We start from the raw sequence: 57,671 nt of genomic DNA on the forward strand, positions 1-57,671 counted from the left end.
TCATTCGAAGGGAATGATTCACCGTGACATCAAACCCGACAACGTACTGATCAGCGACGACCACCGCGTGAAGCTAGCGGATTTTGGGTTGGTGCGTGCAATCAACACCGCCATGGGTGAGCAGTCGGAAACGACCACTGCCGTCAATGGGCAGGTCATCGGCACCGTCGGCTACCTCTCCCCTGAACAGGTCCGCGGTGAAAACCTGACGCAGGCCAGCGACGTGTACTCCGCGGGCATCCTACTTTTTGAGCTTCTGACCGGCCGCACCCCGTTTAAGGGCGGCACCGCCGTGGAAACGGCAATGGCTCGCATCAATCGACCTGTACCGGCACCAAGCACCCTAATGCCTGATGTGCCGCCGGAGATCGACGAACTGGTGCTTCGAGCCTGCCACCGCGACCCCCGCCAGCGCTTCCAGGACGGCACCGAGTTCCTGGACGCTGTCGAGCGCACCGCCGAGGAGCTGGATATCCCGGAGTTCCAGGTTCCTGCGCCCACCGACTCTGCCGTTCGCAGCGCGCTGGCGGGTACGGACTTTGGCGAGCGCACGCCATGGAACGACGAATCCATGGCGACCCGCGCCGTTACGCTGCCAGAGCAGGATCATGCGCAACCCGGTTCTCGCTACAGCGCCCGTCTAGACTCCCGTCACACGACCGAGACTCGCTACGACCAGCCCGGTCGTCCGGGCTACGCCGAGCGCCCGGACGCCATGTCTCCGCGCCCGGGACCCCCGGGACCCCCGGGACCCCCAGCACACCCGGCACATCCACCGCGCGCGGCGCGGCCCGTTCGCAAGCTCACCAACAAATCCCCCCTGGCAACGGTCATCTGGATCCTGGTGCTCCTCGCACTGGTCGTCGGGATTGCACTAGGCGGATGGTGGTTTACCTCTGGCCGCTACGGCGAGATTCCCACCGTCCTGGGCATGGATAAAGCAACCGCCCAGGCGACGATTGAGGAAGCCGGGTTCAGCTCCACGTTGGACGAGCGCTACGACAACGACGCGGAGAAGAACACGGTGATGGGTACCGATCCCGCGAAGGGGCACCGCGCCGTCCGGGGCTCCGAGGTCGCCGTGCTGCTGTCGCTAGGCAAGCCGACGGTGCCTGATCCAGGGAAGAATTCGAGCCTGCAGTACTACACCAAAAAATTGTCCGACCGCACCCTCAAGGTGAAGAAGGGCGACGACGTCTATTCCGAGGACGTAGCAAAAGGGCACGTCGCGGAGGTAAAGCCCGCCGCTGGATCCGAGGTGCAGACCGGATCGACCATCGTGGTGCACATGAGCAAGGGCAAGCCGCCAGTCACCGTGCCGGACGTGCAGGGGCTTTCTATGGATGACGCCCGTAAGGCTCTGCGCGATGCAGGGTTGAACCCGGTCGATGGCGATCCCGTGGAGGACTCCTCCGAGAAATCCGGGCACGTAGCGGAACAGTCGCCCAAGGCGGGCGAGCAGGTGGATCCGGAAAAGAACAAGGACGTGGAAATTCGCGAGTCCACGTCCCAGCGCGTGCCGTGGGTATTCGGCCTGACTGCTGAAAGGGCGAAGGAAAAGCTGGAGGATTCCGGCTTTGAGGTCAAGATCAAGGGGAACCCCCAGGGCTTCGTTATCAGCCAGTCCCCCGGGCCCGGTTCCCGCAGCCACCGAGGGGCCACGGTCACCCTGACCACAATCTAGTTGCGCAGCATCTCCGCCACGAGGAACGCCAGCTCCAGCGACTGCTGGGTGTTCAGGCGCGGGTCGACGGTGGTGGCGTAGCGCTCCGGCAAGTCCAGATCCGAGATGGACTGGCCGCCGCCGACGACCTCGGTGACGTCCTCACCGGTCAGCTCCACATGGATACCGCCCGGGTGCGAGCCGATCTTGCGGTGCACCTCGAAGAAGCCCTGCACCTCGTCGATGATGCGATCGAAGTCGCGGGTCTTGTAGCCGTTGCTGGAGGTGTAGGTGTTGCCGTGCATCGGGTCGCACTGCCAGATGACCTTGTGCCCGGTCGCCTCCACGGCCTCCACGATGGGAGGCAGAACCGTCCGGATCTTGTCGTAACCCATGCGGGTGATCAGAGTCAGTCGGCCCGGCTTGTTATCCGGATCCAGCTGGCGGACGTAAGCGACGGCCTCCTCCGGCGTGGTGGTCGGGCCGATCTTCACGCCCACCGGGTTGGCGATCAGGGAGGCGAAGCGGATGTGCGCGTCATCGATCCCGCGGGTGCGCTCACCGATCCACACCTGGTGTGCGGACAGGTTGTACAGTGCGTCGTTACCCTCTTCGTCATGAGCCAGGCGCAGCATTGCGCGCTCGTAGTCCATGACCAGGGCCTCGTGGGAGGCAAAAATGTCGGCAGAACGCAGGGTTTCCGAAGTCACGCCGCAGGCGGACATGAACTCCAGGCCGCGGTCGATCTCCGTCGCCAGGGCCTCGTAGCGGGCACCTGCTGGGGAGGTTGCGACGAACTCGCGATTCCACTCGTGCAGCTTGTAAAGGTCCGCCGTGCCGGAGTTCGTCAGGGCACGCACCAGGTTCATCGCCGCCGAGGAGTTAGCGTAGGCGCGCACCATGCGGGATGGGTCGTGGGCGCGGGCCTCCTCCGTGGCCTCTACGCCGTTAACCAGGTCACCGCGGTAGTTCAGCAAACCATTAGAGTCGCGGTCCGCGGAGCGTGGCTTGGCGTACTGGCCGGCGATACGGCCCATCTTCACCACGGGAGTGGAGGCACCGTAGGTCAGCACAACCGCCATCTGCAGCAGGGTCTTAACGTTGCCCCGCAGGTGCGGTTCGGTGTTGGTCTCAAAGGTCTCGGCACAATCGCCACCCTGCAGCAGGAATGCCTTACCCAAGGCGACGTCTGCCAGCTGCTTCTTCAGCTTCTTAATCTCGGGCGCCACCACAATCGGCGGTACGGATTCCAGGATCTTCCGCACCCGCCCGGCGTGCTCCGGATCCCAGCTGGGCTGTTGCTTCGCGTCGCGGGACAGCGCATCTTCTAATTTCTCCGCAATCTTCGCAGGAAGCGGAGGCAGATCGGGCAGTTCGTCTAGCGGTGCATCAATTGTCCAAGCCATAGAGAAAGCATACTGTACCGGGACAGCGCTGTCGGCATTCAGGCCTTTTTCAGGCTGTGCGGTAGCCGACCCCCGCAGATGGGGGTGACGCTGCGGTTAACGGCGGTTAACGTTGGCGGTCAACGTAGCCCGCGCAGCGCTTCCATGGAAAGGCGATACTTCACGGCGTTGAAACGGGCGTCCGCAAGAGCATCGTGAGCGTTGCTCGGGCTTTCGGGCAACCGCGGTCGACCGGCCATCTCCCACAGCTGCTTCAGCTCGTGGGTGAAGCGTGGCAAGTCGGCGGGCAAGCCCGTCATGTCGCCCCACAGTTGCGCCAGAGCCACATGATCGTACGCCCCGACCCAGGCCCACAGTTCGGGGCGCTCCACGGGCTTTCCGCGGGCCTTCGTTGCCCGCTCGGGCACTAGGAACTCATGCAGTTTGGTGCGGATCGTCGCCCTATCCATCCACGCTTTATCGGAACGCGGCGGCAGTTGCGGTAGCACGTTCTTCTGCACCCACTGCCCCGCCCGGTGCGCGTTGAATTCTGTGGAGACCGCGTAGAACTCCCGGCCGTCTTCGGCCACCACGCCGATGGAGATCAGATCGATCGTGGTGCCGTCCTCGATGAATTCAGTGTCGTAGAAGTAGCGCACGGTAATCCAGTCTAGAGCCCCTCACCCACGGCTAGGCCGACAGGGTTCGTTCGCCCCCGGACTTAACGCTGTAGCGGGATTGTTGCTCTTTTTCTTTGGGACGCCGCAGTGGCGGCGGGAACAGCACCCACCGCAAGTAAGGCGTTTTCCCGATGGCATAGCCCACGGCAGAGGCGACCACGCACGCACCAATGGCCCACCACAGCTGGCCGGCCAGGGTGCCAAGGAAGGACAGCGACTCCGGGTGCGCTTCCGCCAAGGAGACTGCGGCTCCGTCCAGCAGGAACAGACCCAGCGGGTGGAAGACGTAGACCTGCAGCGTGTTGCGACCGACGAAGAGGAATACGCGGCGCACGTAGGGAATGGCGCAGATCCAGACAGCCACAACGATGGCGAAAGGCAGCGCGGCCAGCGAGCGCAGCAGATCCGTGCCCAGGGTGATGGCGGCAACGGTAGGCGTCCAATCGCTAAAGACGGTCTTCGACAGGCCACGCATCAGGTATTCAGAGCCGAAGAACATCGCGGCACTGCCCACCACGACCCATGGGCGGAAGGCCACGCTGGCCAGTCGGAAGAAGATGTCCCGGTAGTGCAGCCCAATAAAATACATCGGCACGAATGCCAGTACGTGGCGGAAGAAGATGTCCTCGCCGCCGCCCAGGAAGGCACCGATGATCAGTGGGAGGCAGGAAATCAGGGTTGCCAGCCACGGCGGCTGCTTGCGCAGAAGCCAGGCGAAGATGTTGTAGAGCATCAACGCGTACAGGAACCACAGGCCCACGTTGCCGAACAGCATGGCCTTGATAAGGGCGCGCATCGAGTATTCCCCGTCGATGCTCATGCGGGTCAGCGCGTGGAAGGGGTTAAACACCAGGTATGGCACCAGCAGGAACCACAGGCGACGGTAGAACAGGTCGCCGAAGGAGCGTTCCAAAATGCGGTGGGAAAACAAGCCGGAGACCAGGAAGAACAGCGGCATACGCAGCGGGTCGAGGAAGCTGGAGAGCTCACCCAGGGTCGTATCCTCTCCCCCTGGGATTCCAGTGACCACGTGCATAATGCACACGCCGATAATGGACAGCCCCTTGGCGGCGTCTGCCCAGTCAACTCTTTGCTTCACAGCTAGCGACTGCGCCCGGCGCGGATCCTTCCGCTCGGCCGCCCTGGCTAGGGAAGGCTCCTCATCTGTTTTCGCCATAATTCTTACTAGAAGATCAGTTTTCTACCCGCTACGTCAACCTTCGAAGCGATCGGGGCGTGTCGGAAAAGGCCTGGGTAAAACCCGGGTAGTGCTCGGGTAGCGCCCGGGTAGCATTCAAGTAGCGACTGATCAGCCCTAGTTACGGGGCTCCGATCCCGGCGGGTAGCCCTTGCCTTCCTCCAGGGATTTCTTCACATCCGCGGCATAGAAATCCTTCACATACTCCTGGCCGGAAAGCTCGTGCAGGGCTTCCATGATCGCGTCGGTCAGCGCCCTGGCCTGGGCGTAGTCGTCGCCCGCATCACGGAAATCTTCGGGATCGATCGGGTCACCGACATACACGCCGCAGCGCGCCGGACGGGGGATCCACGTGCCGATGGGGTTTGCCTTGTTCGTGTTAATCATCGCCACCGGGTACACCTTCACCCCAGATTCCAGGGCGATGCGGGCCAGTCCGGTCTTGCCACGGTACAGGCGCCCGTCCGGCGAGCGGGTTCCTTCTGGATACATGCCCAACAGGTCGCCGCGCTCCAGCACCTTCAGTGCGGTTGCCAAGGCCGCGTTCTGGGATTCCTTGTCCTGGCGGTCAATCGGCACCTGGCCGACGGAGGTGAAGAAGAACTTCTGAATGCCACCGACCAGGCCGGGGGTGGTGAAGTACTCCTTCTTGGCCAGGAACGTCAGCTGTCGTTTGGATACCAGCGGCAGGTAAAAGGAGTCCATCACTGCCAGGTGGTTGGAGGCCAGGATGCCCTCGCCCTCCTTGGGAAGCTTTTCCAGCCCCTTGGTGAACGGGCGGTTATATACACGCAGCCACGGGCCGATCAGGATGTACTTAAAGAACCAATACGCCTTGTTCTGCATGCTTTTTAAAACCTACCGTTACTCTTTTTTCCCTCTTTAGGCGGCGCTTCCTAGGTGCTTGCGCGCCAGTAGTGCCACGCCGATCATACCGGCATCGCCACCCAACTGCGCAGTTTTCACCCGCGCGACTGGTCGGTGACCAGCCCCGACAATGTCGTAGTTCAGCATGGATTCGGCCTGGTCCAGGAACAGATCCGCGTCTGCGCTGACTCCCCCGCCGATGACAATCAGCTCCGGATCCAGCACGTCCTGTACCAGCGACAGACCCCGGCCGAGCCACAGTCCCATGTCCTCGACGGCGGCACGCGCCAGCTGGTCGCCTTCGCGGGCAAGGCGCACTACCGCCCGGCCAGAGATCTCCTCCGGGTGCTGTGCGAACTCGCGAGTAATGGCGGAATCCGGGAACTCGCCCGTCGCAATCAGATCCTGTGCCGTCAGCGCCAGCGCCGAACCGGAACAATAGCGTTCCAAGCATCCCTGCTTTCCGCAGGGGCAGGCCCGCCCGCCGGGCATGACGGTCAGGTGCCCGAACTCCGGGGCGGTTCCGAATGCCCCGCGGTAGATTTCGCCCTCGACCATCACTGCCCCGCCGATGCCTGTGCCCAGCGCAAAGAGCACCCACGTGCCCGCTCCCTGCGCAGCTCCCAGGTGGTACTCCCCCAACGCGGCGGAGTTCGCATCGTGCTCCAGCTCCACCGGCAGCCCCAGGCGTGTGCTCAGCCGCTGGGTCACCTTGGTGTTCCTCCACGGCAGGTGCGGGGCGAAGCGCACCGTATCGCGCTGCGAGTTAATGAACCCGGCGACTGCCAAGCCGACCGCCCCGATCCCCTCGTTGCGGCGCTGCAGGCAGCCCACGGCGTGTACCAGCGCGGCTTCCAAGGCGTGCACGTTGGATGGGGTGGGCAGCTTTTCAATGTCCAGAATCTTCCCGTCGGCGTCCACCACGGCAGCGCGCAGGTTGGTACCGCCGATGTCCACGCCTACGGTCAAGCTCCCAGTCACGCGACGATCCACCCTTCCGAACATTCTTTCTGTACCGATTAACCCCCTCATTCTAGCCAGCCCGGCGCCCCATAAAAATCGTGCGGAACGTCCCCCACCGCCCAGTCGGCGTTCTAGGCGAAGCTATGGCGCGGCGGAATCCCGCCCTCACCTGCCATTACCGCACGGCACTGATACCCCAGGACCTGCCAGGTCCAACGTTCATTCACGTGCTTCCGCGCTGCGGTCGCCAGGCGCTGGCGCGTAGGGGCGTCACCAAGTAACACAGAGATACGACCGGCAACGTCATCCAGGTCCCGCGAGTCCACGACCACGCCCGTCCGACCGTCCATCACGGTCTCCGGGGCGCCGCCGCCATTCCCCGCGATCGTGGCCACGCCGGCGGCCTGCGCCTCGAGGAACACAATGCCTAGCCCCTCCACCGACAAGCCGCCCAGCTGAGTGCGCACCGGCAGCGCGAAAACATCGCCGACGGTGAAGTGCCCCGGTAGCTCTTCTGCCTCAACGGCACCGGTAAAGGTCGTATTCTTTGTGACGCCCAACCGCCGCGCCAGTTCCTCCAACTTCGCGCGGTACGTACCGGGTCCGACGATCAGCAGATGCGCATCCGAATGCTCGCGCAAAATGGCGGGCATGGCCTTGACCAGCGTGTCCTGGCCCTTGCGCGGAACCAACCGGGAAACCGCGACGATAACCTTCTTGTCCTCCAGCCCATAGCGGGCGCGCAGTGCGTCACGGACGGCCGGATTCGGGTGGAACACGTCGGTATCCACGCCACCGGGCATGGGCTCCCAAGCCACGGAGGGACCAAAGGCGCTGGCCATGCGGTTGCGGGCGTAGTGCGAGACATAGGTAAGGCAGTCCACCGTCCGGCCGATCCGACCCAGCACCTGGCGGGTGCCGGGGAACATCGACCAGCCGACCTCGTGGCCGTGGGTGGAAGCGACGATGCGGCGTGCGCCCGCGGCACGGGCAGCTTCGGCCATAAGTGCCAGCGGAGCGGCAGCGCCGAACCAGACAGTGTGGATCTCGTGTTCGCGGATCAGCTGCTGCATCCGCCGGACAGTGGCGGGAGTGGGCAACATGACCTTGCGGGGCCAACGGACGACCGTGTAATCCTGCTGAGAGTCGAACTCCCGAGCGTTGGTGGCATGCTGCGTGGACGCGAACACGACCACGTTGTTGGGGTCCAGTGTGGTGAGGTAGTCACGAACGTACGTCTGAATCCCGCCGAAGGTAGGCGGAAAGTCATTGGTGACAACGAGGACGCGCGGGTGGCGGTGCTGGACTTCGCTAGGCATACGATAAATGATATCGGCGCCAGTTCTACTTCTACTAGTAGCGGGCAGCACCCTGGACAGGCATGGAGTTCAGCGGAACCACCTGGACGGGGATGCCGTAGTCGGGAGCGTGGACCACCTTGCCGTCGCCGATGTACATGCCAACGTGGGTCACGCCCGGGTAGTAGCCGACGATATCGCCCGGCTGCAGGTCATTGATAGACACGGACTGCCCACCGGCAATCTGTGCGGAGGAGGTACGCGGGATCGTCTTACCCTGCTGCTGGTATGCCCAGTACATCAGTCCAGAACAATCGAAGGCACTGGGGCCGGTAGCGCCCCAAGAGTACGGAGAACCGATCTTGGATAGCGCTGCGGCAACCACACCGGTTGCGTTGACTGGCGCGCCGGAATCACCCTTACCCTTCAGGCCGCCGAGGAACGCCTCTACGTCGACGTCGATCGGGCCGTTGCGGTCGGCCCAGCGTCGGCGATCCTCCGGGCTGAGGCCGTCGACGACCTTCATGACCTTGTCTTTGAGCTTATCGAGCTGCTTGTTACGGTCCTCCAGGTCCGACTTGCGGTCGTTGAGGGTGCGCAGCTGGAAATCGGCGGTTGCCTTAGAGCGGCTGGCCTTGTTCTTCTCCTTAGCCGCATCCTTCAGCTTGCGGGTCAGGTTGTCGACAGCATCGGTGCGTTGGTTGCCGATCGTGGCCAGGTAAGAGGAGCGCTCGACGGCAGCCTGTGGCCCCTGGGAGCCGACGAAAGCGGATACCGGGTCAACGGTCGCGCCGCGGTACATAGCCTGGGAAACTCCGGTGACGTTCGCACGGGAGGACTTCACGTCAACGGCGAGCTTATCCGCGCGCTTCTTGGCATCATCAGCGGTCTTGTTAGCCCGCCCCAGGTTGCCCTCGGCCTGCTTGATGTCGATCTTCAGCTGCTCGACCTCGTCCGAGGTCTCGGAGGCAAGATTGGAGATCTTCTTCACGTGGTTCAGCAGCCCGTCGACGTCCTTCGGAATAGGAGCGTCGAGCAGACGGCGAACCTCTTCAGCCTTCTTGTCGCCCTTGTCGCCCTGATTCTGCGCCTCTTGCTGGTTGTTGCGAGCATCCTGCGGGTCAGCGCCGGCTTGCGGGACGCTGGCACCCACTGCGAGGGACAGAAGAGCTGCGGTAGCGGCCTTGGTAAGCGCGCGGGAACCGACGAAGCGATCGCGAGAAGAGGAAGACATCACATTCACGACTGGACTTTCTTTAATTCTGAAGGAGTAAGGACCACTGGACGGGCCAACGGCGTAGATCACCGTTTGGTAACGGTAGATATTCTGCCACATGAGAGGGCAAAAGTGGGACTCATACCCAAACGGCACGAGCCCCACCTTTTCACATATTTACCAGCTGTAACTTAAGCCCCAGAAGAACCTTCCAGGCTATTGACATGCTGGGGTGGCGTCACCAAAAAAAATTTAGAAACGAACCGCGTTGTAGACCGGCATCATGTGCAGGTTATCGATGCGCACCGGGTTGCCAGAGTTCAGCGCGTGGACGATCTTGCCACCACCGATGTAGATAGCAACGTGAGAAGCGCCACCGTAGTAGGAGATCACGTCGCCCGGCCGCAGAGCGTTCAGGGAAACCTTCTTGCCTGCGGCAGCCTGCGCGGAAGAGGTGCGCGGGATGTTCTTGCCAACCTGGCGGTGCGCCCAAGAGGTCAGGCCGGAGCAGTCGAAAGCGTTCGGGCCAGCAGCACCCCAGGAGTACGGAGCGCCGATCTTGGACTTAGCGATGTCAGCAATACGCTGGCCGATGGAGGAGCTGGCCGGCTTCGGCGCCGAGGCCGGCTTAGCTGCCGGTGCACCCTTTGCGGCCGGAGCCTTGTCACCGGTGGTCAGGTTAGCCTGCTTGAAGTAAGGCTTGATGGCCGGCAGCATGTGGTCCGGAATCTCGACGGTTACGCCGGACGGCTTGTGGGTAACCGGAGCAGCCTGGGCTGCAGCGGGGTTCAGTACAGCGGCGCCCACACCGACGGCGGCGATCATTGCTGCGTTGCGGGATGCGTTGTTCTTCTTCAGGCTGTGCTTGCCCATATTGATCCTCAATTACCTTTCAGTCCGTTGTCTGGGGATGTATCCCCTCGCCCGGTAGCTATTGCCGCTACCGCGGTGCGGTGAGTGTTCTGTTGTAGTTCAACCCTTGGCGATCCAAGTTCCTTGTTTGGGCTCACCGCTAAGGTCTCGAAAAGATTACGAAATGGTTGCAAGCAATGTCTAGCTAATCGCCAAATTTTCTTGATTTCCGTCGTTAACGTGCGGTTGTTATCAATCCGATACTTTACGAACCTTCAACACGAGCGTGAAAGTTATCAAAGCTTTATAATTCGCTGACCTGGGATTTCTTTCCACCACCCAGAAGAGTCATGTATCCCCTTCCCCTTACCCTTCTCTCAGAAACCACTTTATGTGACCTTAGTCACATCCCACGGTTTTTGGCCTATTTTTGACGCCCCTACGCCCCAACAAGGTGACGGATCAACCCACCTGTCGCGCTCCCCGCTAGACTGATTCTTCGTGTCTCCTTCCCCTTTAGAGCAGAACTCACCGCTGCAGAGCCCACCCCAGCACCACTCCCCCCAACACGCTCTGCCTCAGCGCAGTTTGCCCCAGCAGCCCCGCACACCGGAACACGCAGATCCGGGAAGGCTGCGTGTGGATCTGCAGCGCACCCTCTCAGACTGCATCGTCATCGACTTGGAAACTACGGGATTGCGCCCACAACAGGCCCGCATCATCGAGATTGCCGCGCTACGGGTTGCAGACGGCGAGATCACAGATCGCTTCGCCACCCTCCTCAACCCCCACCAGGACGTACCAGAGGAAGTCACAGACCTCACCGGCATTTCGGCCGGCCTACTCGCCGATCAGCCGACGTTTGCGGAGGTTCTGCCCGATCTCATGCACTTCCTGCGCCCCAACTCCCCCACGGGTGCAACTCTCCCCGCCCATGCAGCCACGCCACGCCTTGTCGGCCATAATGTGTCCTTCGACTTCTCCTTTATCCAACACGAGATTCTGCGGGCACAGCTGGCGCCGCAGACTCAACACAGGGACACAGGCATGGAACCAACCGACATAGATTCTGTGCCTCCTTATACTCCCCGCCTAGTGTGCACCGCGGAAGCCTCCCGTGCGTTGATCCCCCGAGAGTCCGTTGGACGGTATCGATTGGGGAACGTGGCGTCATACCTAAAAGTCCCCCACCGCCCGCTACATCGTGCAATGAACGATGCCCTGGCGACCTATGGCGTTCTGCGCGCCTTGACTGAGCAATAAAAATCCCGCCCACCTTGGAAGGTGGACGGGATCTCTACGAGCCTTTGTGAGAGCAGTTGAGTTAGCTCTTAACGAGGGCTACTTGTCGAGCTCCTCGTGGCGACGACGGTTCTCCTCGTTCAGACGCTCGAACATTTCCTTCTGCTCGGCGTGGTTTTCCTTCTCGATACGCTCTGCCTTCTCGGCAATCTCCGGGGAATCCGGGGAGAAGAATCCACCGCGACCCGGGTGGCCAGCGGCGCCCAGCTCGTTCATGGTCTTCGGAACGTAAGCACCCTGGTACTCCAGCGGGATCGGGTGGCCGTGCTCGTCGACCGGACCCAGCGGCTGGTGAACCTCGATGAAGCCACCGGAAGGCAGCTGGCGGATCGTACCGGTCTCGATACCGTGCTCCAGAACCTCACGGTCGGAGCGCTGCAGGGAGACGCACAGGTGGTACGTGATGAAGTACGCGATCGGCGGCAGCAACACCAGGCCAATGCGACCCAGCCACGTCATCAGGTTCAGGGAGATCGTGAAGTGCATGGCCAGCAGGTCGTTACCACCCGAGATGGTGAGCAGTACGTAGAAGACCAGAGCCATCACGCCGATAGCGGTGCGGACCGGAACGTCGCGCGGGCGCTGCAGCAGGTTGTGGTGGGCGTCATCGCCCGTCATCTTCTGCTCGATCCACGGGTAGGTGAACAGCAGGACAACCAGCAGACCCAGCAGCAGTGCTACCCAGAACACAGCCGGGATGGTGTAGTTACCCAGGTAGAGCTCCCAGGCAGGCATGACACGTGCAGCACCGTCAGTCCACAGCATGTAGATATCCGGCTGGGAACCAGCGGAAACCTGCGACGGGTTGTACGGGCCCAGGTTCCAAATTGCGTTGATCTGGAACAGGCCGGCCAGCAGAGCGATAACACCGAAGGTGATCAGGCCGAAGGAAGCGGCCTTCAGACCGAACACCGGCAAAATACGAACGCCGACAACGTTGTTCTCGGTACGACCCGGTCCAGGGAACTGGGTGTGCTTCTGGTACCAAACCAGTGCCAGGTGAGCAGCGATCAGAGCCAGCAGGATGCCTGGGATCAGCAGAACGTGGGCGATGTACAGGCGAGGAATGATGATCTCACCCGGGAAGTCGCCAGCGAACATGATCCAGTGCAGCCAGGTACCGATGATCGGCAGGCCAACCATGATGGCGGACATAATGCGCAGACCGACACCGGACAGCAGGTCGTCCGGCAGGGAGTAGCCCATGAAGCCCTCGGCCACGGACAGCAGCAGCAGGACACAACCGATTACCCAGTTGGCCTCACGCGGCTTGCGGAACGCACCCGTGAAGAAGATGCGCAGCATGTGCACCATGATCGACACGGCGAACAGCAGCGCAGCCCAGTGGTGGACCTGGCGGATAAACAGGCCACCGCGAACCTCAAAGGAGAGGTTCAGAGCAGTCTTGTAAGCGGCGGACATTTCCACGCCGTTGAGCGGTGCGTAGGCACCGTCGTAGATCACCTTCGACATGGAGGGATCGAAGAACAGCGTCAGGTAGACACCGGACAGGATCAGGATAATAAAGGAGTACAGCGCGATCTCACCGAGCATGAAAGACCAGTGAGTCGGGAATACCTTGTTGATTTGCGGGCGGATCAGGCCGGAGGCAGTGTACCGCTCGTCGATGTTGTTGGCCGCTTTAGCAGCGCGGCTCTGTTGCTTAGTGGTCATGAACGACGCTCCCAGAATGCCGGGCCGACAGGCTCGATGAAGTTACGGTCGGCGTACATGTATCCCTCTTCGTCGACCGAGATCGACAGCTCCGGCAGTGCGCGGGCTGCCGGTCCGAAGATCGGCTTACCGTGCTGCAGTGCATCGAACTGAGACTGGTGGCACGGGCAGAGGATGCGGTTAGTTTGCTGCTCATACAGGGACGTAGGGCAACCAATGTGGGTACAGATCTTCGAGTAAGCGAAGTAGTCACCGTAGTGGAAGTCCTCCTGGCCCTCGCGCAGGATTGCCTTCTCGGCATCTGCGGAACGCAGGCGAATCAGCATCACGGCGTTACGCGGGCCGTGGATGGAGTGCATGTGCTCCTCGTAGACGTCGCGGTTCTTGTCGAACTTGTCGCCGTCGTTGACCATATCCTCGGTCATGGGGAACACGGTCTCCATCGAGGCCGGATCCAGGTCCTCCGGACGCATGCGGATCAGTCGGGAAACACCCTGGGTGCTGTAGTGCCCATCGTGCTCCTCGGCGATCGCGCCGGTGTCGCGGCCCAGGTAGACCTTCTCGCCCTGCTCCGCCAGCGTCCAGCCGGTGGTCCACAGGGTACCGTCGCCCTGGATGCCCATTGCCTTGGCCTTCCAAGGATTCTTAACAATGCCGCCCAGCGGCAGAGCGATCGTCAGACCAGCCAGGACAGCACCAGTGCCAGCCAGACCAGCGATAACCGGACGACGGCCCAGCGTCGAGGTCTTCCAGGAATCGTTCAGCAGAGCGACCAGCGTGCGGCGGTCAACTTCCTCGGACGGACCATCGTGACGGGTCTGAACCGAGATCTCTTCCGGAACGAAGCTCTTGGTGTATGCAACGATGGCAGCACCCAGCAGGGTGATGCTCAGGCCGGAGGTGAGGCCCAGCAGCGGGGTGTAGATGGAGTAGAGCCAAACACCATCTTCAGCCAGGTGCTTGTACTCCCACGGCCAGAACAGGTAGATACCGATGAAAGCGATCGCGAACAGTACCGACAGGGCCAGCATGATGGTGACCTTGCGGCTCGCGCGCTTCTCAGCGGGATCGTTGGCGATCGGGAAGCGCTCCTTGCGGTAGGCAACCGTCACACCGTCGAGCTCAGTACCCAGGCGGGCCAGCTCGTCATCATTCATCTTCGACAGCTCTTCGTGGCTGTACTTCTTGGCGTTCTCACTCATGACCGCGATCCAATCCACATAGCGAAGGCAACGAGAACCACGATGCCAACAAACCACATCAGCATGCCCTCAGTCACCGGGCCGATGCCACCCAGTCCGAAGCCACCCGGGTTCGGGGTCTCCTTGGCGGACTTGATGAAGGCGATGATGTCCTTCTTCTCGTCAGCAGTCAGCTGGCGATCGGAGAACTTCGGCATGTTCTGCGGGCCGGTCAGCATAGCTTGGTAAATCTCCTGCTCGTTAGCCGGAGCCAGAGCTGGTGCGTACTTACCACTCGACAGTGCGCCACCCTTACCGGTGAAGTTGTGGCAGGATGCACAGTTCAGGCGGAACAGGTCAGAACCACGGGCTACGTCGGCCGGGTCGATCTTGCCATCCTGGTTGTTGGAGCCACGCAGGGACTCCATAGCGATCTCACCGTTGGAGTCGCGGACGATGCCCGGGCCGCCACCGTTGGCGTTGACGTAAGCTGCAAGCGCCAAAGCCTGCTGCTCGGAGTAGCGCGGCTGCTTACGCTTGGCCTGCGCCTCGTTACGCAGCATTGGCATGCGGCCGGAGTGTACCTGGAAGTACACAGCGCCCTCGCCAACACCGATCAGGGAAGGACCGCGGTCCTTCACACCCTGCAGGTTTGCACCGTGGCAGGTGATACATGCAACTTCGTAAAGTTCCTTACCCTGCTTAGCCAGATCCTCGGAGCTCTTCTCAGCTACGGCATTCTGGGCGTCAGGGGTCAATGCGTTAGCCAGGAAGCCCGCACCGGTGAGTGCGAACAACAAAGCCAACGCGCCGGCGAAGGCCTTGCGGACCTTCCGGCGGCGGCGTGCCTTGGCGGCACCGCCCTTCGAACCACTGGGGGCCTGCCCCGTGGTTGCGTTGGTGGAGTTGATATCCATCTTGTTCCCTTATTTGTTAGTCAATGGAATTGCGATGGGCTGTAGGCCGACTCTCTTCAGAAGGAAGAACCGGCCTGGCCGGCCTACTGAATGAAGTAAATCGTGATCCACAGGCCGATCCACACCACGTCCACGAAGTGCCAGTAGTAAGACACAACGACGGCGGCGGTGGCCTGTGCCGGGGTGAACTTCGACTTCGCGGTCCTCAACAGAACCACAACGAAGGCCAGAACACCGGCGAGCACGTGCGCGCCGTGGAAGCCTGTCGTGATGTAGAAGACCGATCCGTAGACGGAGCCACCGATCGTGGTTCCGTGCTCAACCAAGTGGATGTACTCGTAGATCTGGCCAACCAGGAAGATCGTTCCCAGAAGCGCCGAAAGTGCATACCACTTGCGGAGTGCGAAGACGTCACCCCTCTCCGCTGCGAATACGCCCCACTGAGCAGTGAACGAAGAACTGATCAGAATGACCGTAATTGCTGCCGCGAACGGCACGTTCAGCTCCGTGGGCTCGGACGGCCAATTGCCGCCAGAGTTGGCCTTGGACACGAAGTACATCGCGAACAGGCCAGCGAAAAACATCAATTCCTGAGACAGGAACACAATCGTGCCGACACTGACCATATTGGGTCGGTTCAGTGTCGCAACACGATGTGGTGCTGCCATACCTGGGTTTTCAACTGCGCTCGTCACGCCTAACAGTATGGCCGTTTGAAGCCCGATAGTCGATTCACTCGAGCGGTTTTCTGGAAGGAATCTGTAAATCCGCAGGTGAAACCTTGGATAGGCCTGAAAGTCCACCCCGTTAGGGGTTAGCGGGAACTTTTCCATGCACCCATCCGACGGCCTACATAACGACAGGTCAATACACACTTTCGTCAAGAGCAGACACGCTCGCTACCCTCTGATGGGGCTAACCCTGGCCTCCCCCGGCACCCCCAACGGGAACCGCCTGATCACCCGCCAAAAGCTCCCCGCACTCCCCTCGAGCCTAATAGACTGGTTAGTACGCTTAGAATCTTCTAACCAGAGAGGTACCCCAATAGCAATGTCCCCCGCTACCCCACAGCCCGCACAACCGGGCGGATTGTCCCCCGAACAGCTGCCTCCCAGCTACTTCACCTGGCCCGGCGTGTTGGGGCGCTTGGGTAACGGACAGGAGCTCAGTGAATCGCAGGTGCGCTGGGCCATGAACGAGATCATGGACGGCAAAGCCACCGAAGCACAGATCGCAGCGTTTATCTTCGGCATCCGAGTCCGGGGCATCACCGCTGCGGAACTCGCTGCCGCCGCGGAGACGATGACTAGTTTCGCCACCCCCGTGGACTTCAGCGATGTTCCCAACTGCGTGGACATCGTCGGTACCGGCGGCGACGGCCACCACACCGTCAACATCTCCACGATGGCCTCCTTCGTTGTCAGCGCTGCCGGCGTTCCGGTGGTTAAGCACGGCAACCGCGCTGCCAGCTCCAAGTGCGGCGGCGCAGACATGCTGGAGGCTCTGGGGCTCGACATCGAGCGCTCCCCCGAGGCCATCCGCGAGGACGCTCACACCACCGGCTTTGCGTTCATGTTCGCCAAGACCTACCACCCCGCCATGCGCTTCGCCGGCCCCGTTCGCAGCCAGTTGGGCGCGCCCACCATCTTCAACCTGCTGGGACCCATGACGAACCCGGCCTACCCCAAGTACGGCCTCATTGGCTGCGCCTTCAAGGAGTTCATGCCCATCATGGGCGGTGCCTTCGCCCATCGTGGTAGTCGCGTACTCGTGGTGCGCGGCATGGACGGAATGGACGAAATCTCTGTCTGCACGCCCACTGAGGTTGTAACTGTGGACGCCCGCGGCCGCACCGGTGAGGAAATCATTAACCCTCGCAGCGTCGGCCTCGACTTCTATGAGGACGGCAGCCTCGCGGGCGGCGACGCGAACTACAACGCGGACGTTGCTGTGCGCCTCATGAAGGGCGAGATCGAGGGGGCGATCAAGGATGCTGTCTTGATTAACGCGGCTGGCGCCCTGACAGCCGTCCAGGGCTGGGAGGAGGAAGGTTTCCAGGCGGCCCTCGCCGCCCAGGTAGAGGTCGCCCGTGAGGCTCTGGAATCCGGTGCCGCCTTGCGCCAGATGGAAAGGATTGTTGGGCGTGAGTTTTAGTCGGCGCGCCTGAAGGGGCGTCGATAAGAAAGACAAAAAGAACTCCCCCTCCCGCAGCAACCAGAGTGGTTAGCGGGAGGGGGAGCTTTTAGTGAAGTGTGAAGTTTTAGTGCTTCTCCGGCGGCAGGCCGTACTGCAGGTTCAGCATCGTGGTTGCCCAGATCAGCATGGCTGCGCCGAAGACGACCAGCCACAGGTGCCACCAAGCCAGGCCGGCGCCCATCACGACGATGGAGACGGTCATCCAGAAAGGCCAGATGGAGCTTGCGGAGAAGAAGCCCAGCACGCCAGCGCCGTCCTCGATCTCCGCCTCTTCCCAGTCATCCGGACCGATGTCGGTCTTGTTGGCGGTCAGGTGGAGGTAACCGCCGAGCATGAAGGCCAGCAGGGTGGCCATGACCAGGCCGGTGCCACCAGCCCACTCAACGCCCATGACGTTGCCCGTATCTTTCACGGAGGAGGTGACGATGAAGTAGAACACCGTGACCACAACGAAGAAGGTGCCGATACCGTAGAAAAGCTTTGCACCAGAGTTCATTTGCTTATCTCTCTTCCTTACTTAGCCTTGCGCCCCGCTTCTTACGCGGCGTTGTGGTCCTTGTAGTTCTCGTTCGGGGTACGAGTACCGGTGCGGTTGGACTCGAACGGGTGGGTGGAGGTTGCGTACGGCTCCTCGCCGATGGACTTCAGAGCCTCGGAGTTCGGGGCATCCGGGTTGTCCTGGCGGAACTTCATGTACTGCTCGAACTTCTCCGGGGAAACAACGCGCAGCTCGAAGTTCATCATTGCGTGGTAGGTACCGCACATCTCAGCACAGCGGCCAACGAATGCGCCTTCCTTGTCGATGGACTCGACCTGGAAGCGACGCTCAGAGCGGTTAGCCTCCGGGTGCGGGTAGGCATCGCGCTTGAACAGGAACTCCGGGATCCAGAAGGAGTGAACAACGTCGGCGGAGGCCAGGTTGAACTCGATCGGGGTGCCGGAAGGAACAACCAGAACCGGGATCTCCTGGGTGGTGCCCAGGGTCTCGATCTTGTTGAACTTCAGGAAGCTGTAGTCATCCTTGGCGCGACCGTGGATCGGGCCCGGAACCTGGTGGCCGTGCTCGTCGAGCTTCTCGGCCGGCTTCTTGGAATCCTCGGCGCGAGCCTGAGCTTCCTTGTCGATGCCGTTGTACTCCTTGCCACCGTTCAGCTCTGCAGCAACCTTCTCGTAACCGAACTTCCAGTTCCACTGGTATGCGGTGACGTCAACGGTAACCTTCGGATCCTTGTCCAGAGCCGTTGCGCGGTCCTGTGCCTGCACGTTGAAGAAGAACAGGCCACAAACGATCAGAACCGGCAGGGTGGTCAGCACCAGCTCCAGCGGAACGTTGTAGCCGGTCTGGCGCGGGAACTCGTCCTCGCCGCGCTTCGCAGCCTTCTTCGCGCTAGAGCGACCCATGTTCACGAACAACAGAACCCACATGATGATGCCGATGATCCAGGCGACGACCCAGACCCACACCCAAAGGTTGCCCATTTCCTTGGACTCGGGGGTAATGCCCTTCGGCCAGCCCATACGAAGCAGTTCGAAGAACTTGTTATCCGGCGGGGCGACAGTACAGCCAGTCAGCACCAGGCCAGCAAGACCCAGTACACCGGCGAGGCCAATACGGCGAGTCATACCGTGCTTATTTCGCTGTTCCACGCGAGTTTGCCTTCCTCATTCACACGTCACTTGAGTTCCAGATCCTCCGCACCTAACGCGCGCCTGCAGTTCGCGCGCGATAGGTAGACCTAGAACCACTTCACTTAAAGAACCTTAGACCATTGACAGGACAATGCCACCATCACGAAACGTGATATTCCCTTTTCGGGGTTGGCAACCGCCCCGATTGCCCCCACACGGGTTAGGCGGGAGCCCGCGCAGCGCGAGACTCCCGCCTAAGAATCGGCTTAAAGGGCGTGTCTTTCAGGCGCCCGTGGTGTTCGGTTTAGAGCTTGTTGATCTCGATCACTCCGGCTCCACCGATGTTGCGCAGGTTGGCGCGGGCAAGGTTCACCATGCGGCCAACGCCACCCTCAAACACGGTGCGGGTCGCGGAGCGAGAGAAGCCCATCATCATTTCCCACGTGATGTTCGGCGGCAGGCTCAGGGCGTTCGGGTCGGTCACAACATCGACCAGCACCGGACCGTCATAAGCCAGCGCCTCCTTGATGCCGCTTTCGACGTCCTGCGGATCCTCGATACGGATCGTCTTAATGCCGATAGCGTCACCGATCTTGGCGAAGTTCACGTGCTCGTGATCCGTCTCGTGCTCCGGTAGGCCGGCAACCATCATCTCCAGCTTCACCATGCCCAACGAGGAGTTGTTAAAGACCATGATCTTGACCGGCAGGTCATGCAGCTTCGCCGTCAGCAGTTCACCCATGAGCATGCCCAGGCCACCGTCGCCGGAGAAGGAAATCACCTGGCGGTTTCGGTCTGCAGCCTGCGCGCCCAGTGCCTGCGGCAGCGCGTTGGCCATGGTCCCGTGGCGGAAAGAGCCGATCTCCTCGCGCTTGCCGTTCGGAGTGATGTAGCGGGCGGCCCACACGTTGCACATACCGGTATCGACGGTGAAGATCGCATCCTCGGCCGCCAGACGGTCGATGGTGTCCGCCACGTATTCAGGGTGGATTGGCTTAGACTTGCCAGCCTTCTTTGTGTAGGCATCCACCACGTGGTTCAGCGCGCGGGCGTGGTTGCGTAGCTGCTTATCCAGGAAGCTACGGTCGGTCTTTTCCTCGATGTGCGGCAGGATCGTATCGATAACCGCGCCGACGTCACCGACGACCGGGTAGTTGATCGTGGTGCGGCGCCCAATGTGGGAGCCGTCGATGTCGACCTGTGCCACGTTGCCGGTGGGCAGGAAGTCGTTGTACGGGAAGTCGGTACCCAGCAGGATCAGCAGGTCGGCATCGTACATAGCCTCGCGCGCCGCGCCGTACCCCAGCAGGCCGGACATACCGACGTCGAACGGATTGTCGTACTGAATGTGCATCTTGCCGCCGAAAGCGTGGCCGATCGGGGACTTGATCTTCTCTGCCAGCTTGAGCACTTGTTCACGAGAATTTTTGACGCCCTCACCGCAGAACAAAGTGACGGTCTTAGCATCGTTGATGGCCTTGGCCAGGCGGGCTGCTTCCTCGGCATCCGGGTACATCACGGGGCGGCCCTTGGCGTACACCGAGTCAATGAAGCCCTCCTCCTCGATCGCCTGGGAAGATACGTCACCCGGGATAACCAGCACGCTCACGCCGTTGCCAGCCAGAGTGGACTGGATAGCGTTGTGCAGAACCTTCGGCCCCTGGGCGGCAGAGTTAACCATCTCGCAGTAGCCGGAGCACTCCTGGAAGATCTGCTCCGGGTGGGTTTCCTGGAAGAACTGAGTGCCGATCTGCACGCTGGGGATGTGCGAGGCGATGGCCAGGACCTTCGCGCCGTTGCGGTGCGAATCGTAGAGTCCCTGGATCAGGTGGGTGTTACCCGGGCCACACGATGCGGCGCATACGGCAAGCTCGCCGGTGACGAGGGATTCGGCTCCGGCGGCAAACGCCGCAGCTTCCTCGTTGCGCACGTGAATCCATTCAATGGAGGACTGGCGAACCTCGTCGACGACTGGGTTAAGGCTATCGCCCACCAGCCCGAAGATTCGTTTAACGCCCTGCTTTTCGAGAGTCTTTACCAGCTGTGATGCGAAGTTTTTTGCCATGTACCCGAGGCTACGCGTACCGCACCCCCAGCGCACTGATCGCTGGATATTCTCACAGAAGTCAAATTATGTAACGCATATCACTAAACGACTAAACGGTTGATTCCCCGCCGTGGCAACTAGCCCACCTCTACCCCACCCGCGTAAAGTCGGAACGCATGTGTGGATTGCTTGGAATCATTGCGGCTAATGGTGCCGCAGAGAACTTCGTTGATGCCGTGGAAAATGCGCTGCCCTGCATGCACCACCGTGGCCCAGACGATAGCGGCACGTGGCACGACCAGGATGTTGTGTTCGGCTTCAACCGCCTCTCCATTATCGACCTGGAGCACTCCCACCAGCCATTGCAGTGGGGCCCCGAGGATGAACCGAACCGCTACGCCCTGACATTCAACGGCGAGATCTACAACTACGTCGAGCTGCGCGAAGAGCTCAAAGCGGCCGGCTACTCCTTTAATACCGAGGGCGACGGCGAGCCCATCGTCGTTGGTTTCCACCACTGGGGCGCCGATGTGGTGAACCACCTGCGTGGCATGTTCGGCTTTGCCGTGTGGGATTCAAAGGAAAAGAAGCTCTTCCTGGCCCGCGACCAGTTCGGCATCAAGCCGATGTACATCGCCACCACCGAGGCGGGCACCGTCTTTGCGTCGGAAAAGAAGTGCATCCTGTCTATGGCCGAGGACCTGGGTCTGAACCTGGATCTGGATATCCGCGCGGTGGCGCACTACACCGACCTGCAGTATGTCCCAGAGCCGGAAAGCTTGCACAAGCACATCCGTCGCCTGGAATCCGGCAGCTATGGCTTTGTCACCCCGGGCGGAAAGGTCGAGGAGACCCGCTGGTTCGAGCCTCGCTTCCCCGTGAAGAAGGTCGCTGCTGGCGACGAGGAAGCCGTGTTCCAGCGCATCGCCGATGCCCTGGAGGATTCCGTGGCCAAGCACATGCGCGCAGACGTCACGGTCGGCTCCTTCCTCTCCGGCGGCATTGATTCCACCGCCATTGCAGCACTGGCCAAGCGCCACAACCCGGATCTGCTGACTTTCACCACCGGTTTCGAGCGGGAGGGCTACTCCGAGGTCGACGTCGCCGCGGAATCCGCCGCCGCCATCGGCGCCGAGCACATCGTCAAGGTGGTCAGCCCCGAGGAGTACGCCGAGGCGATTCCGAAGATCATCTGGTACCTGGACGATCCGGTGGCCGACCCTTCCCTGGTTCCGCTGTACTTCGTGGCGCAGGAGGCCCGCAAGCACGTGAAGGTTGTGCTCTCCGGCGAGGGCGCCGATGAGCTCTTCGGCGGCTACACCATCTACAAAGAGCCGCTGAGCCTGGCGCCTTTCGACAAGATCCCCTCCCCGCTGAAGCGCGTGCTGGCCAGCGTGGGCAACGCACTTCCCGAGGGTATGCGCGGAAAGTCCCTACTCCAGCGCGGCACCATGCCGATGGAGGATCGCTACTACGGCAACGCCCGTTCCTTTAACTACCAGCAGCTGGAACGCGTCCTGCGCGAGATCCGCCCCGAGTGGGATCACCGCGAAGTCACCGCACCGATCTACGCGAAGTCCAAGGACATGGACCCGGTTGCCCGGATGCAGCACCTGGATCTGTTCACCTGGATGCGCGGCGACATTCTGGTCAAGGCCGACAAGATCAACATGGCAAACTCCCTGGAGCTGCGCGTGCCGTTCCTGGATAAGGTCGTCTTCGAGGTGGCGGAATCCCTCCCCCACGAGCTCAAGATTTCCCACGGCACGACCAAGTACGCGCTGCGCAAGGCGATGGAGCGCATCGTGCCCCCGCACGTGCTGCACCGCAAGAAGCTGGGCTTCCCGGTTCCGATGCGCCACTGGCTGGCCGGCGATGAGCTCTACGGCTGGGCCAAGGAGAACATCGAGGCCTCGCAGACCGACCACATCTTCAACAAGGCAGAGGTCCTGAAGATGCTGGACGAACACCGCGTGGCGATGAATACCGGCTCCGGCCCGGACCACTCCCGCCGACTGTGGACCGTCATCGCCTTCATGGTCTGGCACGGCATCTTCGTCGAAGATCGCATCGATCCGCAGATCGACCAGCGCCAGTACCCGGTCAACCTGTAAAGCCCCCAAAAACGCCCCCAAGGGAGTTCATCCCTAGGGAGCGTCAGTAATTAAAGGGCTAGAGCCGCTGGCGCTGCTTAGCTGACGGGCTGCTTAGCTGAAGGAATCGCCACAAGCGCAAGAACCCGAAGCATTCGGGTTATCGATGGTGAAGCCCTGGGACTCGATGGTGTCAGCGAAGTCGATCTTCGCGCCCATCAGGTACGGGGAGGACATGCGGTCCACGACCAGCTTCACGCCCTCGTACTCGTCCACCAGATCGCCATCCAGGGAACGATCATCGAAAAACAGCTGGTAACGCAGGCCTGCGCAACCACCCGGCTGCACGGCGATGCGCAGGGAAAGATCGTCGCGGCCTTCCTGTGCCAGCAGGGCACTGGCCTTCTGCTGAGCGGCCTCGGTCAGCTCCACACCGGTGACCTTCTCTGGAGCAGTCATGTTGGTCCTCCTCAATAAACGACCGAATCTTAGAATTGGCTTTGCTCACAAGTTACGCCTCATTGTTCCACAACGCCACTGCCGTCTCGTGTTATTCCCAGCAATCAAAAATTGGGTTTTGTTCCCCTGCCCTCCTGCTCTAGCCTGTTACATGTGAAAATGCCATGGAAGAAGCAGGAAAAGGCCGCCGACCCAGCCGGGGATCAGGTCTCGCCACAGGATGCCGATACGACGACTGAGGTAGACAGCGACGCAGACGGTGGCGTCACCAACGACAAGACCTCCAAGGCATTTACGCCGAAGAAGGGCAAGGCCACCCCGAAGCGCAACGAACAAGAGCGCAAGCACGGCGTCCGCCGCAGCGCCTACACCGCACCCCAAACCCCGGGCGAGGCTCGCAAGCAGCGCAAGGAACTCAAGGCTTCCATGTCCAAGGAAGAATACAAGGCCATGAAGCAGCGCCAGAAGGACGAGGCGAACCGCGAACGCCGCCGGGCCAACCAGCGCATGATGGCCGGCGACGAGGACTACCTGATGGATCGCGATAAGGGCGAGGTCAAGCGTTTCGTCCGCGACTGGGTCGATTCCCACCGCTACATGATGAACTTCTTCCTGCCGCTGGCTCTGCTGGTGATCGTCATCATGATCTTCGGCATGTCCAACCCGAGCGTGGCCAACCTAGCCTCCATCGTGATGATGTTCGTGTTCCTGATCATGATCGGCGAGGGTCTGTGGCTGGGCCGTCGGATCAATGGCCTGGTCAACGAACGTTTCCCGAACAACCAGCACGGCAAGTTCAGCCTGGGCATGTACGCGTTCACCCGCGCGACGATGATCCGCCGCCTGCGCACCCCGGCACCACAGAAGCAGATCGGCGACAGCGTATAGTCTTGTCCCCATGGCACCTTCGACTTCCGCCCCTACCTTCCCACCCATCGTCCCGCCGGACGAGGCCGCGCGCAGTCGCGCTACAGAGCTTCGTTCGAGCGCGCCCACCAGCGCGGGAATCCCGGCTGGTTCCATGGGGACGTTGGAGGATGTAGCCGCGTGGATCGCCGCCTGCCAGGGAGCCGCCCCCGCCCAGCCGCTGGATGCGGCACGTCTGATTATCGTCGCCAGTGAGCACGGGGTGGCCACGGCGCACCCGGAGGTTTCTGCCCTGCCCGCCGACTTCACCGCGCAGGTCCGCCAGGAACTGGCCCGCGCACAGGCCCCTGTTGTGGATGCCTGTCGGGCCGCGCGGGTTTCTCTTTCTATTGTGGACGCCACATTGGGCAAGCCCTCCGGCCCCATCGATACTGCAGACGCTCTGACCCCGGAAGAGTACGACAAGCACCTGGCGCGCGGCATGCGATTCGCCGACGAAGAGGCGGACAAGGGCACAGCAGTGCTGCTGCTGGGGGATTTAGGCCGCGGGCTGAGCACCGTCGCCGCCGCGGTGATTGGCAGCGTGTGCAGCGTGGAGCCGGTGAAGATCATCGGCCGGGGCTCCGGCATCGGCGACGAAGCGTGGAAAACGAAGGTGTCCGTCATCCGCGATGCCATGTTCCGCGTGCGCGACGACAAGGCGGTGGCCTCGCGTGTGCTGCAGCAGATCGGTTCTGCGGATCTGGTGGTGATGGCGGGGATTCTGGCGCAGTCCGCGGTGCGCCGCACGCCGGTGATTTTCGACGGCGTGGGGGCAGCCGCGGCGGCGCTGTGCGCGCAGATGCTGGCGCCGGGAGCGGCTGCGTGGTGGTTGGCTGGGTCCGCGGGGACGGAGCCGGCAACCCAGACCGCGCTCAATGCGCTAGGGCTGGATCCACTATTGGATCTGCACCTCGGCACCGGCCAAGGGCTCGGTGCCGTGCTGGCGCTGCCGATGGTTCGCTACGCGGTGGCAGCCTGCTCCACCAGCGTGTAGAGCCAGCCGTGCTCATCGGCAACGCGACCGTTCTGAATGCCGGTTAGCTGCTCGCGCAGGCGCATGGTCACCGGGCCGGTCTTTCCACCGTTGACCTGGAATTCACCAGTTTCGTCCTTGACGGTGCCGACTGGGGTGACCACAGCGGCGGTGCCACAGGCGAAGGCCTCGGTCATGGCTCCGGACTTCGCGGCTTCCTTCCACTCGTCGGTGGAGATGCGGCGCTCCTCCACCTTGTAGCCCAGGTCGCGCGCCAGTTCCAGCAGCGACAGGCGGGTGATGCCCGGCAGCAGCGAACCGGACAGCTCCGGGGTGACCAGCGTAACGCCGGTCTCCTCATTGCCGAAGACGAACGCCAGGTTCATGCCACCCATTTCCTCGATGTACTTGTGCTCGGTCGCGTCGAGCCAGACAACCTGGTCGCAGCCTTCCTTCTGCGCAGCTGCCTGGGCTGCCAGGGAGGCCGCGTAGTTGCCCGCGAACTTCGCCGCGCCGGTTCCGCCGGGAGCCGCGCGGGTGTATTCGGTGGATAGCCACACGCTCACCGGGTTGATGCCGCCGGAGAAGTAGGCGCCTGCCGGGGAGGCGATCACAAAGTAGGTGTAGCTGCTTGCCGGGTGCACGCCCAGACCGATTTCGCGGGAGATCATGAAGGGGCGCAGGTACAGAGACTCCTCGCCGCCACCCTGCGGAACCCAGCGTTGGTCGATGTCCACGATCTGGCTCAGGGACTCCAGGAACAGCTCCTCCGGCAGCTCCGGCATCGCCATGCGGACAGCGGAGGCCTGGAAGCGGCGGGCGTTCTGTTCCGGGCGGAAGGTGACGATTCTGCCGTCTTCACCGCGGTATGCCTTCAGGCCTTCGAAGATCGCCTGACCGTAGTGAAACACGCTGGAGGCTGGATCCATCTGCACCTGCTGGTAAGGCTCCACGCGGGCGTTGTGCCAGCCCTTGTCCTTCGTCCAGTCGATGGCGACCATGTGGTCGGTGAAGTGGTTTCCGAAGCCCGGCGCGGCCAGGATGTCGGCGATCTGCTGGTCGGTCGCCGGGTTCTCGTTGCGAGTCACGGTGAACTCCACCGCAGAGCCGGATTGATTCGTCTGTGGGTTAGATTCTGGGGTGCTTGTCATACGCCCCAGCGTACTCTGCCGCCTACTGCTCAGTGTGACGGATTTAACATTCTTTTGGAAAACTTCTGCAATTCCCCACTTCCCTAAGTCCATACCCTGGGAGAATGCCGGGCAGCCCGAATCGCCGTTCGCCGGGCAATCGATTCTGGGTAGAGTAAACAGCAGCGAATTAAGACTCTTAACAGAACTAATGCAGAACTAATAAGGAGTATTCGACCCCATCATGACCGCCAATTCTTCGACTCCCCAGTTCGCTTCCTTCGGCGCCGACATCGCCGGCCTACCTTCCCGCGGATACATCCCGCAGATGTCGCTGGTGCACACCGAGTCCGCGCTCGAATCCACTTCTGCGGAGACCCCGTCGGCCATCGATACGCTGGTCATACCGGTCTTCGAGGGTGAATCTGGGCTGGAACTCACTGGTGCTCCTATTGACGCCCTCACGTCTGAACAGCAGTTGGAAATGTGGAAGCTGCTGATCTCCGTCGGCGCGAAAGGCACGGCGGGAGAGGTCACAGTGGTACCTAATCTGCCAGTGAGTTCGCGCAGCGACGTCGTCTCCACCGGAAACCTGTCCGCGAAGGTGCAGGAATCCACCCAGGATCCGGAGACCGCCGACGGTGTCGTCGACGCGGGCGCTGGATCGCGCGGCCCGGAGAAGATCCTGGCAATCGGTATGGGGCCGGCCGATGAGGTGTCCGCTGAGGACGTCCGAGTGGCCGCCGGCGTGGCGTCCAGAAACATTAAAAAGCCCATCCGCGACAACAGCGACGACAAGGGCGAGAATACGGGGCGCGGCGCGCGTGTGGTGAGCGCCCTGGGTCTGCTGGGTGCCGAGGCAGCGCTGGTGGGGCACGCGCTGGGTGCATATGAATACCGTGGGCTGAAGACCTCCGAGGCAGCGCCCGCGATCGAGTCCATCGAGGTGCTGACGGGTGAGGATCCGGCGGACACGCTGGAACACTCCCTGGCTACGGTGCGGGCGGTGGCGCTGGCGCGCGACCTGGTGAACACTCCGTCGAACGTGCTGTACCCCGAAAGCTACGCGGCGATCATTGCCGAGGCGGCGAAGCACACGGACATTGAGGTCGAGGTGCTGGACGAGGCCGCGCTGGAAGAGCAAGGCTTCGGTGGCATTCTGGGCGTGGGACAGGGATCCGCGCGCGGGCCGCGCCTGGTGCGCCTGGACTACAACCCGGACAAGACGGCCAACGACTCTCCGCGAGTAGCTCTGGTGGGCAAGGGAATTACTTTCGATACCGGCGGAATTTCCCTGAAGCCGCCGGCGAAGATGTGGAACATGATTTCCGACATGGGCGGCTCCGCGGCCGTTGTCGCCGCCGTGATCGCCGCCGCTGAGCTGAACATTCCGGTGCACGTCACCGCCACTGTTCCGCTGGCGGAGAACATGCCGGGCGGGGAGGCTACCCGACCGGGCGATGTGCTGCGCCACTACGGCGGCACCACCACCGAGGTGTGGAATACAGACGCCGAGGGGCGCCTGGTGCTGGCCGACGCGATCGTGCGCGCGTGCGAGGATAAGCCGGATTACCTGATCGAGACCGCTACCCTGACCGGCGCGCAGCTGGTGGCACTGGGCGACCGCACGCCGGGCATCATGGGTTCGATGGATTTCCGCGACCGCGTGGCGATGATTTCCCAGCGCGTGGGCGATGCCGGCTGGCCGATGCCTCTGCCTGCGGAGCTGGGCGAGGCGCTGCAGTCCGATGTGGCGGATATCAAGAACATTTCGGCCTCCCGCTGGGGTGGCATGTCCGTGGCGGGGCACTACCTTAAGAAGTTTGTGGCAGAGGGCGTGCAGTGGGTGCACATCGATGTGGCCGGGCCGGCTTACAACGAGGGCGCGCCACATGGGTACACCCCGAAGCGGGCGACGGGCTCGCCGGTACGCACCATCATCGCGGCGCTGGAGGATATTGCGCTGAAGGGCTAGTGGCTAGCCCTCTTGCTCGGCGCGGCGCTGCTCGAATTGTGCGCGCCGTTCGCGCTGCTCTAGGCGCTTCTTGATCAGCCGGTCGCGTTCAATGCGGTCGCGCATGCGCTGTGGGTAGCCGGTCTCCTCCGCAAAGTACAGCGGGATCCCCACCGTGTGGGCTACCTTGTCGATGCCTTTCGGCCCGCCGATGCGGCGGCGCGTCCACTCCCCTTCGCTGTCGACCAGCACTACGGACATTTCGTTGACGATGGTTTCCGGCTCCACGAACCCCTCGACTCCGGTGCGGGTGCCTGCCCATTGCTGCAGGTATGCCAGGTCTTTGGGGCGAACAGTCTCCCCTGGCGCGCGTGGCGGGCGGGTGGAGCTGTTCTTGTTCCGGCCGAAGAGATTAAACACGCTAAGCGATTCTAGTGGACGCACGACCAGGGGCGAACAACGGCGCAGAGTCAAGGCGCGTAGACTTAGGTAGTATTTCAACCAAATAACCACAGCTGATTTCCGTTTAGCTTGAGGAGCTTCAAACACCATGGCGTACTCCGTCGAAATGCCCGAACTGGGCGAGTCCGTAACCGAGGGCACCGTTACTCAGTGGCTGAAGAAGGTCGGAGACAAGGTCTCCGTCGACGAGCCGTTGCTGGAGGTATCCACCGACAAGGTTGATACGGAGATCCCTTCTCCGGTAAGTGGTGTTCTGCTGAAGATCATCGCTGAGGAAGACGACACTGTGGATGTCGGCGCCGTCATCGCCGAGATCGGTGAGGAGGGCGAAGAGCCTTCTGGTTCGGACGCCGACAGCTCCAGCGACAACGATTCCAGCGACGCAGCCAAGGCTGAGTCTTCTGACGACTCCGCTGAATCTTCCTCCGATTCCGACTCCGCCGCTGCTTCCGGTTCCGCTGCTTCCGGTTCTGCTGGTTCCGGTTCCGCTGGTTCCGGTGAGGCCGAGGACGTCACCATGCCGGAGCTCGGCGAATCCGTCACCGAGGGCACCATCACCCAGTGGCTCAAGAGCGTCGGCGACAAGGTCGAGGTCGACGAGCCCCTGCTGGAGGTCTCCACCGACAAGGTCGACACCGAGATTCCCTCCCCGGTCGCAGGCACCCTGGTAGAGATCCTCGCCAACGAGGATGACACTGTCGACGTCGGCGCCGTCATCGCCCGCATCGGCGACGAAAACGCAGCCGCTTCCGGCGCCAAGTCCGACAACTCCAACAACTCCAAGTCCGGCGGCTCCGCCGAATCTTCCTCCGATTCCGACTCTTCCTCTGCTTCCGGTTCCGCTGGTTCCGGTTCCGCTGGTTCCGGTGAGGCCGAGGACGTCACCATGCCGGAGCTCGGCGAATCCGTCACCGAGGGCACCATCACCCAGTGGCTCAAGAGCGTCGGCGACAAGGTCGAGGTCGACGAGCCCCTGCTGGAGGTCTCCACCGACAAGGTCGACACCGAGATTCCCTCCCCGGTCGCAGGCACCCTGGTAGAGATCCTCGCCAACGAGGATGACACTGTCGACGTCGGCGCCGTCATCGCCCGCATCGGCGACGAAAACGCCGCCGCTTCCGGCGCCAAGTCCGACAACTCCAAGTCCGACGACTCCGACGACTCCAACAAGGCCGACGAAAAGAAGGCCGAGCCGAAGGAGGAAGAGAAGAAGGCCGAGGCTAAGCAGGCTGAAGCGAAGGCTGAAGCAAAGGCCGACGAAAAGAAGGCCGAGCCCTCCAAGCCTGCTGCAAAGCAGTCGGAGCCGGCCGAGGGCAACCTCCCCTACGTGACTCCGCTGGTACGCAAGCTGGCTGAGAAGCATGGCGTCGATTTGTCGACCGTCGAAGGAACCGGCGTCGGTGGCCGTATCCGTAAACAGGACATCCTGGCTGCAGCAGAAGGTACCTCCGCATCCGGTGCTTCCGCGAAGTCCGCTTCCCCGGCTGGCCCGCGCGCTTCCTCCTACAAGGTCGACCCGGCTAAGCAGGAGCTGCGCGGCACCACCAAGAAGGTCAGCCGCATCCGCGAAATCACCGCAAAGACCACCCTGGATTCCCTGCACGCTGCAGCTCAGCTGACCCAGGTCCACGAGGTCGACATGACCCACGTTGCTGAACTGCGCAAGGCCAACAAACAGGCCTTCGCCGACAAGCACGGCGTGAACCTGACCTACCTGCCGTTCTTCGCAAAGGCAGCGGTCGAGGCTCTGATTTCCCACCCGAACGTCAACGCATCCTACAACGCAGAGACCAAGGAAATGACCTACCACGAGCGGGTCAACCTGGGTATCGCCGTCGACACCGAGGCTGGCCTGCTGAGCCCGGTCATCCACGACGCGCAGGACATGACCCTGCCGGAGCTGGCCAAGGCCATCGTCGACATTGCCGACCGTGCGCGCAACAAGAAGCTGAAGCCGAACGACCTGTCCGGTGGCACTTTCACCATCACCAACATCGGCTCTGAGGGCGCCCTGACCGACACCCCGATTCTGGTCCCGCCGCAGGCTGCCATGATCGGCACCGGCGCTATCGTGAAGCGCCCGGTTGTGCTGAGCGAAGACGACGGCGAGGCCATCGCTATCCGCCAGATGGTCTTCCTGCCGATGACCTACGACCACCAGGTCATCGACGGTGCCGACGCAGGTCGCTTCATGTCCACCCTGCGTGACCGCCTGGAGAACTCGGACTTCACCGAGGACCTAGAGCTCTAAGTTCTAGGCTGTTAGCTGCAGCCCGCCATTAAGCGCCAGCTATTCTGGCAAAGCGTCGGCCCCGCTTCCCGCGGGGTCGGCGCTTTTGCGTTTGCTAGCCCCCGCGTAGTGGCTCCCGATGGCAGTCCAGTAGTCCCGGCCCATCTCTAGCGGCCTTCAGAACCCTCAAATGTCGTTAGAACGGGAATACGTTAAAGACAATGAGTTGCATCTATACATAAGCGCAGGTCAGAGAGTTTCACTTTTTGTGAATCCGGATTCTGTTTTGACTAATTCCCGATTCAGCGACATTTGCCACCACAGAGCAACACCTAATACCCAGAAGCCAGGACTAACGCCACCCCAGTGCCTTAAATGTCGGAAAAGTTGCAATTTGTTAATGACAAAGACTTTCAACTATATAAAAGTGCTGATCAGGGACATTTTGGGAAAGTGAACATCAGTGCAGATTTGAAGAAATGCAGCTTTTCCGACATTTAGCTGCGTTCAGCAGGCGCTGGCCGCCGGAGGCGCCAGCATCAACGTCACCACTTGACATATGCAGCACCACCAGAAACTCCAGCCCCACTCCCGGCAGAACCCGGCACCCACAGAGCCGCACCCAGCAGCACCACTGAACCACTGAAGTATCATCGCCACCATGGGATTCCAGCAAGGCAGCATCCGCAAAGCCAACACCGGCACCACAGCAGCCGACATCGACATCCGCGACCTCGGCGCCGTGGACTACGAGGACACCTGGCACCTCCAGGCGGACCTCGCCGCTCAGCGCGCCGAAGGCAAGATCCCAGACACCATCCTGCTGCTCCAGCACCCGCCGACATACACAGCCGGCAAGCGCACCGAGCCCTCCGACCGCCCCACCAACGGCCTGCCAGTTGTCGACGTTGACCGGGGAGGCCGCATCACCTGGCACGGCCCCGGCCAGCTGGTCGCCTACCCCATCATCAAGCTCGCCGACCCGGTGGACGTGGTCGACTATGTCCGCCGCCTCGAACAGGCGCTTATCCAAACTTGTGAAGATCTAGGCCTGCACGGCACCGGCCGCGTAGAGGGGCGTTCGGGCGTGTGGCTGCCTGCGGGCGTCATAAAGAATGAGCTTAAGCCCGCACGTAAGATCGCCGCGATCGGCATCCGCGTGACGCGCGGCGTGACCATGCATGGTGTGTCCTTGAACTGCAACAACACCATGGAGTACTACGACCATATTGTGCCTTGTGGGCTGGCGGATGCGGGTGTCACGACTCTTACTGAGGAGCTTGGGCGCGAGGTTACTGTTTCGGACGCCCATTCCCTGCTGGCCCGGCACCTGGTCGACGCGTTGAACGGCGACTTGCAGGTGGATTCCTGAGCCTCCGCCGGCGTAGGCTAGTCGGCATGAGTGTGACTGCAGATGGACGCCGGATGCTGCGCATCGAGGCGAAGAATGCCCAGACCCCCATCGAGTCGAAGCCGCGGTGGATCCGCACGACTGCGAAGGTCGGCCCGGAATACCGGGATATTAAGAACCGTGTGAAGGGCGCTGGCCTGCACACTGTGTGCCAGGAGGCCGGCTGTCCGAACATCAACGAGTGCTGGGAGGATCGCGAGGCGACGTTCCTCATCGGCGGCGATACCTGTTCGCGCCGCTGCGACTTCTGCCAGATTAAGTCCGGCCGCCCGTCCCCGCTGGATCGCGATGAGCCGCGCCGCGTGGCGGAGAATGTCCGCGAGATGGGGCTGCGCTACGCCACCATCACTGGCGTGACCCGCGATGACCTGGACGATGAGGGCGCGTGGCTGTACGCGGAGGTTGTGCGGAAGATCCACGAGCTAAACCCGAACACGGGTGTGGAGAATCTGACGCCCGACTTTTCCAACCGCCCGGAGCTGCTGAAGGTCGTCTTCGATTCCCAGCCGGAGGTGTTTGCGCACAACCTGGAGACCGTTCCGCGCATCTTCAAGCGCATCCGCCCGGCCTTCAAGTACGAGCGTTCCCTGGAGGTCATTCAGTCGGCGCACGACTACGGCCTGGTGACGAAGTCCAACCTGATCCTGGGCATGGGCGAAAAGAAGGAGGAAGTGCGCGCGGCTATTAAGGACTTGGCGGACGCTGGCACCGACATTCTGACGATCACCCAGTACCTGCGCCCGTCCTCCATGCACCACCCGATTGAGCGTTGGGTGAAGCCGGAGGAGTTCATGGAGCACTCCGACGCGGCCTACGAGCTGGGCATCAAGGCTGTTATGTCCGGACCGTTGGTGCGTTCCTCTTACCGCGCTGGCCGCCTGTACGCCCAGGCCAAGCAGGCCCGCGGGGAGGCTATCCCGGAGAACCTGAAGCACCTGGAGGAAACTCTGGATTCCACCACGTCGCAGGAGGCCTCTACCCTGCTGGAGCGCTACGGCGCTTCGGAGGACACGCCGGTCACCGCGTCGCGCCGCTAACGCTGACGCTGCGGCTAGTGCGCGCTGACGCTGGCCGCGCGCGGCCAGCAGCATCACGGCGGGGCACTTTCGCCCCGCCTTTATTCATGCCTTATTGTTAGTTCCATGGCGAAGGATAAAAAGGACGTAAGGGTCAAGGAAGAGAAGAAGGCTGCCAAGGCTGCGAAGAAGGAGCAGCGCAAGCAGACGCGCTCCCAGCTGTGGCAGGCCTTTAAGCTGCAAAAGGGACGGGATAAGAAGCTTATCCCGTTTATGGTTCTGGCCTTCCTGATTCCCGTTGTGCTGATGCTGCTGCTCAGCCTGGTTTTCGGCTGGTGGTGGCTGAACCTGATCGTCGGCATCATAATCGGCGTGATCGCGGCGATGTGGACATTCTCCCGTCGCTTGCAGACCGGCGTGTACGACCAGATCGAAGGCGAGGCGGGAGCCGCCGCATGGGCTCTGTCCAACATGCGTGATGGCGTAGGTATGAAGTGGATTGCGGAGGCCGGCGTGGCGTCCAATACCCACATGGACGCAGTGCACCGCGTGGTAGGCACCCCCGGCGTCGTGCTGGTCGGCGAGGGCGCACCGCACCGCCTCAAGCCGATGATGGCGCAGGAGCGTAAGAAGCTTGCGCGCATCCTGGGCAAGACCCCGATCTACGACGTGATCGTCGGCAACGACGAGGGCCAGGTGCCGGTAAAGAAGTTGCAGAACCACCTGATGCGCCTGCCGCGCAACATCAAGAAGGATGAGGTGGACGCCCTTAACTCCAGGGTCGAGTCGATCTCGCGACTAAGCAATCCGAATAACAACATGCCGAAGGGCCCCATGCCGAAGGGCGCGAAGATGTCCGGCATGAACCGCCGTGCCCGCCGCGCAGCGCAGCGCGGCAAGAAGTAACAGCGCGGCAGAACTAGCGGCTAGCGGGTGCGAATGACGGCCGTTCCCGTAGCGCGGTCGTGCATGCCGCGGCCGTCAGTGTCTTGAATAATCGGGGGGAAGAGGAAGACCGTCAGCAGGGCGCGCACTACAGAGCGCCACAGCCCCACGCGCTCGTCGGGCTGGTCGATGCGCGCCACGCCAATGCCGACGATTGCGTGCCCCGGCGACTGTGCAAAGAGCCAGACCGTCAGGATGCGCCAGACGATGAAGAAGATAATGGTGGCGGTGGCGGCATCTCCCAGGGCACTTGTCATGGAGACGACGAACCACGCCAGGGCGTAGCAGGCCAGCCAGTCGATGGCGAGGGCACCAATCCGGGGGAACAAAGTCGACAGCGAGCCCGGGCCTTCCTTGGGAAGCCCCAGCCGGGCGCCGGGGTACGGGCTGAGGTCGGCGAGGTCTTCGTTTTCGCCTGGGACTAGGGGGCCTTCGAGCCAGCTACGGGATTTACTCATGATGTTTTAGAGCCTAGCTGCCCCCAACTAGGTGGCACAATTTCGTTAAAGTTTGCCTGAGGCCGGGGCTTTTATGCGTAGGATCGATTGTGTTGCTTTTATATGTTGTCGCAACAGTTTGAGATTCCCACTGCAAGGAACGGAAGAAGATTACAGTGCCATTCAAGACCGCAGAAGAAGTCGCAAAGTACATCAAAGATAACGACGTCGAGTTCGTAGACGTTCGCTTCACCGATGTGCCCGGTGTAGAGCAGCACTTCACCATCCCTGCTTCGGAATTCGACGAGGACGCGATGGAAGAAGGCCTGGCCTTCGACGGTTCGTCCATCCGTGGTTTCACCACGATTGAAGAGTCGGACATGAACCTGCTGCCGGATCTGAACACCGCCAGGATCGATCCGTTCCGCAAGGCCAAGACGCTGAACGTTAAGTTCTTCGTCCACGATCCTTTTACCCGCGAGCCGTTCTCCCGCGACCCGCGCAACGTTGCCCGCAAGGCGGAGCAGTACCTGGCCTCCACAGGCATTGCAGATACCTGCTTCTTCGGCGCCGAGGCGGAGTTCTACCTCTTCGATTCCGTGCGTTACGAGGCAGACACTAACCGTGCTTTCTACGAGCTGGATTCCGTCGAGGGCTGGTGGAACCGCGGCGCAGAGGTTAACCCGGATGGCACCCCGAACCTGGGCTACAAGACCCGCATGAAGGGTGGCTACTTCCCTGTCGCTCCATACGACCACTACCAGGATCTGCGCGACGACATGGCCCGTAACCTGGCGAACGCTGGCTTCAAGCTGGAGCGCGCGCACCACGAGGTCGGCACCGGTGGCCAGCAGGAGATTAACTACCAGTTCAACACCCTGCTGCACGCTGCGGATGACCTGCAGTCCTTCAAGTACATCATCAAGAACACCGCATGGCAGGCCGGCAAGTCCGCGACCTTCATGCCGAAGCCACTGGCTGGCGACAACGGGTCGGGCATGCACGCCCACCAGTCGCTGTGGAAGGACGGCGAGCCGCTGTTCTACGATGAGTCCGGTTACGCCGGCCTGTCCGACATCGCCCGCTACTACATCGGTGGCATCCTGAAGCACGCTGGCGCTGTGCTGGCCTTCACGAACCCGACGCTGAACTCTTACCACCGTCTGGTTCCGGGCTTCGAGGCTCCCATCAACCTGGTGTACTCGCAGCGTAACCGCTCCGCTGCCGTGCGCATCCCGATCACGGGCTCCAACGCGAAGGCGAAGCGCATTGAGTTCCGCGCTCCGGACCCGAGCGGTAACCCGTACTTCGGCTTTGCCGCGATGATGCTGGCTGGCCTGGATGGTGTGAAGAACCGCATCGAGCCGCACGCTCCGGTCGACAAGGACCTGTACGAGCTGCCGCCGGAGGAGGCTAAGGACATTCCGCAGGCTCCGACCAGCCTGGAGGCTTCCCTGAAGGCTCTGGAGGAGGACAACGAGTTCCTGACCGAGGGCGGCGTGTTCACCGACGACCTGATCGACACCTACATCGCCTACAAGTACGACAACGAGATCGCACCTGTTCGCCTGCGCCCGACGCCGCAGGAGTTCGAGATGTACTACGACTGCTAAGGGCTGCTTTTAGCTGCTCTAGCTGTTTGACGCCGCCGGTGTCGGCAGAGACCCCATCCGTAGCCCCGAAGGCTCGCGCGGTGGGGTCTTAGCTTTTTGCGCTCGTTGCGCCCGTCAGTATGTCGGACTACTAATCCCAAAGGGCAAGAAGCCTCTTAAACAATTGGAATCAAAAACCTGCAGGGCAGTGGCGTGCATGTTTGTGCACGCCACTGACTGAAGCGTCCTGGGCTTAGTTCCGCTGCGAAAAAAGCCGAGGCAGTTTTGAGGATTCCGTTTGCTCGTTTCAGCTCGCGGTTTTCGCGGCGCAGACGCTTGAGCTCTTCCTCCATTGTCTCGCCGCCTGACGCGTCAGAGTCATCACGTACTGAAGCGCTGTCACGGTACCAAGCCCGCAACGTGTGGTGAGATACACCAAGGAGCTCACCAACCTCCGTGTAGGCGCGCTGCCGTGAGCAGGACTCCAGGCGGACCATTTTCGATGATCTGATGGACCGCCTTCTCCTTAAACTCAACGGAATACTTTCTAGGCGTAGTTCAATCCATCCTAAGCTGAGGTAGGAACTAACCCCAGGACGCTTCAGTTTGCGCAACTTCCGCCAATCGCCCGCTTCTACGACAGCTTTGCCCTGCTTAAGCCCGAAAGAGCGATAGTGCCACCAGTAACAACTGGGACGGTTCCCACGACCACTAAATAGAGAAACTCGGTATCAGCCGAGTACAGCGTGGACAAGCTGCCGGAAAGCGAAGTTCCGATAGCTAGGGAAAGAAAGAACAAAGCAGAGAAGCGGGTCTTAAAAGCTGCGGGCGCATAGGCAGTTGTCGCCGCCATACCAATGGGCCCGATGAAGAGCTCTCCGATGCTCATGAGCATGATGCACAGCGCTAACGCCAGGAATGGAACCGCAGTAGCACTCACAAAAGGCAGAAGGATAAACAGCCCCGCACCAGCTAGCGCCAGACCACCGCCCATCACACGGTTGCGATGCACCGTCCTTTTGGCCAAGAATGCAGCAATGGGCAGTGCGAAAGCCAAGATAAAGAAGGGATTGAGAGACTGCGTCCACGCCGCCGGAATCTCAAAACCAGCGATGCTGCGATCTAGGCGCTGATCGGAATACACCGCAAGCACTCCATAAGTTTGGGATTGCAGCGCCCAATACATTGTGGAGGCCACAAAAAGCGGAAGGAAAGCCCTGACCCGACGACGCTCAGGCGCACTCACTCGCGGGGAAACCAACATAGTAACAATCAGGCCAACTGCCACCGCCACAGTAGTGAGAAGTAAAACAAAAGCCATGCGGTCAGGCGTCAGGGTACCCGAGGCAAGGCACCAGACTCCTAATGCGCAGACTAGAACAGCAGCACCTGCCACTGGGGCGAGATGCTTCGGGGCAATCGGGTTTGAAGGACGGGTGATGTCAACGCTGATACTGGCCAAAAGGCGTGAGCGCAGCAGCAAGTAAGACACGCAACCGATAAGCATCAAGCCCGCAGCGGCACCAAAACCTGCGTGATAGCCATAAGCTTCGGACAGCCAACCAGTCAGCATCGGTCCAGCAACTGCACCGACGTTAATACCGAGGTAGAAAATCTGGAAAGCACTATTGTTGCCTTCGGCCGGAAACGCTGCCCCCAGCACAGTGATTGCTGCGGTCTTGAGCAAGCCGGAACCTAGTGCAAGCGGGAACAGCCCCGCGAACAAGCCGGGGAACCCTGGAATTAGGGACAGCGATACATGCCCGCACATCAGCAGGAATGCACCCAACAGCAGAGTGCGCTCAGCACCGAGTACACGGTCGGAGACCCAGCCGCCGACAAACGTGAAGAGATAGAGCACAGCACCATACGCGCCAACTAGCGCAGTGGCATGGGTTTGCTCAATCCCCAGCCCGCCCGCCTGGTCATAGAGGTAATAGGCCAGAATGGCCTGCATTCCATAGAAACTAAAACGCTCCCACATCTCAATGCCCGCAACCGCGGGAATGGCGGGTGAAAACCTTTTACTTGAACGCTGTTCAATTACTGTCATACCAAGGAATTATGCACAACTTTTGTATGTGGTACAGATAAATGGGTGAAGTTTTTGAACAGTGTTCAAGTAGCGGCAGTAGATTCCGCCCACATGTGGCACCCGTATGCCGCACCCGGCGCGCCCGCGTTTGAGGTCATCGGCACAGATGGTGCCTTTCTTCAGCTCGCCGATGGCCGCCGCGTTATCGACGGCATGAGTTCCTGGTGGGCTGCTTGCCATGGGCACTCGCACCCCCGACTAGTCAATGCTGCTAAAGAACAGATTGATCGCTTTAGCCACGTCATGTTCGGCGGACTTACCCACGAGCCCGCGGCACGCCTGACCACTCAGCTCATGGAACTGACCCGCGGAGACTTCTCCCATGTCTTCTACTCAGATTCCGGATCCGTGTCCGTTGAAGTCGCCATCAAGATGGCCTTGCAGGCCTCCCCGCCGGAACGCACCAAACTGCTGACCTGGCGCTCGGGGTACCACGGCGATACCTTCGGCGCGATGAGCGTCTGCGATCCTCAGGGCGGAATGCATTCGCTCTGGGCAGGCACACTGACAGAGCAGGTCTTCGCCCCTGCCCCGCCCACGGAAGGCGCGAGCGAGTCCGAGCAGTCAGACTACCTGGCGCAGATGGAGCGCCTCATTACTGATGACGTCGCCGCCATCATCATCGAACCGGGCGTACAGGGTGCCGGCGGCATGCGCTTTCATGACAATGCACTGGTAGCGGGTGTGCGCCGCTTATGCGACAAGCACGGAATCCTCATGATCGCCGATGAAATCGCCACCGGATTTGGGCGCACCGGCTCGCTTTTCGTCACCCAGGACGCCGGCGTTGTGCCGGATATTATGTGCGTTGGCAAGGCACTGACCGGTGGCTTCATCTCACTGGCGGCGACGTTGGCCACGGGGGACGTCGCCAAGCGCATGCAGCCCACCCCACTCATGCATGGCCCAACCTTTATGGCCAATCCTCTCGCCTGCGCGGTCGCCGCGGAATCCACCGCGCTCATCGCGGAGGGCCAGTGGCGCAGCGCAGTACCGCGAATTGAGGCAGGTCTGCGTAAGGGACTTCAGGGCGCACCCGGCCTCACCAGAGTGCGCGGCGCTATTGGCGTGCTGGAAATGGACCACGAGGTTGACATGGCCGCTGCCACTGAAGCGGCCCTTAAGCACGGAGTATGGCTGCGGCCGTTCGGGCGGCTCATCTACGCCATGCCGCCCTATATCTGTACAGACGAGGACATCGCGCGCATCTGCCGCGCCATCCACGCAGCCGGGGAGGCCGCATGATCATTTGCATTACGGGAACCAACACCGACGTGGGCAAGACCATCGCCACCGCAGCCATCGCCGCCCAGCTCAAGGCTGCAGGCAAGCATGTCATCGTGGCCAAGTCCGTTCAGACAGGTGAGCCTGCCGGGCTTGGCGACGCCCCCACCATCTCCCGCCTCGCCGGGGTTGAGACCCGCGAGTTTGTGCGCTACCCCGAGCCGCTTGCCCCCAACCTGTCGGCCCGGCGCGCGGGAATGCCCCAGCCAGACCGCAAAGAACTCGTTGAGTGGATTCGCAGTATCGAGGCGGATGTTGTGCTCGTCGAAGGCGCCGGCGGCCTCCTCGTGCGACTGGCTGACAACTTCACGCTCGCCGATATCGCCGCCGACCTCGGCGCTCCACTCATCATCGTCACCAGCATGGGTTTGGGAAGCCTCAACGCTGCGGAGCTCACCGTCGAAGCCACCCGTAACCGAGGCCTGGAGGTACTGGGGCTCATTGGTGGCTCGCTGCCTGCACAGCCAGACCTAGCGACCCAACTGAACGTGAAGGAAATGCCGAAGGTTACCGGCCTGCCGCTACTGGGCTGCCTCCCCGCCGGAATAGGCCAGCTCTCCCGCGACGAGTTCGCAGATCGGACTTCGACCATTGATGCGAGCCAATTCCCCGGATAAATCAATAACCGCGGCGATTTACGCCTACTTTCGTAGTGCAGGGATCGTTCCGAGGTTTTCAAAGCGCACATCATCATATCCATATGGATAATCCAAGCCCAGCCCCAGTACCGATGACCCAGTGGTTTTCATGTGTGTGAATGAGCAAGCACGCCGATCATCCATCACCAGAAATGATCTACCTTTGGAATACTCACCTCACGAAGACTCCGTCGGCCCGTCCCAGTACCAACTACCCGGAACACGACAGTACCGAGTCCCCAGAACACCGGTACCAAAAACTGTCAGTGACGGTTGAAAAGTAGCCCATCCGAGAACAATTGGATGGGTGATTTCCATGGATGATTGGGCGCAGATCAGAATCTTGCGCAATGAAGGTATGTCGATTCGAAAGATTGCCAGCACCGTTGGCTGCGCGAAGAAAACCGTCGAGCGGGCTTTAGCTTCGAATACTCCGCCTTCGTATAAGCAGCGTGCTCCTCAAAAGACCGCGTTTGATGAGTTTGAACTTGATGTACGCGCTTTACTTGATGATGTACCAGATCTACCAGCTACGGTGCTAGCTCAACGGGTGGGCTGGTCAGGGTCTATGTCTTGGTTTAGGGAGAATGTTCGCCGTATCAGGCCTGAGTACATGCCCAAGGATCCGGTTGATGTTCTTGATCATAAGCCTGGTCAGCAGATTCAATGCGATCTCATGTTCCCCGAAGACGGAATCACCAATGATCAGGGTGTACCAGCGAAGTTGGTCAAGTCCGGTGTTGGTGATGGTTTCGTCCTATTCGCGGTTTATGGCGGCGTGTGTCTTGCCGACCAAGACGACAGGCGACTTGGTGTCTGGGATGTGGATGCTGCTGCACGACCGCTTCCAGGTAGTGCCCCAGCAACTCTTATGGGATCACGAGTCGGGTATTGGCCAGAAAAGGCTGGTGGATCAAGTCGTTGGATTTTCTGGCACGTTAGGACTTAAAGTCCGCCAAGCGCCGCCACGAGATCCGGAAACCAAGGGCATCGTTGAACGCCATAACGAGTACCTGGAGACTTCATTCTTTCCGGGCCGGCGGTTCAACGATCACATTGATGCCCAAGCCCAGTTAGACTCCTGGATTGATGGCATTGCTAATAAGCGTATTCATGCCACGTTGAAACAACGCCCAGTAGATCGGTGGAAAGCGGATAAGGAGGCGATGTCTGTCCTGCCACCGTATGCGCCGCAGACTGGGCTTCGGCGTCAAGTGCGCTTGCCAAGGAACTACTATGTGTCTGTTGACTCCAACCGTTATTCGGTATCACCTGCAGCAATCGGCAAGATTGTGACTATTTTCGTTGAGCTTCATAGGGTCCTTGTCACTGATAGCGCTGGAGTCATTGTTGCAGACCATCGGCGTGTGTGGGGTAAAAACATCACGGTGACCGATCCTGACCATCAACATCTGGCTAAACAGATGCGTCAAAGCTTGGCAGCGCCGAAACCACAGGCGTGCGATATTGCTGTTGAAGCTGCTGACTTGAGTATCTACGACAAGATTGCAGGATGGGAGCAGTCAGCATGACGACTAAAGATCATCGTCAGATTGATTCTGAATTATCCCACATTTCCAAGGTGTTAAAAGCTCCTCGTATTCGCGCTACCTATTTCGAAACCGCTGAACAAGCTCGTGAGGACGGGTGGAGCTTTGAAGAGTACTTAGCTGCGGTGTTATCTGTTGAAGCTTCTGCCCGACAAGAATCTGGAGCCAATGCGCGAATAAAGCGAGCGGGGTTTCCCAGGTGAAGACGATTGAAGAATTCGATTTCACCATCCAGCCCAGCATCGACCGAGCAAAGATTGCGCGCCTAGAAACCTCAGCATGGATAAGCCAGGCAAGCAATGTCATCTTCCTCGGCCCACCTGGTACCGGCAAAACTCACTTGGCGATTGGACTAGGAGTTATCGCTGCCAGGCAGGGCTACAGGGTTTTGTTTGACACCGCTGCTGGCTGGGTGCAGAAACTTACCCAGGCGCATGACCAGGGAGAACTGCCAAAACTGCTGACCAAGCTGGGGCGCTACGATCTTCTTGTCGTCGATGAAGTCGGATACATTCCCATCGAGGCTGAAGCGGCCAACCTGTTTTTCCAGCTGGTATCAACCAGGTATGAGAAAGCGTCGCTGATTATGACTTCGAATCTTCCGTTTTCGCGATGGGGTGAATGCTTCGGCGATCAGACAATCGCCGCAGCCATGATCGACCGCGTAGTCCACCACGCAGAGATCCTCACACACAAAGGAACCAGCTACCGCATCAACGGTCACGAAGATATCCTGCCTTCCGTAAACGCAGAACGCAGCAAGGCACTAGAGTAAACCACAAGCACAATTGGGCTACTTTTCCACCGTCAGAAGTGGGCTACTTTTCGACCGTCGCTGACAGGTTGATGCCGTAGCCGGAAAGTATCCCCGCGAGCTCCTCCATCTCCTCTTCCGGAGCCTCCCGCAACTCCTGCCTCTCCTTGGCCACCAAGAACTGCTCGGAGTCCCGCTGGGCGGACACGGACACAAACTCCCCAAAGCCATGGACACCCCGCCTGCAATGGTGGCAGCCAGGCCTGCCATCAAGATGGCCTTATCTCCCGCGCCGGTGGCAATCACGCCGATAAGCAGGGCAGCAACGGAAACAATGCCGTCGTTGGCGCCCAAAACTCCGGCGCGCAGGGAGTTCATCTTCGCTGCATCACCGGCGTCGTGAAGCTCCTGGTGAGCGCCGGGAACAGTGGAAAAGGGTGGTTTTCCTCATGAGCGGAATATTAGCCGACTGATTCACAAGCTCCGGGTCTACTGCCGCTGCTATGCACCAGTCCCACTGGAACTCACTGCCCGACGCAGCTGCTGCTGCGCATAGTCAAACAAGATTCTTTCCTGCTCAACGCGCAAGCACCCGCCCGCAGAACGCCCCCGGAGATAGTCCAATGCCAAGCGCTCCCCGTAGCTCAACAGCTCAGGCTCGAACCGGCTAGGTTGCGGTTCTTCCACCGCAAGATCAACGTGGTCACGGACCGTATCCAGGTCCATGAGAACAGATCGCGCATGAGGCACGTATCGCCTGACGAGTTCCAGGATATAGAAACCATGCGAATCTAGATCTCCCCAATAAAGAACTTCCTTCGCCTCTAGCGATGGCATCTGCTGGACGATCCTGGCAGCGTTCAATCCACCACCGAAGATCGCGATCGTCGCGGGCAAGTCTGGCAAGGCAAGGAAACTCTGGTGATTTTCAACGATAAGAACTCGCGCCCCCGGGATCTCACGGAGTTCTGCCGCCGGACATGCCAAGTGCCGCAAACCGCCAATTCCCAGTGTCGGGTCAAGGCTGCGGATCTCCACCAACTGGGGCTTCGGCTTGAAGTTCAGTGGCCCGACCACCGCTTCAACGACCGCCCTGTGTGCCTCGAACCATTTGCTATCGACACCAAAGATTGGCAATTCGCGAATATAAAAGTCGCTGACCTCGTGCTCGTGAACCCACCGGACAACAGCAATGAACTGCTCCACAGTCGTATCATTCCAGTCGTCCCACGCAGAAAGGTGCCTGATGAGCTCAGGTCGAACGCTCTCCCCCAATTCCGTGCAGAAACGGTCCAAGACCGTGCGGAGGCGTTGCCAATGATCGAGTTTGCCGGCCACGCGAGCCGCAGTATCCGCGTCCGCGAGAACAACTCGCCGAGGCAGCGAATAAGTCCCCAAATAGCTGAGCTTTTTATCCTCCCACTCGACGGTAATTGAACTGCGGTTCCACTGTGCCACCCAGGCTCTCACGGCAGCGCCGTCATCACGCTCTGCCGACCTTCCAGTCGGCGGATCCAGGTTGATGGTCAGCATCTTGAATTCCCCGGCCAACCAGCTGCGGTGGTTACGTGAATAAAAGACCGCAGCGCGTTGGCGCACCTGATCAGGAGTCTTCATCCTGGACCTCCTCGATCGTCAGAGAACTCGTTCGCGATCGCTTCCGGTCTGGGCATTCCACCATCAGCACACCCCCGATGTAGTCCTGCACGGTCTGCAGCAGCTTCTCGGGCGTGGCCAGAATCATGTGGAAACCAAAGCGGCGAAAGGCCTCCATCGCAGCCCGAGTGAACTCCGTATCCGCACGATCAAAAGCTTCATCCAGAACGATCGTGCCGAATCGCGGATAAATGTCCTCCCCCACCCGGACAATGGATTTCTTTTCTTGTGCGGCTGGCAAGCCCATCCCAGTCAGCCTGTAACGCAAGGCTGCAGCCAGGCAGAAGGAGGACAGCTTTTGGGCTTGGCCGCCCGAGAGTCCTTCCGACGAGTCATAGACCGCACCGCGCGTTCCATCCTCGCTGTATTCCACTCCCAGGAACTTCACGTGTTGCCTCGTATCCAGACGCAACTGGCGATCACGAGTTGTCGTACCGTCCGAGACCGTCACTGCGTCGATCACCGCCTGCAGCTTATGGAATCGGTGCTCGCTCTCCTCCTGATCAGCTTCATTGATAATCCCTGCTAGTGCGGAATCCAGAAGTTCAACGAAATTGCGGGCGATCGCGGGCTGTGCCTCCCTCACCTCGATCGTCAGGTAAGCACCCGGATAGAACTCGACTTCCGCAAGTGAATCATTAATCATCTGGATCGAGCTGCGAGTCTTCGCTGTCGCGTCACGGATTAAACGGCGCAGCCGACCGAGATGCTTGTGGGTTTCGTCTTGCAGCATGTCCCGGAAACGCTGTTCAAAACGGGGCAAGTCGTCTGCTTCAAGCCTGCCCAGTTCCCGAAGAAAGTCCTGCTCCCACTCCATATCCGCCTTGAGGTCACCCGCCCGATCAGGCCAGCGCACCAAGTAAAGGTTCATTGCGTTGACCAGATCACCACAATATTTGGTGAAGTGCGCATTGAGGTCTGCGAGCTGATCTTCGATACCACGAATGAGGCGATTGTTGAGCACATCGATGTTATCGGGCCGAATGGTGCGGTCGATAGCCGTGCAACGTTCTGTCAGACGGGTCGCAACGTCCTCAGAGACGGTCTTCCCACCTCGGCGATTCCGAATCTTCTCAAGCGTTTCTTCTGCCTGCTCCAGGCGAACTTTGGAGACACTAAGCTGGTTCCGCTGCGCCATGACGTGCTCCTCAACTTTGTCGAGAGTAGCTTCAACGCCCTTCAACTTCGCTTTCAGTTCAGCCAGCTCCGCGTTTCCATCAGTGAGTTCATCAACGACTCGCTGGGCTTCTGCAAGCTCCTGGGTCACCGATGACACATCGATATCCTGAAAACGTTCCGTCTCCAATAGCCGCTCGATCGTGGCTATTTGGGCACGCCTTTTCTCCTGGCCGGCCGCGATGGCCTTGCGTCGCCGTTCAGCGTCTTCAAGTTTCGCCACGATGTCGCGCACCGCTGTTTGAAGGGCATCGATCTTGTCAGCGAGATTGCCCCACAGCACCCAGTTCGAACGGTCATCGATTCGGCGGCGATCATCCTTAATGTGATCGTTGCGGTTATGTTTCACCTGACCCTTTGCAGTCACCGCCCGCCGGGCAGCACGAAACTCTTCCACAGAGCCGCAGCATAAGTAATCGAACTTCGTAGAAAGTTGGGTCTGGATCCAGTCGTGATACCGCCCGGACTTTACGTTGATTTTCAGCCCCAGTGAGTTCGGTACGAAACGGGACGGGCGCTGTTCTTCCAGATCCCGAGTGAACCTGGTGTAGCTCACTTTCGCACCGAGATAGGTGTCATCGATAGCTGAAGAAACCTGGTCATAGTGCTCGTCTGGGACAAGGATCCGCCGGGCAAACCCGCCCATCACTCGCTCTGCGGTTCCTTGCCAATGGTCTTCACCAGGCTTCATACTCACGAGGTCTGCAATGAATGGAAGGTCAGACTCCCGCACTCCAGACTTCTCTGCAATCAAGGCTCGCGCACGGAGCAACCGGTTATCCATGGCCGATTCGTATTTTCGCAAAGCCTCAAGCTCCGCGACCAGCTTGTCCTTGTTCTCGCCCAGCTCGTAAACGCGCACGTGCGCCTGACCCAGCTTTACGTCTTCTGTTTCATATGCAGCACTCAACCGCTTCCGCTCTTCACGCAACTGCAGCACAAGGTTGGTGAATTCCTCGACACTGCCGGGCTTTGCAGCCCCAATGGATTTGAGCCGGGAATTGAATGCCTCTTCCTCTTTGGTCACTCGCTCCAGCCGGTCCTGCAAACGGTCACGCCGAGCCTGTGCAGAAACCAAGGCAGAATCCTGCGCTCCATGAATCAACGTGCGCAGTTGATCTGCTTGCGCCCGGTGTGCGTCTCGAACCCCGGTGGCTTCTTCAATCTTCGCGCTGACTGTCTTAATCTCGGAAGTCCACTGATCCCGCTCCTGTTCGGCGAAACGCTGCTGCCATTCGTCAACGAAGGTTTCGACGCCGTCTCGGTCCTCCTTTACCGTGGTCAGCCTGTTTTCGACCCCTGCACGCTTCTCTGCTGCCACGCGCACCGGTGCCAGTTGCTCAATCTGTTCACGAGTTTTCACCACCGACTCATACGCCGTTCGGAGGTCTGTGAAATTCTCCGCTGCTTGCTCCGCGATCTCGAAGGTCTCTGGTTCGGGCAGCATGAAGGTACGCATCAAATGATTAAGATCGCCGAGCGTTTTAGCCGATTGCGTTCGGTTCAGCAGGTCCAAAGCACCGGCATCGGCGATCCCCACCGCTCGGCGCAGCGCCAAACTGAACTTCGGATGATTTCGACTGACGTGCAGGGCATCGCTGTATGTCTTCTTCGCCTCACTAACCGGCAAATTCTTCTGTGCCAGATCCTCAAACTCTGTCAGATCGGCGGCCCGAGGGAGCAAAATGTAAAGATCCGTGATTTCCTGGCGCGAATAGGCGTTAGCGGGCAAAAACATCAACCGGCAAGCGGTTACGGTCTCCCCTGCCCCATCGCTATAGCGTAGAGCGACGCCCGTCCACGTCGCACCTGTTCGAAGGTAGGACTGCGTAAGTTCGTCCGCCTCGATCGAGTGCTCGCGGCGCCAGGCACCGCGGCAGTAGGTAACCAAGTTACGGCCCGAGTGTGCTTGGTTATCAGCCGCAGCGTTGAAACGAATCTTGCCGGGCGGAACAAGAATCGTCGAGATCGCATCAATCAGCGTCGACTTGCCGGAACCTGAAGAGCCTGTGATGAGGAAGCCCTCCCGCGGCACCTCGACACAGTGAAGGTTGTCGAATGTTCCCCAGTTATAAACCTGGATTTGGGAAAGTCGGAATTGGCCAGGCAGAGTCGTCGTCATTGTTCTTCCTCCAGGAGAGCTCGGAAAGACTCGGTGACAGCGGCGATTTCTTCGCTGGAAAAGATGATGCGCAGCACCGGGGACACCTCGAAACGCCCCTCGGTCGGGGTGCTGGCAATAATCGAGTAGCTCTTCAGCTTGTTCCACGCTGCAGTAAAGCGCTTACGCTGCGTGGACTTGTCCGTGCCAGCATGGCCTTGATACGGCAGGGTCGCCTCAAAAACCTCACCCTCATCCACGATGGTTCGCTCGTTGGGGCTCGTCGTCACCAGCTCACGGCGCAGGTGGAGAATCACCACCGTGTCCATAAAAGTCAACGACTGTTTGCGTAGCAGCGCACGCTTTTCAGGGACATCCGCTTCCCACGCCTTTGTGTAGGCAACCCCTGCATGCTCGTCGAGAATGAGAGTGAGGAAGAGATTATCCAGCTGTTGGGCAAGAATCTCACGTGAGTTGGATATCGCAGCAAACACATCTGGCGATTTCACGCTCGACACGTATGGGCCGCGGATGAGTTCCGCCAGGGCACGACGCTGCAAACCTGTCAAGGTTCCGGTGTCGCCTTCATACAGTTTGTTTTCCATTTAGATGCGCCCAACCTTCCTCCGAAATTCGAAACGCCCATACCGCCCTTGATACCTTTTCCCGCTTGGTCTCTCCCACTGCAGGACTTCTGTACCGTCGGATCTTTCGCCGTGATCATGCGCAAGTTTGATGAGCCCCACCACACTCGCTAGCCCCTGAGTGGCAGGGTGCTCTTCCAAGACTTCCCGAATCGATGCTTGCCCCTTTCTGCCGAGCACATCGTTGATTGCGTCGCGCAGTTCCTGCCAGTCAATTTCTGATTCCCGGATACGCCGACGCATCTGTTCGAAGTCGATCTCGCCTGACTCGTTGACTTCCATTGACCGCTCGATGCGGTATTCCTTCGGGTTGTGTAATTCCCAACTGGAAAGCGACGTCGGTTGCCGCGTCGTCAGCTCGAGCTCGTAGCCGATCTTCTCGTAAGGCGCGATCCCTCGTTTTGCGAGCTCGAGCGCTTGCTGCTGCGCCTGATTGATTGCCCGTGTGAGGGCCTGCTGCGATTCTGCTTCTCGGGACTGCACGAAGCGCCTTAGGGACCGCGATAGGCCCGTGAGCGAGGTATGCACCTGTCCCGAGGAGGAATCGAGCATGTCTACCAATTGCGCGATCTCGCTCCGCTCTTCCGGGCCGAGCTGCACCATGAAGTCCCGCGATTGCACTGAATCCATCACGGCATCGAGTTGCTTTGATTGCTCCGGGTCAAGGAAAAGCTCATAGAAGGAGTTGAATGCCCGTCCCGCTTCTGATTCTGCGATCAGATCTACACCACGGAAGACATTGTCCAGTACCTCACCAGCGTTTAGCTGCCCTTCGACGAGCGATTCTCGGAGTTCGTGATCGACATTCTCAACCTCCTCCCGAACGCGGGAGAAGTCGGTGGGCAAATCCCTCGCCAGAGCCAGGATTTCCCGTGCCCTCTCCACTGCCTCTTCGTCGGAAATCACGCCGACACCGTTCATGCGGATGTTGTCGATACGGTCTTGGATCTGATCTCGCTGAGCTTCCAGGCGACTAATCGCTCTCGCTTCGTCGGGATCTGTTTCAGCCGCCAGATCCTGGAGATTATTGAATAGAGTTCCGAGGCGGGATTTGGTCACCACCCGCTGAGGACTGATCAACTGCTGGACATAGTCGATAGCAACGTGCGCGTCCGTGGTGAGCTCGTAAAACTCTTCCCTCGAGCCCTGAGGGCTGCGCCTCGTGAGGTATCCGAGTTTCACCCAGTCATTGATATAAGCCACGGCTGACTTGGGCAGCTCCATATTGGTCTGTTCCCGAATATCGATCAGCAAGGACTCCACTGCTAGGGTGAGCTCGGATCCGGCGATCTGGCGATTACCTGCTTGGAAGACAGCACTTAAGACAGAAAGAACAGCTGGGGCGTTATGGGCACGAAGCATCGCCCAAGCAGGTACCGAGTCCGCAAGGCGGATCATCGCCAACGCATCTGCCACCACAGTTGTCCGATTCATGTGCTCAATCTAACAAGCGCTGCAGACAAGGATTCAAGAATATCGAACATCTCGGCGCCAACTAAGGGTTCGATGCTCATGCGCACGCCCTCAGATTGGCACTGCTGTACGACAAAGGCTTTGGGCAAGTGCACCGGTTAGCCCACGGCTGCCCCGCGTCCTGGTGCGAGAACTTGGGCTAACCTCGGGGCAACCCACCCCGCTCCTGGTGCACGTGTCTGGCTACATCGCCAGCCGGGCCTAACCGGAGCGTGGATCCAAAGAGAGAGGCATGCCCCCATGGAACTGAACCGCGACAAAAGCGACGAGTTCGTCCGCGAGACCCAAACCCCAGAATCCGCCACTGCGTGGAAGAAGCAGCTCGACGAGTTCGCACCCGGCGCGTCCGACTGGGTTGTCGAGGCCGTCTTCGGCGGAACCTACCAGCGCGATGGCATTACTCTCCGCGACCGTCAGATGCTGAACATGGCTGCCCTGGCTGCGATGGGTGGCGTAGAGCCACAAACTCACCGGCCACATCAAGACCGCTGTGGACGTCGCAGGCATGAGCCCAGAGGAGGTGGCCGAATGCTTCGTACACCTCATGCCTTACGTCGGCGTGCCGAAGACTTTGGCCGCGATGCGCTGCATGAAGGCCGCCCTCGAGGGTTAATGCTGCCGGGGTAGGCCTGGCCGCTTATTAGCGCTTGGCAATCGAGATCAACCCGACTGTTTCTTTCTCCGTTGACGGCGCGAGAAGTACGTCACCGCTGATATAACAACAATGGCCACCAGGCAAACAATGAAAACCCACCACTGCCCAACAGCGGGCAGAAGCGCAAAAAGGCTTGGGACTGCCAGAACTGCGGCTGCTAACGCGATTAATTCATTGCGTTCATCGCGCCGCTCTTGTTTACGCTTATGAGCGTCTGCCTCGATGCCATCAAGTCTGATACGTGCGAAATTGTACTGGGTTGTGTAGACGTTCTCACGTATCTCAAGTTCGCCGACGATGTCATCAAAGTCTCCCCGTGCACCTGTCTTTTCCAACATATGCTGCAGAATGGTGGTCGCTACGTCGCGTCCGGGGACTCGCTCGTACCAGAGGTGATCGCGCACATAGACTAGTTCCGCTTGTATCTTTGCGAACTTCCGGAGACTGCCCTGCAGCTTTTGGTCCGCGCCCCTTATCTTCTCGAGAGTTCCAGCATTGCCCTCAGAGCCGGAGCTTTCCAAGACATTGAGCGCTTCCGGACCGAAAGATAATTGGCGAAGTTGTTCGCTAATACACCCCAGATAATTAACTGCTCTGAGCGCTAAAATAGCCAGGTCTACAAAGCGAGTCCCAGCCAGCATAAAGAAATTATTTTGTGAGTTTTCTAGCGGTGCCCGGCGCACCACTGCCAACCCCTCCTCGCAGGAGTGAATAGTCCAGTCACGGTAGCGGGACACGAGGCTTCTGTTTATAGAGCCATCACGAAAATACGGGATTTCTGTTGTGTACCGGTCGAAACGAGAAGCAAAGTACCATGCCCATTGGTCATGGAGCATCCAGTTCTCCCCCGACTCCTCAGATGCATCCGCGATGGGAGTTGGTAGGGCAATGTCTGTACGGCCCGGGATAGCCATCGTGACGCAATAAGGTTTGGGAGACTGTCGACCGCGTTTCGCTTTTGTACCCCTACGGGTTTTTTTGAAGTATCCGCCCTTATTGAGATCCCACGGAGTGTGAGTTTCCGAGCCGACGAATAGCTGCTCTTCCACAACCTTCACGGCAGCTTCCAATAGGCAAACACTAGCCTTGTTGTTAGTCAGTGGTGAGCCAGTGAGTTCTTCAAGTAGCTCTCTTTGTCTCGCCTCTCCGTTGCCTTCCTCCGCAATCAGGGTCATTTTCTCTCGTGGCTTAGTCAACGACGCAGTAGCTTCCTCCAGCGCTTTTCCGGAGCAATTTTCCGCGACGGCATGGATGACGAGAAAATTCTGTTCGAAGTTACTAGGTTCGCCACTTTCAAGGTCATAAAGGCATGGCCCGGAATATTGCAGGTACTCGGCACATACAAACTTCAAGGTCGCATAGGGGTGCCCGGTGTCGTCCAAAGCGAAACGCAGCGGATATGTCTCCATTTTTGGTGCCCGCTGCTTGCCCTCCGTCGTATAGTCCTCCGTCGTAAGGTCGGGCTCAAACACGAGGCGATGCGCGACGACCTTGGCAGGATTAGTAGATGCATCCGAGATCCACTCCGCGGGATCCCCACCAGACGTCGGTACAGCATCAACCGCACTCGCCCCCATAGAGCTGGCTAGGGGCTCACGGAAGTACGACCCAGCACTCTTATGGAAAACGCGGGGTACATATTTGTAATCAACTTTATTACCCCAGAACTGGCGAACGAAGTCCCCTTCTTCATCCCGTTCTGCGAACTCAATCTTCTTAATCCCGCGAAAACGACCGGGCACCCAAGCCTCGGGCCAATCGAAAGCCTCCGGTAATTCGGGCACTGGAAGAACCACCGCGAAATGCGCAAGGCGCCACTCCGGCTGAGAGCCACAGACATAACCCTCCGGAAGATGGAACTCCGCTCCCTGGATTTGATACCAGTTGGAATTCCGAGCATTGTTCGCCTCGGTGAACTCGTCGTTTATCCCCATAGCACAAAGCCTCCGTGATCTTCGAACCACCTGTACCCCAGGCTACAACAGCACTTCAGAAGCCTATCCACTTTGAAACCATCCCACCCCCTGAAATAAGGTCACCCTTAGTAGCGATATGCTTCACTAAAGGGAATTTCGCGCACAACCGCGCGAAACCGCGCCAGCGCACAGATCTACACACAGGCGATCCGAAGGAGGGCACGCACCACCGTGGCTGAAAAGGACCCGCACGCCGCAAGCTCACAGCCGGGCATTCCTCGCAGGGAAGCACACCCAGGCACCCCGCGCCAGGGCACAGACAACCCCCGCCCCGGCGCGACGGAGGCCACGATTCAGTCCCCCCGGCACCTATCCCCCGGGTGAGGATCCGCGCCGCTGGAGAGTTCTGGGCGTCATCCTTACGACGATCTTCATGTCGCTCATCAGCGTGTCCATCATCAACGTCGCCCTGCCCTCCATCCAGCAGGGGCTGGATGCGACCGAATCGGACATCCAGTGAGTGCTCTCCGGCTACACGCTGACCTTCGGCGTGGTACTCGTCGCCGCTGGCCGCGTCGGCGACCTGCTCGGCCGGGGCGGAATGTACCTCATCGGCTTAAGCGTCTACACCCTGGCCGCCATCACCGCTGGCTTCGCCCCCACCGCGGAAGCCCTGAACATCACCCGCTTCATCCAAGGCGTGGGCGCGGGCATGCTCAACCCGCAGGCCGTGGGCATGATCCAGCAGTTCTTGCGCGGCAAGGAACGCGGCCGAGCCTTCGGCTGGTTCGGCACCGTCGTGGGCGTGGCTGTGGCCATCGGGCCTGTCCTGGGTGGCTTCCTCATCCGCGTCGGCGGACCGGAGCGGCTGGCGCTGGACTTTCCTGGTCAACGTCCCCTTCGGCCTTCTTGCCTTCGTCCTCGCACTCCTGTGGTTCCCGCGCCCGCTGATGGGCCGGGTTAAGGACCCCGCCACCGGCCGTAACGTGGGCGTCATCCGCGCAGTGCGCAGCCTCGACCCCTTCGGATCCCTCCTGCTTGGCTTGGCCGTCCTGGCCTTCCTCTTCCCGTTCGTGGAATCCTCCGGCAATGCCCGCACCTTCCTGCCTCTCCCCCATCGCCGTCGCCCTTCTGGCCGGGTGGCTGGCCTGGGAGCGGCACGTTAAAACAACCAAGCCCTTCGACCCCATGGTGGACATGCAAATCTTCCGCTTCCCCAGCTTCCGACTGGACACCATGCTGGTGCGGGAGTGTACTTCATGGGCATAACCAGCATTTGGGTGCTCGTGGCCCTGTACTTCCAAAACGGGCTGGGCTACAGCGCGCTCGTCGCCGGTAGCGTTGGCATCCCCGCCGCGATCAGCAGCCCCTTCGCCGCCAACTGGGCCGGCAAGCAGGTCGCCGACCGGGGCCGTCGAGTCGTCATCGACGGCATCACCGTGGCACTGACCGGCATTGCGCTAACCATCCTCACCCTTGTGCTACACCACGTTACGGGCCTGTCGGAGTGGTGGATGGTAATCACCCTATTCCTAGTCGGCACCGGCCAGGGTGCGGTCATCGGTCCGAACCAAACCCTCACGCTCGCGGACGTTACTCTCAACTACGCGGGCAGCTCCGGCGGGGTTCTGCAGGCTGCACAACGCATCGGTACCGCCATGGGACTCGCGCCGATCACCGCGATAGTCTTCGCTAGCTCGCGCGCCATCAACTGGCCCCTCGGCACCGCCATCGGCTTCGGCACCATCGGCTCGCTCGTCGCCGTCGCCCTCGTCATCGCGCTCTACGACAATCGGTTGCGCGCCCGTAGCGCTGTAGCAGCTTCCGGCTAGCTTCCCCGTAGATTTCCGTACATTGCAGCGCCGTTTCGCCACGCCAGGGCCAAAATTGACGAAATCGTCAAAGTCTACAAAAATACGCAGGGTGTCTGTTGAAATAGACCGTGCTTCCCTCCCTACAGAAATCAGGTAAAGCCATGACTTCCCTCGCAGTAGAAGCCCAGGATCTTGAGCTCAAAGGTGACGAGGGCCAAGTATTTGGCCCTCTCTCCTTTTCTATCCCCAACCAGGGGCTAACCAACCTGCTCGGCAAGGGCGGCTCTGGCCGTACCGCCTTGGCTCTGGTTCTTTCTGGGCGCATGAAGCCCACCGGTGGCACCCTCAATGTTCTCGGTGAAACCAAGCCCAAGCAGATCCGCTCCCGCGTCGCCATCGCCGGCGTAGAGCAAATCGACCTGTTGGAGCGTTCCGTCACGGTCCAAGACATCCTCACCGAATCCCTGTCCTGGTCGAAGCCCTGGTTCATGCCGATGCGCAAGGCCACCGCAGAAGACCTACAGCGTATCTGCTCCCAGGTCTACGGCGAACGCGATCTTCCCCCGCTGGATGCCTACATCTCCCAGCTGGATAACCTCGACAAGATCATGCTACGCATCAGCCTGGCCCTGTCGCCCGCCGACAACAAGCCAGTCCACCTGCTGATCATGGACGACATTGAGCAGGTGCACGAAAACGACGAGCGCGCGATCCTACTGCAGGTACTCGAGCGCTTGTCGATGGATATTCCTGTGGTCGTTAACTCGTCGAACCCTATCGTCGGTCCGGTCGAGCCCACCACGGTTATTGAAATTGACGCCTACGCTAACCACGCGCACCCGATTCATACCGGACTGCGCGAATACACCGACATCGCAGAGCCAAAGGAGAACAACTAATGCTCGCCGGTTTTAAACTCAACAGCGAGATCCGCAGCTTCAAGCGCAACCGGCTGACCCGCGCCGCGCTGGTCATCCTTGTGCTCATGCCGCTGCTGTACTCCGCCTTGTACCTCTGGGCATTCTGGAACCCATTCGGCAACCTGAACGCCCTGCCCGTTGCCCTTGTTAACAGTGACAAGGGCACGAGTGTCGACGGCAAGGAGCTCCGCGCCGGCGACAAGGTCATCGAAGGCTTGAAGGAAAACGACCAGATCAGCTGGATCGAAACCGATTCCGAGGATGCCCGTCGGGGCGTGGAATCCGGCGAATACTACTTCTCCTTGGAACTGCCGGAGAACTTCTCCGACGCAGTGGCCTCGCCTACCTCCGGGAAGCCGGAAAAGGCCAACCTCATCAGCACATACAACGATGCCAACGGCTACCTCTCCACCATGATCGGCCAAAACGTCATGCGTGAGGTGCTGAACGTCGTCGGCGACAAAATCAGTGCAGAGGCCGTGGATAAAGTCCTGCTCGGCATCGTCGACGCGGGCAGCGGCATGCAGCGCGCCGCCATCGGCGCCGGCAAGCTCGCCGACGGCACCGCCCAACTCAAAGACGGCTCCGTCCAACTGAACGATGGCGCAGAAAAGCTCGCCAACGGCCTGGCCACCGCCAAGGACGGCTCCGGCAAGCTGCGAAATGGCGCCGTCGAACTCGACGACGGCATCGCCAAACTGCACCAGGGCGCCGGCACGCTGTCCGACGGCACCACCGAACTGTCCGACAAGGTAAACGCCGCGGCGGAAAAGATCAACGGTCAGGCTGGAAAGCTCAACCAGCTGGAAGGTGGCGTCGATAAACTTGGCGACGGAGCGAGCCGCCTCAACGACGGCGTGCAACAGCTCAACACCAAACTCGGTGGAGTCACCAAGGCACAGGGCGACCACGCAAGGAACCTGCGCGACATCTCCCGCAACCTGCGTGGCAGTGGCATGCCCGCCGCCATTACGGCCGCGAACGAGCTAGACAAGGTGGCCCTCGCCCTGGAGACGCAGGGCATCGGCCCGAAGTCGCAGAACGCGACCGATCTGAAGCGCCTGGCTGACGGCAGCGCCCAGCTGTCCTACCAGCTCAACGACCCGAACGCCCCGCTGCGCAAGGGCGTGGGCGAACTTTCCGGGCTCCCCGCACAGTTCAAGCAACTGCAGGACGGCGTGAACAAGATCAACAACGGCGCGCACAAGCTGGACGACAAGCTGGGCGAGGCCTCGGCTGGCGCGACGAAGCTGAAGAACGGCGTGATCAAGCTGGACGACGGCAACACCAAGCTCAAGGACGGCGCAGACAAACTGAAGGACGGCACCGCCAAGGCCAAGGACGGCACCGCCAAGCTGAACAACGGCGCCACCGAACTGCGCGACAAGCTTTCCGAGGGGTCCAAGAAGGTTCCGCAGTGGGACGAAGGCCAGCGCCTGGCAGCCTCCAGCACCATCGGCGGGCCGGTACAGATGAAGGCCGATAACGACTCCGGCACGCACACCTTCGGTGCAGGCATGGCGCCGTTCTTCTTCAGCATGTCGCTGTTCATCGGCGGCATCATGGTCTACGTCATGATCAAGCCACTGCAGGCCCGCACCGTGAACTCCGGCATGCACTCCTGGCGCGCCGCCCTGTCCGGCTTCCTGCCGACAGGCATCATCGCCATCCTGCAGGCAGCAGTCGTGGTGGCTGTCACCATCTGGGGTGTCGGCATGGATACCGCGAACGTCCCGGGGCTATTCCTGTTCGCAGCGCTCGTGGCGCTGGTGTGGATGCTCATGAACCAAATGCTCATCGCCTTCCTCGGCCCTGGGCCTGGACGCGTGACCGCCCTGGCGATGCTCATGCTGATGATCCTCGCCTCGGGAGGCTTGTACCCCGTCGAGACACAAAACAAGTTCTTCCAATTCCTGCATCCGTTCGACCCGATGACATACGCGGTCAACGGCTTCAGGCAGCTGATCTACGGCTTCTACGATGAACGCCTGCCGATCGCAGTGGGAGTGCTGTGCCTCGTTGGCCTCGGATGCTTCCTGGTCACCACGCTATCGGCGCGCAGCCAGCAAATGTGGACCATGAAGCGGCTGCACCCCGTGCTGAACGCTTAAAGGTCGTTGGGACGAGGGGGCGTCACTACCCTCTCGGCTCCCTGTACACCCAACAAGATCGAAGGGTCGATCTGCTCCCCCACCCGCAGCGTAGAGATCGAACCATTGGATTCCAGCACCATGCAGGCGACCTCGCTGAGGTCGCGCACGCCGGCCTTGCGCATCGCAGTGGCAATGGCGACATCATTGATGTGATAGCGCTGCA

47 protein-coding genes and 4 pseudogenes (2 of these 51 cut by a window edge) are annotated in these 57,671 nt (G+C 60.4%); 23 read left to right on the plus strand and 28 right to left on the minus strand.

Annotation, left to right across the window (positions count from 1 at the left end; genetic code table 11):
• On the plus strand, positions 1–1,684 hold the 3' portion of the coding sequence (locus HMPREF2678_RS04230; protein ID WP_070551041.1) for a Stk1 family PASTA domain-containing Ser/Thr kinase. Its footprint begins 383 nt before the window's first position; the window shows 1,684 of its 2,067 coding nt (coding positions 384–2,067); its start codon lies off the left edge, out of view; the stop codon is at positions 1,682–1,684.
• Here the strand turns inward: HMPREF2678_RS04230 and HMPREF2678_RS04235 are convergent.
• From HMPREF2678_RS04235 to HMPREF2678_RS04270, 8 genes are all read right to left on the minus strand, one after another.
• The gene (locus tag HMPREF2678_RS04235; RefSeq protein ID WP_034970203.1) at positions 1,681–3,069 is read right to left on the minus strand and encodes a class II 3-deoxy-7-phosphoheptulonate synthase; all 1,389 of its coding nucleotides are present in this window, start codon (positions 3,067–3,069) and stop codon (positions 1,681–1,683) included. The genes HMPREF2678_RS04230 and HMPREF2678_RS04235 overlap by 4 nt on opposite strands.
• A gap of 119 nt (positions 3,070–3,188) precedes the next feature.
• Positions 3,189–3,707: a polyadenylate-specific 3'-exoribonuclease AS gene (locus HMPREF2678_RS04240; protein WP_034972073.1), complete on the minus strand. Its 519-nt coding sequence runs from the start codon at positions 3,705–3,707 to the stop codon at positions 3,189–3,191.
• 31 nt (positions 3,708–3,738) lie between these two features.
• Complete coding sequence (locus HMPREF2678_RS04245) at positions 3,739–4,905, minus strand: acyltransferase family protein (RefSeq protein ID WP_080716044.1); 1,167 nt, start codon at positions 4,903–4,905, stop codon at positions 3,739–3,741.
• 138 nt (positions 4,906–5,043) lie between these two features.
• Positions 5,044–5,772, minus strand: a complete 729-nt coding sequence (locus tag HMPREF2678_RS04250) for a lysophospholipid acyltransferase family protein (RefSeq protein ID WP_034977287.1) — start codon at positions 5,770–5,772, stop codon at positions 5,044–5,046.
• A gap of 36 nt (positions 5,773–5,808) precedes the next feature.
• A complete protein-coding gene (locus tag HMPREF2678_RS04255; RefSeq protein ID WP_070551043.1) occupies positions 5,809–6,798 on the minus strand; it encodes an ROK family protein in 990 nt (329 codons plus the stop codon).
• An 89-nt stretch (positions 6,799–6,887) separates the two neighbouring features.
• The gene (locus HMPREF2678_RS04260; RefSeq protein WP_070551045.1) at positions 6,888–8,075 is read right to left on the minus strand and encodes a glycosyltransferase family 4 protein; all 1,188 of its coding nucleotides are present in this window, start codon (positions 8,073–8,075) and stop codon (positions 6,888–6,890) included.
• Positions 8,076–8,109: 34 nt separating this feature from the next.
• Complete coding sequence (locus tag HMPREF2678_RS04265) at positions 8,110–9,288, minus strand: NlpC/P60 family protein (RefSeq protein WP_246817879.1); 1,179 nt, start codon at positions 9,286–9,288, stop codon at positions 8,110–8,112.
• A gap of 234 nt (positions 9,289–9,522) precedes the next feature.
• Entirely contained in the window at positions 9,523–10,143 is a 621-nt protein-coding gene (locus HMPREF2678_RS04270; protein ID WP_034970221.1) for a C40 family peptidase, read from the minus strand.
• A gap of 480 nt (positions 10,144–10,623) precedes the next feature.
• Between HMPREF2678_RS04270 and HMPREF2678_RS04275 the strand changes: the two genes are divergently transcribed.
• The gene (locus HMPREF2678_RS04275; protein ID WP_246817880.1) at positions 10,624–11,385 is read left to right on the plus strand and encodes a 3'-5' exonuclease; all 762 of its coding nucleotides are present in this window, start codon (positions 10,624–10,626) and stop codon (positions 11,383–11,385) included.
• A gap of 78 nt (positions 11,386–11,463) precedes the next feature.
• Here the strand turns inward: HMPREF2678_RS04275 and HMPREF2678_RS04280 are convergent, their stop codons facing one another.
• The 4 genes from HMPREF2678_RS04280 to HMPREF2678_RS04295 form a co-directional block, all read right to left on the minus strand.
• A complete protein-coding gene (locus tag HMPREF2678_RS04280; protein WP_035007472.1) occupies positions 11,464–13,098 on the minus strand; it encodes a cytochrome bc1 complex cytochrome b subunit in 1,635 nt (544 codons plus the stop codon).
• Positions 13,095–14,300, minus strand: a complete 1,206-nt coding sequence (locus HMPREF2678_RS04285; RefSeq protein ID WP_034977280.1) for a cytochrome bc1 complex Rieske iron-sulfur subunit — start codon at positions 14,298–14,300, stop codon at positions 13,095–13,097. The genes HMPREF2678_RS04280 and HMPREF2678_RS04285 overlap by 4 nt, the downstream gene beginning before the upstream one ends.
• Complete coding sequence (locus HMPREF2678_RS04290) at positions 14,297–15,196, minus strand: cytochrome bc1 complex diheme cytochrome c subunit (RefSeq protein WP_070551047.1); 900 nt, start codon at positions 15,194–15,196, stop codon at positions 14,297–14,299. The genes HMPREF2678_RS04285 and HMPREF2678_RS04290 overlap by 4 nt, the downstream gene beginning before the upstream one ends.
• A gap of 83 nt (positions 15,197–15,279) precedes the next feature.
• A complete protein-coding gene (locus HMPREF2678_RS04295) occupies positions 15,280–15,891 on the minus strand; it encodes an aa3-type cytochrome oxidase subunit III (protein ID WP_034970235.1) in 612 nt (203 codons plus the stop codon).
• Positions 15,892–16,246: 355 nt separating this feature from the next.
• On the opposite strand from HMPREF2678_RS04295, the gene trpD reads away from it, so the two are divergent.
• Positions 16,247–17,350 carry an anthranilate phosphoribosyltransferase gene (gene trpD / locus HMPREF2678_RS04300; protein WP_034991850.1) on the plus strand — a complete coding sequence of 368 codons (1,104 nt, stop codon included), beginning with the start codon at positions 16,247–16,249 and terminating at the stop codon, positions 17,348–17,350.
• 106 nt (positions 17,351–17,456) lie between these two features.
• On the opposite strand, the gene HMPREF2678_RS04305 is transcribed toward trpD, so the two are convergent.
• The 3 genes from HMPREF2678_RS04305 to HMPREF2678_RS04315 form a co-directional block, all read right to left on the minus strand.
• Positions 17,457–17,888, minus strand: coding sequence for an aa3-type cytochrome oxidase subunit IV (locus tag HMPREF2678_RS04305; RefSeq protein ID WP_034970243.1), 432 nt, complete (start codon positions 17,886–17,888; stop codon positions 17,457–17,459).
• Positions 17,889–17,929: 41 nt separating this feature from the next.
• Positions 17,930–19,039, minus strand: coding sequence for an aa3-type cytochrome oxidase subunit II (locus tag HMPREF2678_RS04310; RefSeq protein WP_070551049.1), 1,110 nt, complete (start codon positions 19,037–19,039; stop codon positions 17,930–17,932).
• Between the two features lie 286 nt (positions 19,040–19,325).
• Complete coding sequence (locus tag HMPREF2678_RS04315; protein WP_034970251.1) at positions 19,326–21,086, minus strand: pyruvate dehydrogenase; 1,761 nt, start codon at positions 21,084–21,086, stop codon at positions 19,326–19,328.
• 158 nt (positions 21,087–21,244) lie between these two features.
• Between HMPREF2678_RS04315 and asnB the strand changes: the two genes are divergently transcribed.
• Positions 21,245–23,182: an asparagine synthase (glutamine-hydrolyzing) gene (gene asnB, locus HMPREF2678_RS04320; RefSeq protein WP_034972062.1), complete on the plus strand. Its 1,938-nt coding sequence runs from the start codon at positions 21,245–21,247 to the stop codon at positions 23,180–23,182.
• Between the two features lie 93 nt (positions 23,183–23,275).
• On the opposite strand, the gene HMPREF2678_RS04325 is transcribed toward asnB, so the two are convergent.
• Positions 23,276–23,620 (minus strand): HesB/IscA family protein, encoded by a 345-nt coding sequence (locus HMPREF2678_RS04325; RefSeq protein WP_034970256.1) that lies wholly within the window; start codon positions 23,618–23,620, stop codon positions 23,276–23,278.
• Positions 23,621–23,779: 159 nt separating this feature from the next.
• On the opposite strand from HMPREF2678_RS04325, the gene HMPREF2678_RS04330 reads away from it, so the two are divergent.
• Both HMPREF2678_RS04330 and HMPREF2678_RS04335 read left to right on the plus strand, forming a co-directional pair.
• Positions 23,780–24,508, plus strand: coding sequence for a DUF3043 domain-containing protein (locus tag HMPREF2678_RS04330; protein ID WP_070551051.1), 729 nt, complete (start codon positions 23,780–23,782; stop codon positions 24,506–24,508).
• Positions 24,509–24,518: 10 nt separating this feature from the next.
• Positions 24,519–25,523, plus strand: a complete 1,005-nt coding sequence (locus HMPREF2678_RS04335) for a nicotinate-nucleotide--dimethylbenzimidazole phosphoribosyltransferase (protein WP_070551053.1) — start codon at positions 24,519–24,521, stop codon at positions 25,521–25,523.
• Here HMPREF2678_RS04335 and HMPREF2678_RS04340 read toward each other — a convergent pair.
• Positions 25,490–26,653 (minus strand): branched-chain amino acid aminotransferase, encoded by a 1,164-nt coding sequence (locus tag HMPREF2678_RS04340; RefSeq protein WP_051898249.1) that lies wholly within the window; start codon positions 26,651–26,653, stop codon positions 25,490–25,492. The genes HMPREF2678_RS04335 and HMPREF2678_RS04340 overlap by 34 nt on opposite strands.
• Before the next feature lie 223 nt (positions 26,654–26,876).
• Here HMPREF2678_RS04340 and HMPREF2678_RS04345 point away from each other — a divergent pair, with 223 nt between their 5' ends.
• A complete protein-coding gene (locus HMPREF2678_RS04345; RefSeq protein ID WP_070551055.1) occupies positions 26,877–28,607 on the plus strand; it encodes a leucyl aminopeptidase in 1,731 nt (576 codons plus the stop codon).
• A gap of 3 nt (positions 28,608–28,610) precedes the next feature.
• Here the strand turns inward: HMPREF2678_RS04345 and HMPREF2678_RS04350 are convergent, their stop codons facing one another.
• On the minus strand, positions 28,611–29,006 hold the full coding sequence (locus HMPREF2678_RS04350; protein ID WP_034980610.1) for a hypothetical protein: 396 nt from the start codon (positions 29,004–29,006) through the stop codon (positions 28,611–28,613).
• Between the two features lie 130 nt (positions 29,007–29,136).
• On the opposite strand from HMPREF2678_RS04350, the gene sucB reads away from it, so the two are divergent.
• The 4 genes from sucB (at position 29,137) to HMPREF2678_RS04370 (ending at position 34,611) form a co-directional block, all read left to right on the plus strand.
• A complete protein-coding gene (sucB, locus tag HMPREF2678_RS04355) occupies positions 29,137–31,299 on the plus strand; it encodes a 2-oxoglutarate dehydrogenase, E2 component, dihydrolipoamide succinyltransferase (RefSeq protein WP_070551057.1) in 2,163 nt (720 codons plus the stop codon).
• 640 nt (positions 31,300–31,939) lie between these two features.
• Complete coding sequence (lipB, locus tag HMPREF2678_RS04360) at positions 31,940–32,650, plus strand: lipoyl(octanoyl) transferase LipB (RefSeq protein ID WP_070551059.1); 711 nt, start codon at positions 31,940–31,942, stop codon at positions 32,648–32,650.
• A gap of 26 nt (positions 32,651–32,676) precedes the next feature.
• Positions 32,677–33,726, plus strand: coding sequence for a lipoyl synthase (gene lipA, locus HMPREF2678_RS04365; RefSeq protein WP_034966155.1), 1,050 nt, complete (start codon positions 32,677–32,679; stop codon positions 33,724–33,726).
• A gap of 105 nt (positions 33,727–33,831) precedes the next feature.
• On the plus strand, positions 33,832–34,611 hold the full coding sequence (locus tag HMPREF2678_RS04370; protein WP_070551061.1) for a DUF4191 domain-containing protein: 780 nt from the start codon (positions 33,832–33,834) through the stop codon (positions 34,609–34,611).
• Positions 34,612–34,631: 20 nt separating this feature from the next.
• Here HMPREF2678_RS04370 and HMPREF2678_RS04375 read toward each other — a convergent pair whose 3' ends face one another.
• Positions 34,632–35,108, minus strand: a complete 477-nt coding sequence (locus tag HMPREF2678_RS04375) for an RDD family protein (RefSeq protein WP_034966160.1) — start codon at positions 35,106–35,108, stop codon at positions 34,632–34,634.
• Between the two features lie 155 nt (positions 35,109–35,263).
• On the opposite strand from HMPREF2678_RS04375, the gene glnA reads away from it, so the two are divergent.
• Positions 35,264–36,700, plus strand: a complete 1,437-nt coding sequence (glnA, locus tag HMPREF2678_RS04380) for a type I glutamate--ammonia ligase (RefSeq protein ID WP_034972047.1) — start codon at positions 35,264–35,266, stop codon at positions 36,698–36,700.
• Between the two features lie 227 nt (positions 36,701–36,927).
• Here the strand turns inward: glnA and HMPREF2678_RS10015 are convergent.
• Positions 36,928–37,186 (minus strand): annotated as a pseudogene (locus HMPREF2678_RS10015) (transposase); the annotation flags it as partial.
• Between the two features lie 127 nt (positions 37,187–37,313).
• Positions 37,314–38,732 carry a peptide MFS transporter gene (locus tag HMPREF2678_RS04385; protein ID WP_043012243.1) on the minus strand — a complete coding sequence of 473 codons (1,419 nt, stop codon included), beginning with the start codon at positions 38,730–38,732 and terminating at the stop codon, positions 37,314–37,316.
• Positions 38,733–38,786: 54 nt separating this feature from the next.
• Here HMPREF2678_RS04385 and HMPREF2678_RS04390 point away from each other — a divergent pair, with 54 nt between their 5' ends.
• The 5 genes and pseudogenes from HMPREF2678_RS04390 to istB all read left to right on the plus strand — a co-directional run bounded on the left by HMPREF2678_RS04390 (position 38,787) and on the right by istB (position 43,021).
• Positions 38,787–40,019, plus strand: a complete 1,233-nt coding sequence (locus HMPREF2678_RS04390; RefSeq protein WP_034966212.1) for an adenosylmethionine--8-amino-7-oxononanoate transaminase — start codon at positions 38,787–38,789, stop codon at positions 40,017–40,019.
• Positions 40,016–40,675 carry a dethiobiotin synthase gene (bioD, locus tag HMPREF2678_RS04395; protein ID WP_070551063.1) on the plus strand — a complete coding sequence of 220 codons (660 nt, stop codon included), beginning with the start codon at positions 40,016–40,018 and terminating at the stop codon, positions 40,673–40,675. Before HMPREF2678_RS04390 ends, bioD begins: the two co-directional genes overlap by 4 nt.
• A 337-nt stretch (positions 40,676–41,012) precedes the next feature.
• Positions 41,013–41,645 carry a helix-turn-helix domain-containing protein gene (locus HMPREF2678_RS10195; RefSeq protein ID WP_246817885.1) on the plus strand — a complete coding sequence of 211 codons (633 nt, stop codon included), beginning with the start codon at positions 41,013–41,015 and terminating at the stop codon, positions 41,643–41,645.
• Positions 41,605–42,228 carry a Mu transposase domain-containing protein gene (locus HMPREF2678_RS10200; protein ID WP_141747016.1) on the plus strand — a complete coding sequence of 208 codons (624 nt, stop codon included), beginning with the start codon at positions 41,605–41,607 and terminating at the stop codon, positions 42,226–42,228. Before HMPREF2678_RS10195 ends, HMPREF2678_RS10200 begins: the two co-directional genes overlap by 41 nt.
• Positions 42,225–43,021 (plus strand): annotated as a pseudogene (gene istB, locus HMPREF2678_RS04405) (IS21-like element helper ATPase IstB). The gene HMPREF2678_RS10200 and the pseudogene istB overlap by 4 nt, the downstream one beginning before the upstream one ends.
• Positions 43,022–43,088: 67 nt before the next feature.
• On the opposite strand, the pseudogene HMPREF2678_RS04410 reads toward istB, so the two are convergent.
• From HMPREF2678_RS04410 to HMPREF2678_RS04430, 5 genes and pseudogenes are all read right to left on the minus strand, one after another.
• Positions 43,089–43,451, minus strand: a pseudogene (locus tag HMPREF2678_RS04410) (VIT1/CCC1 transporter family protein); the annotation flags it as partial.
• A gap of 50 nt (positions 43,452–43,501) precedes the next feature.
• Entirely contained in the window at positions 43,502–44,617 is a 1,116-nt protein-coding gene (locus HMPREF2678_RS04415) for a DUF3322 domain-containing protein (protein WP_070551065.1), read from the minus strand.
• Positions 44,604–47,954, minus strand: a complete 3,351-nt coding sequence (locus tag HMPREF2678_RS04420; protein WP_070551067.1) for an ATP-binding protein — start codon at positions 47,952–47,954, stop codon at positions 44,604–44,606. Before HMPREF2678_RS04420 ends, HMPREF2678_RS04415 begins: the two co-directional genes overlap by 14 nt.
• On the minus strand, positions 47,951–48,538 hold the full coding sequence (locus HMPREF2678_RS04425; protein WP_034978096.1) for a DUF4194 domain-containing protein: 588 nt from the start codon (positions 48,536–48,538) through the stop codon (positions 47,951–47,953). Before HMPREF2678_RS04425 ends, HMPREF2678_RS04420 begins: the two co-directional genes overlap by 4 nt.
• Positions 48,539–50,011: a DUF3375 domain-containing protein gene (locus HMPREF2678_RS04430; protein ID WP_230580566.1), complete on the minus strand. Its 1,473-nt coding sequence runs from the start codon at positions 50,009–50,011 to the stop codon at positions 48,539–48,541. It lies immediately after the preceding gene.
• A 279-nt stretch (positions 50,012–50,290) separates the two neighbouring features.
• Here HMPREF2678_RS04430 and HMPREF2678_RS04435 point away from each other — a divergent pair.
• Positions 50,291–50,663 (plus strand): annotated as a pseudogene (locus tag HMPREF2678_RS04435) (carboxymuconolactone decarboxylase family protein).
• A 47-nt stretch (positions 50,664–50,710) separates the two neighbouring features.
• Here the strand turns inward: HMPREF2678_RS04435 and HMPREF2678_RS04440 are convergent.
• Complete coding sequence (locus HMPREF2678_RS04440; RefSeq protein WP_035002082.1) at positions 50,711–52,639, minus strand: hypothetical protein; 1,929 nt, start codon at positions 52,637–52,639, stop codon at positions 50,711–50,713.
• 502 nt (positions 52,640–53,141) lie between these two features.
• Between HMPREF2678_RS04440 and HMPREF2678_RS10615 the strand changes: the two genes are divergently transcribed.
• From HMPREF2678_RS10615 to HMPREF2678_RS04455, 5 genes are all read left to right on the plus strand, one after another.
• A complete protein-coding gene (locus HMPREF2678_RS10615) occupies positions 53,142–53,585 on the plus strand; it encodes an MFS transporter (protein ID WP_367116701.1) in 444 nt (147 codons plus the stop codon).
• Complete coding sequence (locus HMPREF2678_RS10620; RefSeq protein WP_367116702.1) at positions 53,572–53,787, plus strand: hypothetical protein; 216 nt, start codon at positions 53,572–53,574, stop codon at positions 53,785–53,787. The genes HMPREF2678_RS10615 and HMPREF2678_RS10620 overlap by 14 nt, the downstream gene beginning before the upstream one ends.
• Positions 53,788–53,880: 93 nt before the next feature.
• Positions 53,881–54,453, plus strand: coding sequence for an MFS transporter (locus tag HMPREF2678_RS10625; protein ID WP_349018819.1), 573 nt, complete (start codon positions 53,881–53,883; stop codon positions 54,451–54,453).
• Positions 54,454–54,596: 143 nt separating this feature from the next.
• Positions 54,597–55,334 carry an ATP-binding cassette domain-containing protein gene (locus HMPREF2678_RS04450; RefSeq protein WP_051894300.1) on the plus strand — a complete coding sequence of 246 codons (738 nt, stop codon included), beginning with the start codon at positions 54,597–54,599 and terminating at the stop codon, positions 55,332–55,334.
• Entirely contained in the window at positions 55,334–57,466 is a 2,133-nt protein-coding gene (locus HMPREF2678_RS04455; RefSeq protein WP_034973179.1) for a YhgE/Pip domain-containing protein, read from the plus strand. Before HMPREF2678_RS04450 ends, HMPREF2678_RS04455 begins: the two co-directional genes overlap by 1 nt.
• Here HMPREF2678_RS04455 and HMPREF2678_RS04460 read toward each other — a convergent pair.
• Positions 57,463–57,671, minus strand: partial view of a DUF421 domain-containing protein gene (locus tag HMPREF2678_RS04460; RefSeq protein WP_034980600.1) — the 3' portion only. 427 nt of this gene lie beyond the right edge of the window; the window shows 209 of its 636 coding nt (coding positions 428–636); its start codon lies off the right edge, out of view; it ends in the stop codon at positions 57,463–57,465. The genes HMPREF2678_RS04455 and HMPREF2678_RS04460 overlap by 4 nt on opposite strands.

It is taken from the genome of Corynebacterium sp. HMSC058E07, from assembly GCF_001809885.1.
GTDB lineage: Bacteria > Actinomycetota > Actinomycetes > Mycobacteriales > Mycobacteriaceae > Corynebacterium > Corynebacterium macclintockiae.

What these genes read in the sequence shown, in the direction of transcription:
- HMPREF2678_RS04235 (WP_034970203.1), bottom strand. Translation starts at nt 3,069, where the DNA reads ATGGCTTGGACAATTGATGCACCGCTAGACGAACTGCCCGATCTGCCT.
- HMPREF2678_RS04245 (WP_080716044.1), bottom strand. Translation starts at nt 4,905, where the DNA reads ATGGCGAAAACAGATGAGGAGCCTTCCCTAGCCAGGGCGGCCGAGCGG.
- HMPREF2678_RS04250 (WP_034977287.1), bottom strand. Translation starts at nt 5,772, where the DNA reads ATGCAGAACAAGGCGTATTGGTTCTTTAAGTACATCCTGATCGGCCCG.
- HMPREF2678_RS04255 (WP_070551043.1), bottom strand. Translation starts at nt 6,798, where the DNA reads ATGTTCGGAAGGGTGGATCGTCGCGTGACTGGGAGCTTGACCGTAGGC.
- HMPREF2678_RS04260 (WP_070551045.1), bottom strand. Translation starts at nt 8,075, where the DNA reads ATGCCTAGCGAAGTCCAGCACCGCCACCCGCGCGTCCTCGTTGTCACC.
- HMPREF2678_RS04265 (WP_246817879.1), bottom strand. Translation starts at nt 9,288, where the DNA reads ATGTCTTCCTCTTCTCGCGATCGCTTCGTCGGTTCCCGCGCGCTTACC.
- HMPREF2678_RS04270 (WP_034970221.1), bottom strand. Translation starts at nt 10,143, where the DNA reads ATGGGCAAGCACAGCCTGAAGAAGAACAACGCATCCCGCAACGCAGCA.
- HMPREF2678_RS04280 (WP_035007472.1), bottom strand. Translation starts at nt 13,098, where the DNA reads ATGACCACTAAGCAACAGAGCCGCGCTGCTAAAGCGGCCAACAACATC.
- HMPREF2678_RS04285 (WP_034977280.1), bottom strand. Translation starts at nt 14,300, where the DNA reads ATGAGTGAGAACGCCAAGAAGTACAGCCACGAAGAGCTGTCGAAGATG.
- HMPREF2678_RS04290 (WP_070551047.1), bottom strand. Translation starts at nt 15,196, where the DNA reads ATGGATATCAACTCCACCAACGCAACCACGGGGCAGGCCCCCAGTGGT.
- trpD (WP_034991850.1), top strand. Translation starts at nt 16,247, where the DNA reads ATGTCCCCCGCTACCCCACAGCCCGCACAACCGGGCGGATTGTCCCCC.
- HMPREF2678_RS04305 (WP_034970243.1), bottom strand. Translation starts at nt 17,888, where the DNA reads ATGAACTCTGGTGCAAAGCTTTTCTACGGTATCGGCACCTTCTTCGTT.
- HMPREF2678_RS04315 (WP_034970251.1), bottom strand. Translation starts at nt 21,086, where the DNA reads ATGGCAAAAAACTTCGCATCACAGCTGGTAAAGACTCTCGAAAAGCAG.
- asnB (WP_034972062.1), top strand. Translation starts at nt 21,245, where the DNA reads ATGTGTGGATTGCTTGGAATCATTGCGGCTAATGGTGCCGCAGAGAAC.
- HMPREF2678_RS04325 (WP_034970256.1), bottom strand. Translation starts at nt 23,620, where the DNA reads ATGACTGCTCCAGAGAAGGTCACCGGTGTGGAGCTGACCGAGGCCGCT.
- HMPREF2678_RS04330 (WP_070551051.1), top strand. Translation starts at nt 23,780, where the DNA reads ATGCCATGGAAGAAGCAGGAAAAGGCCGCCGACCCAGCCGGGGATCAG.
- HMPREF2678_RS04335 (WP_070551053.1), top strand. Translation starts at nt 24,519, where the DNA reads ATGGCACCTTCGACTTCCGCCCCTACCTTCCCACCCATCGTCCCGCCG.
- HMPREF2678_RS04340 (WP_051898249.1), bottom strand. Translation starts at nt 26,653, where the DNA reads ATGACAAGCACCCCAGAATCTAACCCACAGACGAATCAATCCGGCTCT.
- HMPREF2678_RS04345 (WP_070551055.1), top strand. Translation starts at nt 26,877, where the DNA reads ATGACCGCCAATTCTTCGACTCCCCAGTTCGCTTCCTTCGGCGCCGAC.
- sucB (WP_070551057.1), top strand. Translation starts at nt 29,137, where the DNA reads ATGGCGTACTCCGTCGAAATGCCCGAACTGGGCGAGTCCGTAACCGAG.
- lipB (WP_070551059.1), top strand. Translation starts at nt 31,940, where the DNA reads ATGGGATTCCAGCAAGGCAGCATCCGCAAAGCCAACACCGGCACCACA.
- lipA (WP_034966155.1), top strand. Translation starts at nt 32,677, where the DNA reads ATGAGTGTGACTGCAGATGGACGCCGGATGCTGCGCATCGAGGCGAAG.
- HMPREF2678_RS04370 (WP_070551061.1), top strand. Translation starts at nt 33,832, where the DNA reads ATGGCGAAGGATAAAAAGGACGTAAGGGTCAAGGAAGAGAAGAAGGCT.
- HMPREF2678_RS04375 (WP_034966160.1), bottom strand. Translation starts at nt 35,108, where the DNA reads ATGAGTAAATCCCGTAGCTGGCTCGAAGGCCCCCTAGTCCCAGGCGAA.
- HMPREF2678_RS04385 (WP_043012243.1), bottom strand. Translation starts at nt 38,732, where the DNA reads ATGACAGTAATTGAACAGCGTTCAAGTAAAAGGTTTTCACCCGCCATT.
- bioD (WP_070551063.1), top strand. Translation starts at nt 40,016, where the DNA reads ATGATCATTTGCATTACGGGAACCAACACCGACGTGGGCAAGACCATC.
- HMPREF2678_RS10195 (WP_246817885.1), top strand. Translation starts at nt 41,013, where the DNA reads ATGGATGATTGGGCGCAGATCAGAATCTTGCGCAATGAAGGTATGTCG.
- HMPREF2678_RS04415 (WP_070551065.1), bottom strand. Translation starts at nt 44,617, where the DNA reads ATGAAGACTCCTGATCAGGTGCGCCAACGCGCTGCGGTCTTTTATTCA.
- HMPREF2678_RS04420 (WP_070551067.1), bottom strand. Translation starts at nt 47,954, where the DNA reads ATGACGACGACTCTGCCTGGCCAATTCCGACTTTCCCAAATCCAGGTT.
- HMPREF2678_RS04425 (WP_034978096.1), bottom strand. Translation starts at nt 48,538, where the DNA reads ATGGAAAACAAACTGTATGAAGGCGACACCGGAACCTTGACAGGTTTG.
- HMPREF2678_RS04430 (WP_230580566.1), bottom strand. Translation starts at nt 50,011, where the DNA reads ATGAATCGGACAACTGTGGTGGCAGATGCGTTGGCGATGATCCGCCTT.
- HMPREF2678_RS04440 (WP_035002082.1), bottom strand. Translation starts at nt 52,639, where the DNA reads ATGGGGATAAACGACGAGTTCACCGAGGCGAACAATGCTCGGAATTCC.
- HMPREF2678_RS10620 (WP_367116702.1), top strand. Translation starts at nt 53,572, where the DNA reads ATGGGCCGGGTTAAGGACCCCGCCACCGGCCGTAACGTGGGCGTCATC.
- HMPREF2678_RS10625 (WP_349018819.1), top strand. Translation starts at nt 53,881, where the DNA reads ATGGGCATAACCAGCATTTGGGTGCTCGTGGCCCTGTACTTCCAAAAC.
- HMPREF2678_RS04450 (WP_051894300.1), top strand. Translation starts at nt 54,597, where the DNA reads ATGACTTCCCTCGCAGTAGAAGCCCAGGATCTTGAGCTCAAAGGTGAC.
- HMPREF2678_RS04455 (WP_034973179.1), top strand. Translation starts at nt 55,334, where the DNA reads ATGCTCGCCGGTTTTAAACTCAACAGCGAGATCCGCAGCTTCAAGCGC.